53 protein-coding genes (1 of these 53 cut by a window edge) are annotated in these 52175 nt (G+C 49.0%); 45 read left to right on the top strand and 8 right to left on the bottom strand.

Features of this window, described 5'->3' with window-relative positions; genetic code table 11:
• Positions 1-11 precede the first annotated feature (11 nt).
• Genes VRUMOI_RS18735 through VRUMOI_RS18725 form a run of 3 tightly spaced genes read left to right on the top strand, consistent with a single transcriptional unit; the run spans position 12 to position 2282 of the window.
• Positions 12-785, top strand: coding sequence for a ParA family protein (locus VRUMOI_RS18735; RefSeq protein ID WP_110410732.1), 774 nt, complete (start codon positions 12-14; stop codon positions 783-785).
• Positions 786-788: 3 nt separating this feature from the next.
• Positions 789-1961, top strand: a complete 1173-nt coding sequence (locus VRUMOI_RS18730) for a ParB/RepB/Spo0J family partition protein (protein WP_022635573.1) — start codon at positions 789-791, stop codon at positions 1959-1961.
• A gap of 48 nt (positions 1962-2009) precedes the next feature.
• Positions 2010-2282 (top strand): helix-turn-helix domain-containing protein, encoded by a 273-nt coding sequence (locus VRUMOI_RS18725; protein WP_041982374.1) that lies wholly within the window; start codon positions 2010-2012, stop codon positions 2280-2282.
• Between the two features lie 52 nt (positions 2283-2334).
• Here VRUMOI_RS18725 and VRUMOI_RS18720 read toward each other — a convergent pair whose 3' ends face one another.
• Positions 2335-2970 carry an N-6 DNA methylase gene (locus VRUMOI_RS18720; protein WP_071681499.1) on the bottom strand — a complete coding sequence of 212 codons (636 nt, stop codon included), beginning with the start codon at positions 2968-2970 and terminating at the stop codon, positions 2335-2337.
• Positions 2971-3057: 87 nt separating this feature from the next.
• Entirely contained in the window at positions 3058-3201 is a 144-nt protein-coding gene (locus VRUMOI_RS19335) for a hypothetical protein (RefSeq protein ID WP_000939033.1), read from the bottom strand.
• A 319-nt stretch (positions 3202-3520) separates the two neighbouring features.
• Here VRUMOI_RS19335 and VRUMOI_RS18715 point away from each other — a divergent pair, with 319 nt between their 5' ends.
• The 10 genes from VRUMOI_RS18715 to VRUMOI_RS19560 all read left to right on the top strand — a co-directional run bounded on the left by VRUMOI_RS18715 (position 3521) and on the right by VRUMOI_RS19560 (position 10545).
• Positions 3521-3898: a hypothetical protein gene (locus VRUMOI_RS18715; protein WP_071681497.1), complete on the top strand. Its 378-nt coding sequence runs from the start codon at positions 3521-3523 to the stop codon at positions 3896-3898.
• 247 nt (positions 3899-4145) lie between these two features.
• Positions 4146-4817 (top strand): thymidylate kinase, encoded by a 672-nt coding sequence (locus VRUMOI_RS18705; protein ID WP_089140456.1) that lies wholly within the window; start codon positions 4146-4148, stop codon positions 4815-4817.
• Entirely contained in the window at positions 4810-5316 is a 507-nt protein-coding gene (locus VRUMOI_RS18700; RefSeq protein ID WP_071681493.1) for a hypothetical protein, read from the top strand. The genes VRUMOI_RS18705 and VRUMOI_RS18700 overlap by 8 nt, the downstream gene beginning before the upstream one ends.
• A gap of 5 nt (positions 5317-5321) precedes the next feature.
• A complete protein-coding gene (locus VRUMOI_RS18695) occupies positions 5322-5633 on the top strand; it encodes a hypothetical protein (protein WP_071681491.1) in 312 nt (103 codons plus the stop codon).
• An 8-nt stretch (positions 5634-5641) separates the two neighbouring features.
• Positions 5642-6142 carry a hypothetical protein gene (locus VRUMOI_RS18690; protein WP_089140455.1) on the top strand — a complete coding sequence of 167 codons (501 nt, stop codon included), beginning with the start codon at positions 5642-5644 and terminating at the stop codon, positions 6140-6142.
• A 3-nt stretch (positions 6143-6145) separates the two neighbouring features.
• Entirely contained in the window at positions 6146-7375 is a 1230-nt protein-coding gene (locus tag VRUMOI_RS18685; protein ID WP_231897579.1) for a DNA cytosine methyltransferase, read from the top strand.
• Positions 7376-7572: 197 nt separating this feature from the next.
• Complete coding sequence (locus VRUMOI_RS18680; RefSeq protein ID WP_022635532.1) at positions 7573-8277, top strand: hypothetical protein; 705 nt, start codon at positions 7573-7575, stop codon at positions 8275-8277.
• A gap of 8 nt (positions 8278-8285) precedes the next feature.
• Positions 8286-8903 carry a hypothetical protein gene (locus VRUMOI_RS18675; RefSeq protein WP_022635533.1) on the top strand — a complete coding sequence of 206 codons (618 nt, stop codon included), beginning with the start codon at positions 8286-8288 and terminating at the stop codon, positions 8901-8903.
• Between the two features lie 232 nt (positions 8904-9135).
• The gene (locus VRUMOI_RS18665) at positions 9136-9414 is read left to right on the top strand and encodes an RNA-binding protein (RefSeq protein WP_071681765.1); all 279 of its coding nucleotides are present in this window, start codon (positions 9136-9138) and stop codon (positions 9412-9414) included.
• A gap of 99 nt (positions 9415-9513) precedes the next feature.
• Positions 9514-10545 carry a hypothetical protein gene (locus tag VRUMOI_RS19560; protein ID WP_071681762.1) on the top strand — a complete coding sequence of 344 codons (1032 nt, stop codon included), beginning with the start codon at positions 9514-9516 and terminating at the stop codon, positions 10543-10545.
• Between the two features lie 26 nt (positions 10546-10571).
• Here the strand turns inward: VRUMOI_RS19560 and VRUMOI_RS18655 are convergent, their stop codons facing one another.
• Genes VRUMOI_RS18655 through VRUMOI_RS18640 form a run of 4 tightly spaced genes read right to left on the bottom strand, consistent with a single transcriptional unit; the run spans position 10572 to position 14008 of the window.
• Positions 10572-10976 carry a hypothetical protein gene (locus tag VRUMOI_RS18655; RefSeq protein ID WP_071681760.1) on the bottom strand — a complete coding sequence of 135 codons (405 nt, stop codon included), beginning with the start codon at positions 10974-10976 and terminating at the stop codon, positions 10572-10574.
• A gap of 10 nt (positions 10977-10986) precedes the next feature.
• The gene (locus VRUMOI_RS18650) at positions 10987-13176 is read right to left on the bottom strand and encodes a DNA topoisomerase III (protein WP_022635534.1); all 2190 of its coding nucleotides are present in this window, start codon (positions 13174-13176) and stop codon (positions 10987-10989) included.
• The gene (locus VRUMOI_RS18645) at positions 13176-13409 is read right to left on the bottom strand and encodes a hypothetical protein (protein ID WP_071681758.1); all 234 of its coding nucleotides are present in this window, start codon (positions 13407-13409) and stop codon (positions 13176-13178) included. Before VRUMOI_RS18645 ends, VRUMOI_RS18650 begins: the two co-directional genes overlap by 1 nt.
• Entirely contained in the window at positions 13391-14008 is a 618-nt protein-coding gene (locus VRUMOI_RS18640) for a hypothetical protein (protein ID WP_071681756.1), read from the bottom strand. The genes VRUMOI_RS18645 and VRUMOI_RS18640 overlap by 19 nt, the downstream gene beginning before the upstream one ends.
• Positions 14009-14175: 167 nt before the next feature.
• Here VRUMOI_RS18640 and mobH point away from each other — a divergent pair, with 167 nt between their 5' ends.
• The 24 genes from mobH to traN all read left to right on the top strand — a co-directional run bounded on the left by mobH (position 14176) and on the right by traN (position 42344).
• Entirely contained in the window at positions 14176-17145 is a 2970-nt protein-coding gene (gene mobH, locus VRUMOI_RS18635; RefSeq protein WP_089140453.1) for a MobH family relaxase, read from the top strand.
• Positions 17142-19007 (top strand): conjugative transfer system coupling protein TraD, encoded by a 1866-nt coding sequence (gene traD, locus VRUMOI_RS18630; RefSeq protein ID WP_022635536.1) that lies wholly within the window; start codon positions 17142-17144, stop codon positions 19005-19007. Before mobH ends, traD begins: the two co-directional genes overlap by 4 nt.
• Positions 19008-19056: 49 nt before the next feature.
• Positions 19057-19602, top strand: coding sequence for a hypothetical protein (locus VRUMOI_RS18625; RefSeq protein ID WP_023044870.1), 546 nt, complete (start codon positions 19057-19059; stop codon positions 19600-19602).
• Positions 19559-20188 carry a DUF4400 domain-containing protein gene (locus tag VRUMOI_RS18620; RefSeq protein WP_022635537.1) on the top strand — a complete coding sequence of 210 codons (630 nt, stop codon included), beginning with the start codon at positions 19559-19561 and terminating at the stop codon, positions 20186-20188. The genes VRUMOI_RS18625 and VRUMOI_RS18620 overlap by 44 nt, the downstream gene beginning before the upstream one ends.
• An 8-nt stretch (positions 20189-20196) precedes the next feature.
• A complete protein-coding gene (locus VRUMOI_RS18615) occupies positions 20197-20643 on the top strand; it encodes a hypothetical protein (RefSeq protein ID WP_071681752.1) in 447 nt (148 codons plus the stop codon).
• Positions 20644-20652: 9 nt separating this feature from the next.
• On the top strand, positions 20653-21030 hold the full coding sequence (locus VRUMOI_RS18610) for a hypothetical protein (protein WP_013141541.1): 378 nt from the start codon (positions 20653-20655) through the stop codon (positions 21028-21030).
• The gene (locus VRUMOI_RS18605) at positions 21030-21692 is read left to right on the top strand and encodes a hypothetical protein (protein WP_022635538.1); all 663 of its coding nucleotides are present in this window, start codon (positions 21030-21032) and stop codon (positions 21690-21692) included. Before VRUMOI_RS18610 ends, VRUMOI_RS18605 begins: the two co-directional genes overlap by 1 nt.
• Positions 21693-21873: 181 nt before the next feature.
• Positions 21874-22017: a hypothetical protein gene (locus tag VRUMOI_RS19400; RefSeq protein WP_001275801.1), complete on the top strand. Its 144-nt coding sequence runs from the start codon at positions 21874-21876 to the stop codon at positions 22015-22017.
• A gap of 11 nt (positions 22018-22028) precedes the next feature.
• Positions 22029-22391, top strand: coding sequence for a hypothetical protein (locus VRUMOI_RS18600; protein ID WP_231897578.1), 363 nt, complete (start codon positions 22029-22031; stop codon positions 22389-22391).
• A 147-nt stretch (positions 22392-22538) separates the two neighbouring features.
• The gene (gene traL / locus VRUMOI_RS18595; RefSeq protein ID WP_000805625.1) at positions 22539-22820 is read left to right on the top strand and encodes a type IV conjugative transfer system protein TraL; all 282 of its coding nucleotides are present in this window, start codon (positions 22539-22541) and stop codon (positions 22818-22820) included.
• On the top strand, positions 22817-23443 hold the full coding sequence (locus tag VRUMOI_RS18590) for a TraE/TraK family type IV conjugative transfer system protein (RefSeq protein ID WP_022635539.1): 627 nt from the start codon (positions 22817-22819) through the stop codon (positions 23441-23443). The genes traL and VRUMOI_RS18590 overlap by 4 nt, the downstream gene beginning before the upstream one ends.
• Positions 23427-24344, top strand: a complete 918-nt coding sequence (locus VRUMOI_RS18585) for a TraK domain-containing protein (RefSeq protein WP_022635540.1) — start codon at positions 23427-23429, stop codon at positions 24342-24344. Before VRUMOI_RS18590 ends, VRUMOI_RS18585 begins: the two co-directional genes overlap by 17 nt.
• Positions 24344-25663, top strand: coding sequence for a TraB/VirB10 family protein (locus VRUMOI_RS18580; RefSeq protein WP_071681777.1), 1320 nt, complete (start codon positions 24344-24346; stop codon positions 25661-25663). Before VRUMOI_RS18585 ends, VRUMOI_RS18580 begins: the two co-directional genes overlap by 1 nt.
• Positions 25660-26238 carry a type IV conjugative transfer system lipoprotein TraV gene (traV, locus tag VRUMOI_RS18575; RefSeq protein ID WP_010845916.1) on the top strand — a complete coding sequence of 193 codons (579 nt, stop codon included), beginning with the start codon at positions 25660-25662 and terminating at the stop codon, positions 26236-26238. The genes VRUMOI_RS18580 and traV overlap by 4 nt, the downstream gene beginning before the upstream one ends.
• A gap of 27 nt (positions 26239-26265) precedes the next feature.
• Positions 26266-26634 carry a TraA family conjugative transfer protein gene (traA, locus tag VRUMOI_RS18570; RefSeq protein WP_408138483.1) on the top strand — a complete coding sequence of 123 codons (369 nt, stop codon included), beginning with the start codon at positions 26266-26268 and terminating at the stop codon, positions 26632-26634.
• A 202-nt stretch (positions 26635-26836) separates the two neighbouring features.
• A complete protein-coding gene (locus VRUMOI_RS18565) occupies positions 26837-32368 on the top strand; it encodes an Ig-like domain-containing protein (protein WP_089140451.1) in 5532 nt (1843 codons plus the stop codon).
• A 148-nt stretch (positions 32369-32516) separates the two neighbouring features.
• Entirely contained in the window at positions 32517-33224 is a 708-nt protein-coding gene (locus VRUMOI_RS18560) for a DsbC family protein (RefSeq protein WP_089140450.1), read from the top strand.
• A complete protein-coding gene (gene traC, locus VRUMOI_RS18555) occupies positions 33221-35665 on the top strand; it encodes a type IV secretion system protein TraC (RefSeq protein WP_022635545.1) in 2445 nt (814 codons plus the stop codon). The genes VRUMOI_RS18560 and traC overlap by 4 nt, the downstream gene beginning before the upstream one ends.
• A 14-nt stretch (positions 35666-35679) precedes the next feature.
• Positions 35680-35997, top strand: coding sequence for a hypothetical protein (locus VRUMOI_RS18550; protein WP_013141553.1), 318 nt, complete (start codon positions 35680-35682; stop codon positions 35995-35997).
• On the top strand, positions 35994-36524 hold the full coding sequence (locus VRUMOI_RS18545; RefSeq protein WP_089140449.1) for a S26 family signal peptidase: 531 nt from the start codon (positions 35994-35996) through the stop codon (positions 36522-36524). Before VRUMOI_RS18550 ends, VRUMOI_RS18545 begins: the two co-directional genes overlap by 4 nt.
• Positions 36487-37752 (top strand): TrbC family F-type conjugative pilus assembly protein, encoded by a 1266-nt coding sequence (locus tag VRUMOI_RS18540; protein ID WP_089140448.1) that lies wholly within the window; start codon positions 36487-36489, stop codon positions 37750-37752. Before VRUMOI_RS18545 ends, VRUMOI_RS18540 begins: the two co-directional genes overlap by 38 nt.
• The gene (locus tag VRUMOI_RS18535; RefSeq protein WP_071681744.1) at positions 37749-38420 is read left to right on the top strand and encodes an EAL domain-containing protein; all 672 of its coding nucleotides are present in this window, start codon (positions 37749-37751) and stop codon (positions 38418-38420) included. Before VRUMOI_RS18540 ends, VRUMOI_RS18535 begins: the two co-directional genes overlap by 4 nt.
• Positions 38417-39424 (top strand): TraU family protein, encoded by a 1008-nt coding sequence (locus tag VRUMOI_RS18530; protein WP_022635548.1) that lies wholly within the window; start codon positions 38417-38419, stop codon positions 39422-39424. Before VRUMOI_RS18535 ends, VRUMOI_RS18530 begins: the two co-directional genes overlap by 4 nt.
• A 103-nt stretch (positions 39425-39527) precedes the next feature.
• A complete protein-coding gene (gene traN, locus VRUMOI_RS18525; protein WP_022635549.1) occupies positions 39528-42344 on the top strand; it encodes a conjugal transfer mating pair stabilization protein TraN in 2817 nt (938 codons plus the stop codon).
• Positions 42345-42381: 37 nt separating this feature from the next.
• On the opposite strand, the gene VRUMOI_RS18520 is transcribed toward traN, so the two are convergent.
• Positions 42382-43245 (bottom strand): hypothetical protein, encoded by an 864-nt coding sequence (locus tag VRUMOI_RS18520; RefSeq protein WP_022635550.1) that lies wholly within the window; start codon positions 43243-43245, stop codon positions 42382-42384.
• Positions 43246-43366: 121 nt separating this feature from the next.
• Positions 43367-44008, bottom strand: coding sequence for a hypothetical protein (locus tag VRUMOI_RS18515; protein WP_071681740.1), 642 nt, complete (start codon positions 44006-44008; stop codon positions 43367-43369).
• Positions 44009-44301: 293 nt separating this feature from the next.
• On the opposite strand from VRUMOI_RS18515, the gene VRUMOI_RS18510 reads away from it, so the two are divergent.
• The 8 genes from VRUMOI_RS18510 to VRUMOI_RS18475 form a co-directional block, all read left to right on the top strand.
• Positions 44302-44622 (top strand): hypothetical protein, encoded by a 321-nt coding sequence (locus VRUMOI_RS18510; protein ID WP_013141561.1) that lies wholly within the window; start codon positions 44302-44304, stop codon positions 44620-44622.
• Between the two features lie 304 nt (positions 44623-44926).
• Complete coding sequence (locus tag VRUMOI_RS18505; RefSeq protein ID WP_154398366.1) at positions 44927-45112, top strand: hypothetical protein; 186 nt, start codon at positions 44927-44929, stop codon at positions 45110-45112.
• A gap of 219 nt (positions 45113-45331) precedes the next feature.
• Positions 45332-46300, top strand: coding sequence for an AAA family ATPase (locus VRUMOI_RS18500; protein ID WP_022635552.1), 969 nt, complete (start codon positions 45332-45334; stop codon positions 46298-46300).
• A gap of 10 nt (positions 46301-46310) precedes the next feature.
• A complete protein-coding gene (locus VRUMOI_RS18495; RefSeq protein WP_089140447.1) occupies positions 46311-47216 on the top strand; it encodes a hypothetical protein in 906 nt (301 codons plus the stop codon).
• A 159-nt stretch (positions 47217-47375) separates the two neighbouring features.
• Positions 47376-48368 (top strand): phage recombination protein Bet, encoded by a 993-nt coding sequence (gene bet / locus VRUMOI_RS18490; protein WP_089140446.1) that lies wholly within the window; start codon positions 47376-47378, stop codon positions 48366-48368.
• Between the two features lie 62 nt (positions 48369-48430).
• Complete coding sequence (locus tag VRUMOI_RS18485; RefSeq protein WP_089140445.1) at positions 48431-49441, top strand: YqaJ viral recombinase family nuclease; 1011 nt, start codon at positions 48431-48433, stop codon at positions 49439-49441.
• Between the two features lie 198 nt (positions 49442-49639).
• Positions 49640-50917: a DUF3150 domain-containing protein gene (locus tag VRUMOI_RS18480; RefSeq protein WP_089140444.1), complete on the top strand. Its 1278-nt coding sequence runs from the start codon at positions 49640-49642 to the stop codon at positions 50915-50917.
• 84 nt (positions 50918-51001) lie between these two features.
• Positions 51002-52175, top strand: partial view of a VWA domain-containing protein gene (locus VRUMOI_RS18475; RefSeq protein ID WP_089140443.1) — the 5' portion only. Its footprint extends 623 nt past the window's final position; 1174 of the gene's 1797 nt are visible here — the first part of the coding sequence; its start codon is at positions 51002-51004; the stop codon falls past the right edge of the window.

Genomic DNA, 52175 nt, shown 5'->3' with positions numbered 1-52175 from the left:
ATGGCAAAGTAATCAGCTTCGCCAACCAGAAAGGCGGGGTGGGGAAGAGTACCCTCTGTATCCAACAGGCCTTTTATCTGGCGTTACAGAAGAAAAAGAAAGTGCTGGTCTTGGATATGGATGGTCAGGGGAATACATCCTCTCGACTGGCCCCCAGACGAGAGCTGGAGGATGGAGACTATGAGCCTATCCTAACTGGAACAAAAACCGCTGAGCTGTTCGCTTACGAGCTGGACGGCATTGATGTTATGCACTGCCCTTGTGGTGCTGACCTTATTCATACACCGAAAAACGATCCGGATTTGTTTGAAATGGAGGCTGTGCCTCTCGATCAAGCAATGAACCCGGCTCGCCATTTGGCTGCTCTTTTTGAGAACTATGACTACGTGCTGATTGATTGTCCGCCTAGCCTCGGCAGAAAGCTGGTGGCTGCGTTGGTCATGTCCACCCATGTGGCATGTCCAGTGAAGCTATCAGGTTTTGCTGTTGACGGTGTTGAAGGTCTTTTAAATACAATAATTGGTGTTCGAGAAGCGTATAACTCTGAGTTGAACATTCTTGGAATTATTATAAATGATATGGATGGATCAGTTAATCACGCTAAGTCTTTGCATAAGTTGGAAAAAGAAATACCAGATTTTTTATTTAAAAACAAAATTATGCACCGTCCACCATTAGATACAGCAACCACGGATGGGATACCTGTTTGGGATCTGCGTTACGGACATGTCGCGGCCAGAGAGGTTGAGGCGGTGTTAGAAGAAATTTTAGAGAAGGTGGGCTAAACGATGGCATTAAATAATTTGAGAGGCCTGTCGGATCTTGCTAAAGCTGCCAAAGGCAAGAAAGGTAAAGAAGTTCTTACTGTGCCAGTTGACGACGTTGTTTCCAAAGTCCAGGTGCGTAAGCGCTTCCGCAACATTGAAGAGTTGGCAGCGACTATGCTAACCGAGGGGCAGCAGTCTCCTATCATCGTGTTTCCTAAGAATGAGGAAGGAAAGTTCGTCATTCAGAAGGGGGAGCGACGTTGGAGAGCATGTAAACATGCAGGTATTGATACTATCGATCTGGTTGTCAATGATAAGGTCCAGAATAATCTGGACGAAACTGCTGGTGAGTTGATCGAAAACATCCAAAGAGATGACCTAACGCCGGTAGAAATAGCCGAGGCATTGAATCTGTTTATTGAAGACGGTTGGAAGCAAAAAGACATTGCTGATCGCCTCGGGAAAAACATCACTTTCGTATCTACGCATTTGTCATTGCTAAAACTACCAGACTGTGTGCGCGAGTTGTATGATAATGAAGTATGTTCTGATACAGAAACCTTGAATAATCTTCGTCTTTTGTTCGATATGAACGAAGAACGCTGCCGTGCTGTCTGTGCTGTGGCTATGTCTGACGGGATCACCCGGAAACAAAGTCGTGAGCTTCTGAACGATGCCAAGCGCATCAAAGAAGAAATGGAAAAAGGCCCTCTGACTGGCTCCGGCCACAATGATGAACCTGGTGATGGAAATACCGATGACCAAACCCTAAACTCAAATGGGAATGGTACGGAGGAGCAACTGGGTAATACCGAGCAGAACCATAACCAGAATGTGTTGGAAGACGGTTCAGACCGTGATGGTCTGAATGACGATGATTTGGACCCTTTGCTCGATGAAGAGGACAAAGAGCCTGTCCAGCAGCCTATTAACAGCGGAAAGAACAAAGATGAAGGTGGTGATGCTCTTCCTCCTCTGCCGAAGGACAAAGAGTGGAAGAATGTCCGAGCCGACAGTTTGGTTATTGCTGTCAACGTTAACCTGGATGGTGAAACTAAACGCGGAGTCATCATGACAGACCGTGTGGCTCTGGTTCCATCTACTGTCTGGGTCAAAACGCTCGATAGTGAAGGAAAGGAAAAGCATGTTCATGTGCCTGTGTCAGACATTGAACTCCTTAGTGTCGAAGGCTAACAAAGGAGGCCCAGCCAAAAAGGGTGGGCCTGTCAAGAACAGGTGAATATGAAGATCTCGCAGGACATGAAGAGAAAATTTGCTTTGGTGAATGCCCTGTCTAAAACGGAGAAGCCAAGTCTCCAGGACCTTCACAAGGCGACAAATATTCCTGAATCAACAATCAAGAGGCAGTTGGCTGCTTTGCGTGATGAGTTCGGAATGAACATTTTATTCGTCAGGGAGTCAACCGGCGAACGAGGTGCCACCGGCTACTACATACTGACAGATTGGGGGATCTTAGACAGGTCTTCGTTCTTGAACCGGTACGGAAAGCTGTAAGGTGCCATAGAGCAGAGTAATGAATGGAAAACCCGCCATCAGGCGGGTTTTTTTATGCGGCCACGGTGGCGGCGGATGCTGGAGGTTTCTCAGCGTAGTAGGCGATATTCCTGGTTCGTCTGCTTAGGGTGTCTATGCCGACGATACTCAGAGTTTTTGGCGTGGCATCACGGGACTCGAAATAATGAAAGAGCTGGAGCATACAGCACTTCACCATTAATGGATCAATGTCTTCCAGGTAGATTGAGGTTTCGGCTAAGGCCCCTGGGCCTTTGTTCTCGATCAGGTTTTCCATCCAGTGAATGGCGTTGACGCCAGAGCCACAGCAAGGCTCATAGAAGTCTGCCGAAGACTGTGAGCCAACAATGAGTGACAGCAAGCGGCCAATCTCTGGAGGGGTGGGGAAGTAGTTGGTGCCTTTCTTGTGGAAGCCAGACATGCTGAGGACGTAGCCAAGAACATCGCTTGTGGGATCGCGCTTCATTGCCGCAGACAGAACATGGGAAAGCTCGAAGGCGACCGGCTGTAGTTCCTCTGGGATCTCCTCCTTGGCTGGGTATAGGCCAGTCTGCAAATAAGCCCATTGGTCGATAAAGGCCTCAACAAACTGAGAAGTGCCCATTCTGTAACGGGACTGCTCAATGAGTGATAAAGCCTTGGATGTAAGTTGCTGTGTTTCTGGTGACATAAGCTCTCCAGTTTGTTCTGACGAAACATTCAAGAGGTAGAAACGAAGAACCCCGCCGAAGCGAGGTTCTTAGCTTTCCTGATTGCCTTAGTGCCGAAGCAAAGACGTCTTGATAAAGTCGGGACAACCGGACATTTCCCGGTCGATGAAGTCCTGACGTTTCGCCAGCGGCCATTTCATGAACGCCGCGAGCGGGATGCGCTTATTCGTGTTAGTATTGCCTTGCAGCATAACAAAGCTCCTTAATAGCTTGATTGTGTTGTAAGGGCTGCAACGAAGGTAGAAGAGCGATGCGGCCCTTATTTGTGATTATTACAGCATCATAAAATAATATCAAGAGACAATAAAACGATACTAAGAATAATGAACTTTCACATGTGAAAGTATTCAAATCCCCAATCTAGCGTGATCCCCACCTCCAAATAACTTGTTCTTCTTCCCAAAATGGGCGTGTCAGCGTCCCATTTAAAGTAATTGTTAGTGAGATATTGACTACACGAAATATGCCTATATCATAAGGTCATAAAATGATGCTATGAAAGTGAGCGATATGCGAAAGACAGCAAATCATCTCCGTTTGAAGAAACCTTGCGCCAACTGCCCATTCCGAAAGGAAGGGGCTATCGAACTTGCCCCTGGTAGGTTGGAAGGCATCATCAACGACATAGTTGAAAACGATATGACGACGTTCCACTGCCACAAAACCGTGCATTCAAAGTACGGTGGTGAATGGGATGAAGAGGGCAACTATGCACCTTCGGGACAAGAGTCGATGTGTGCCGGTGCGGCTGCTTATTTGATGAAAATGGGTAGGCCAACAGTGGCTATGCGGATAGCGTTTGCTTTTGGTGACGTAAAGGTGTCCGACTGGGACGAGGCTCAAGCGCTGGTTATTGAACCGTTGGTGCTGGGGAGCGGAAATGAGTAAGCAATACGCGGTAGTGCCGCATCCAAAACTGAAACGAGAGTACAAAGGTAGACTGGTCAGAACTACGCGGGAACTGAAAAATGGTTGGGGAATGATTCCTCTAGGGGCAGTAGCAACTGTCTCGCACCAGTCTCCCAAGGGATCAGAGCTGGTTTTTGAGCCATGTGATTGTTGCGGTCTGAAAGCTGTCATCAGTCATGTGGGTATGGACTCCATTGAATTTATCGAACCGATTACAGAGGAAAAAATGGACGAGAAAAAACTCAACATTGAAACGGTAGATGGGCACAACGAGCTGGTAGTCAGCTTTCTATCCAGAATGGTAAGCCTGAGCCGTGAGGAAAAACAGGTTGTATTGTCCTGCCTTCCTGATACCGGCAAACAAACAATCACCCAGCTCTATGAGGCGCTGCGTTCTCAAGGACACAAGGACCTCGCTGAGAAAATTGCACCATACCTTCAACAGGGGGTGTTTGGTCCAATCTTCGATAACGCGAATTCTAAGGTGTTCATTCGGGACGAAGCGCCTTCTTTCTTCATGGATGAGAATTCTCTGAACTGGGATGAGGCTAAAGTATTCAACCGCCTCCGGATGAGAGCTACTGTTTCTGGCCGTGGTGGCTGGACTGTCGGTGAGCGCTTTGATGATCGCTTTGATACCGAAGTTGGTGGCACACAACTTATCGTCACCCAGTCGCTCAACGAGAAGGGCGAGATAGAAGGTGGCTTGCCTACCTCCATGTCGCTGAATGACTTTGCGGCGTTCCCAAAGCAGACAAGACCACCTCAAATAGTCGATTACCAAGAAGACAAGCGGTACACGCTTGAAGAAGCAGAAGCTATCCATGAACTTGCTCCAGTGGTTCAGCGACTTAGAGAACGTATTGCAGAGTATGAGGAGAGAAGTGTCCATGATTGATCTGACATGCCGCCTCTGTGCTGGCTCCGGTGTTTATGATTTTTCGCCTACCAAAGAAACCTGCGGGATGTGCCAAGGGCATACAAAATTTGTTGACGCAAAAGCAATGCTGGTGGCCGCTATCGAACTGGCAAAGAAGCAACAAGAGCCAGTCATTGAAGTCGTAATGGGGCTGGTGCTACATGGTGTAGATGTGAGGGGAAAGGAGCCGGGAGAGTTGTTTAAGGCGATTAAGGCCTTTAACGCCCCAGGGCACAACCTATTGCGATACGGGTGGGATGCGTGGGAGCTCTATGCCATCCATGAAGGTGTCAGTCCTGAACTTGCCTCTCTTGGACGGAGTGTTATGCGTGAGTGGTACAGCCATTCATGGGGCCGTTTCAGTGGTGAGGTAGGTTTCAACGCCGCTGACAGCATGATCAAACAGGCCAAAGATAATCCTGAAAAAGCAGAAGAGCGATGGTCGTTCCTGCTTAGCGAAGAGTGGATGGTGGAGTAATTGTCGTGACAGAACAAACCAATAAGAAATTGATGCTGGATGAATCTCCAGCCATCCCTCTGCAATTCAAGTGGAGAAAGTTTGGCTGTGCAATTTTTACGGCCACGCAAACAATGGAGCACATCAAGGAAGGGCGTAAGTTAGGGCCGACTCCTGCGGGAATGCTGCCTCAAGAAGAGTGGTTGAATCGTCTGATCGCTATGGAAGAGACTCTGCCACGAGGGAAGTTTTTTGACAGATTCCGCTGCTGTGATAAGAGCGAGCAGTATGACCTCGCCGCCCAACATCTCCGCATAGTCGGACAGAAAAAACGATAGGGGGCCATATGAAAGCACAGGCATACCCACCATCGGTAATTCGGAAAGACGCTGTTTTGTATGCAGCCATTTATTACATTTCTGATGACGATAAAGCAAAGGTCGAAGTTACTCAGTGGATAGTTCGTTCCATTCAGAAAAAACGTAACTCAACTAGCGATCAGCGCTACGTCAATCTGGCCCAAAAGATAGATGGCGTTACCTGGGGAAAGAGATCCAGAAAGAACGGAGATTTTGGTTGGTTGCCATCTATACCAAGTTGGTGTTTGAAGCAATTCAGGGAAGGTTGCGAATTGCCGTTTAGTGTCTACACGACACGGTTGGCGGCACTCAAATTTGCGAAAGCCAGCTTGCAGGAAGAGGTCCAATACTGCGAGAACGAGCTGAAAAAGCCACAAACCGAAGAGGACACCCAGCAGCTTCAAGAGGAACTGACGGAGAACCAGAGACTTCTGAAAGCCGCTGCCTCAATGGTGAAGCGCGAGCAAAACAATAAGAAAAGAGGTTGACCGATGTTACCGATAGTCTCCCCTTGCGTAGTAACCAAACAACTTGCGTTCAATCGAGTAGGCGATAAGCGCAAGGTTAGGGTTTCGTCCAACTTTTTGGATGTTATGGGGTTCAAGCCAGGCATGGGCATCGCCGTTGAGCCGGGGGAGAGGATGGGCGGTTTTTCGGTGATCCCAGCGTCTGATGAACTACAGACACACCAGGTTTATCAGCGTCGGTATCAGCCAAAGAGTCGCTCCAATAACCCACTGGAAACCGTCATTGAGTTTTCGGGGCAAGGGCTCATAGATAAGTGTTTCCCTCGCTATACAGAGCGTTTCCGCGTCGAAATGCGGAAAGGCCGAGTAGTCTTCACTCCTGTCGCAAACAGAGCCTTTGCTATTGCTGATCGATTCAGAAAAACCAGCCCTTTTCGTGCTTTTGTGGCATTAACTGGTGGGGTAGACATTCATGTTATGGAGTCACTTGGATGGAAGGCTGAGATTGTTTTGGAGCATCGTCCAGTAGAAGCCAGAGACAGGGCATCCGGGCGGAATCTGAGTGAAGTACATGCGCTTAACACGCTGGTGAACAGTTCCCCGCGTATCTTGCTTAATGAAGACATTCATCATCTGGAGCTGGATCGCCTCGGTGCCTTGCTTGAGGAATGCCCACCAATTGGCTTGGCTCACTATTCACTGGGTTGTGACGACCACTCGAACGCAAAGAGCCCAAAAGACAAGGAGCGTTCTCTTCAAGATCTCTCCACTATGCTCGACATGGTTTATCCGGCATTGAAACAGATCGAGGTAGTAAACCCTGCGGTCGTGCTGGTGGAGAACGTCCCAAATTTCAAATCATCAGGAGCTGGTGCGATGATGGGAACCACTCTGCGGCGTATGGGGTACTTCCTTACTGAGATGGTTTTGAACGGTCTTGATTTCGGGGCTTACCAGGGACGAGAGCGCTATTACATGGTGGCGTCGGTATTCCCCGGATTCGTTCCGCCGAAACCTCAGCAGAGAGCTGGTGGACGGCTGTGGCCCGTGATCGAGAAACACCTTGGAGATTGCACAGACGTGACAGGGTTAAAGTCAATTCAGGCCAGAGAGTCAACATCTCGTAGGATGCCAGCATTCTTGACGAGAGAAAGTATCAGTTGCCCGACCATTCTCAAGTCTCAGGACCGTGGGGTCAAAGACGCAGTGTACATCCAAGACGGCGGACGCATTTACAAGCCATCGGTCGATTAGGTTCAAGAGCTGATGTCGATTCCTGAGAGCTTTGATGTGTCGTGGATGGCAAAAGAACAAGCGACAGAAACGCTTGGGCAGAGTGTGGATTACAGATTGCATTCAGCGGTCATGTCCGCAGTTCGGGATCACCTGAATGTGAATTGCGGTCGCCATACCGTGGTGCAGCACGGTATCAGAAGTAAGGAAGGTAGATAATGGCAGTCATTTACTACGGCGAGGGAACCCATGATGCCGGTTTCGTCGGGTTCCGTGTCGCACGAACAGTTGGCGTGGCGGATGATTACCGGCAGGAATATTTCTCCTTGAGAGAGTATTCCTACGCCACCGCTCACCGGCTGGCCTACAGCTTGGACCGAAAGTGGGAAGCTGAGGCAGAAGAGGTCAAGCGCCAAAACAAGACTTGTAAGCGGCGACGCAACTCCGGGCCAAACATCATTGCTGATGGGTTGAGAGCTTACATCGGTATCGAGAACAGGAGTCGGATGGGGGGGAAGAGAACCTACTTTACACCTTGTTTTCTCGTCACAAAGCCAGGTTACGGCAATGGGGATATTGCTTTCCGGGTTTCTACTCATGGCTACAATGAAGCCTATGAAAAGGCGGTGGAAACGTATTGTGAGATCCACAACCTTACAGACGAGCAGTATGTTGAATTGCTTGACCGTATGCCGAGTAAAGAGGTGTTCACTGGCTACCTGCTGGATGCTCTTCTAATGCGCGGCCATCGCGCTACAAAAGCAGAAATACTGAGTAAGTTGGGTTCAGTGGAAAATGAAGGGTTATCGCCAATGGCAAAGGGGAAAACGGCCCGAACAGAATTCGTGGCCCAGAGTATCGGTGGGCGTAATAATCAAGCCACCAGCTATTTGGTCGAGAAGAACATGAATTTATACAAATAGGAGACACTATGTTTTTTGGTAACAATGCAGGGGATCATACGTTCTTTATGGGAACAAGTGGAAAAGGTAAATCTGTCTTTTCCGAACAAGCCCGGAAAAATGCGAGGCAGCGCGGTGATTTGCTGGTGGATACTGAAATGTTCCGTGAAGGCCGAGGGTTGAAACCATACGAGCATGAGTATGCTCGTCGCTTAGTTCTGGGGCTAAGTGGACCGTTGCCGCGTGAACTGCGTGGGAAGCCGGTGACAGTTATCTCTGATGTGTCCAGGCCAAAAAAGGTAAAACGTCAGCCAAAGCACATTGTTAAAACCGTGAATGGAGTCATCCTTGAACGCCAATTGGTGGCTGATGCCAGAGAACAGTTGGAGATGCAAACAGGTGTCAGGCTCAAACAGCCGCAGCTCATCGAGCTGATGGAGGAATCGGGCATAGATGAAACTCTAGCCGAGTTTGGTGAGGCTGAAACACAGATCAGAGAAATGCTGGCGGATGCGTTGGCTATGAAACTGGTGGGTCGCTCATGGCCTACGTGTGGAGCCCTTTACAATGCGGCAGATAAGTCAGACGTCAGTTTTGCCGCCGAACTTGATGTTGCTGCCAAAGAAGCTGGATACACGATTCGTTAATAGGATTTAGCGTGAAAAGTATAGATCGCCAAAGTTGGCTCGTTAAATTCAGGCGAGCGAAGTGTCAAGAAACCTTAGATACCATGAGGGACGCGGCCATTCGCAACTACGAGGGAAATATTCGTGTTATTGCGGATATTATACTGGCTCATGAGACAAGAGAGACTGAAATTGAAAAAGGAGTATTTTGCCGGGTGCCTCGATGCCCCAGTTTTACTCCAGGAAGGTGATTATGAAAAAACGAATACTTCATCTGTCAGTAAAAAAGATCTACTTCGATCAAATAAGGTCAAGGGAAAAGCCAGATGAATATCGCCTCGTTACGGAATACTGGATAAAGAGACTTGAGGGACGTGAGTATGATGAAATTCATGTGAAGTGTGGTTATCCAAAGGCTGGTGATATGTCTAGGATAGAGGTGAGACCGTGGAGTGGTTTCGCAAAGGAGGTAATTACACACCCACACTTCGGAGCCGAGCCCGTTGAAGTATTCGCCATCCATGTGAATTAGAGTGAGTTGTAACAACGATTCATTCATTGTAATCTGGTTTTAGTTCGCAGCTAAGCTGCGCGAAATGTCACTTGAGATAACAAGATTAGGAGATAGTAAATGCGTTTATTGATAGCTGAGAAGCCTCAACTTGCCAAAATTCTTCATGAGAACAATCTAATCGAACATGATACTGAAATTGTGTTCACCTTTGGTATTGGGCTATGGCGTTATACCATTCCTAGATTGTCTTTTGCAGACATTCCTTTTACCACCCCACCATCCTTGATAAGGCCTCAGTCATTTAAGCCCAGAAATGTCCTACTTGGAGTGGATGGGAAAGCCAAGTTTTACGTCTCTGAGGATGCTACCAATACTGAGCATGAAAAGAGATTAAATGACCTTGTGGAGTATCTACGTGGTCAGATGGGAGAGTATAAGGAAATCATCTGCGCGGTAGACTGCGACAGAACAGGTTATGGATCAGCGAAACAGTTGTTAGACAAACTGGGGTGGACTGAGAATAGCGACGTTCCAGTTCATTGTCTTTATTTAATGGCAACGGATAAGAGCTCTCTGGAAAATGCCTGGGAGAATAGAACTGAAAATACGTGGAATCAAGATTCCCTTGCAGAAAAGCTCGCAAGACAGCAACTGGCTAAGAAGACTTTTGATTATTGGTGGAATGCAAATTCATCTGTTGTTTTCTCAGAACTAAGTAAGTGGTCTGGGCTTGTAGCATCACCACTTATTTCAAAGTATGAGCTGATGTTACTTTGTATCTTGGCCGACAAGCCCAACCCAATGAGTGAAAGTGAAATAATCCGTTTGATGGATAGATGGAGAGGCTCAGGGAAATACAAGGACGATTTGTGTCAAGGAATAGGGTCTCCCATGTCAAGAGTCGCTATATTCGTGAGAGCAATGCAACGTGGAGCATTATCTGTGTATGCCGAAGATAGAAACAAAGCGTATTCTCTGTCTGCTGCCGGTAAAGCGTTTGTTTCACAGCTCCACAAAAAGACATTTGATCCAGACTTGCCATTCCGAATTAATGACTGGTTAAATAGAGGTGATTATGATGCGATGTCTCGATATATAAGAACGGTATTTGGCAGGCAAATAAGGTTTCAAAGAAATTTAGGCAATTGAAAGCAGGGGCCATAAGGCCCCTTTTTTTAATCTTCTAAATGCGAGCAGTTGAGTTCGGATAGCACCTTCTCGTAGGCGCTATTTTCATTTGCTTTTCGCAGTTCTACCATCTCTACGATGAATGGGGTTAGGGCCAAAGATTGTGGCTCCCAGATGCGATTACACATATCGGCCATGTGGGCATTTACATCAGTAATGACGTAAATAAATTCAGGAAGATCTTTTAGACCTCCCAAAGCCTTTGCCATATCAACTGCTTCCGTGTTCTGGTAGCTATGGTTACTTTTAAGTCCAGAAGTGAGAGGCATTATGTTTTGTGCTAAATAGCTTGCTGACGCCGCCATTATTCCAGATGAAATACCTTCACCTGTATCTTCGGTAATGGCTGAACTTGTGGTTAGTATGGTAGCTAGGATGATTGATCCGAACATAGTTAATTCCTTATTCTAAGTCTGATTTTTTGAAAGGCATTGTGCCTTTGCAGTCTGGATAAGCTGTGCAACCCCAAAACTTAGAGGCTCGTTTTTTACCTGGAGCTTTCCCTTTTCTAAGGCGCATAGGGCTACCGCAATCTGGGCAGTCTGGGCAATCCTCCGCAGCGATGCGCTTCTCGGGTTTACCTCTATTATCAGGGAATGTCTTTTTACAAGCCTCGTTCTGACAACCCCAGAAGAAGCCGTTTTTACCTTTGATTCGGTGCATCTCTCCACCACAGTTAAAGCATTCGTGTGAAGGAGGTTTCGCGCCTTCAAATGCTTTAGCCATCGCGCCACCTTCTTTTGTCAGAACTGGCGCGGCCACTTTGAGCTGATCGACCATCTGGCAAATCCAAGTGGAAATCTGCTTCATGAAGACAGACATGTTTCCGGAGCCAGTGGCGACTTTTTCAAGCTCTTGTTCCCAGGCCGCAGTCATGCCAGGTGACTTGATTGCTGGTGGAAGCACAGCGATAAGTGCATGAGCTTTATCTGTTGCAAGCAGTACCTTTTTCTGACGCTTGAAATAGCCTTTATCTACAGCTCCCTGGATGATGCTGGCGCGTGTTGCTGGAGTGCCCAGACCGGCTGTGTCTTTGAGGATCTGCTTGAACTTCTCCTCAGTCACAAACCGGGCAATGTTCTCCATCGCGGCAAGTAATGTGGCTTCTGTGAAGTGTGGTGCTGGCCGCGTCATTTTGTTCATCAGCTCAGTACCATTGAGCAAGGCAGGTTCGCCCTGACTAACCCTGGGGAGCTTCTCCTGTTCAACCGGCGCGTCGGTATCTTCTCCTTCATCCTTGGGGCTGCTTTCGCTGTCAGAAGCAAACAAAACCTTCCAGCCTTGTTTGGTCGGGGTCTTACCGGAAGCAGCAAAGAGGTGACGTCCACACTGCACCTCGATGGAGGTTTTGGTGAACTCGAACTCGCTGTAGAACTGCGCGATGTAGAAACGACGTATGGCGTCGTAGAGATTTAACTCGATCTCAGACATGGCACTGATGTCTGTTCTTGCCGGGGTGGGAATGATCGCGTGGTGCGCGGTCACTTTAGAGTCATTGAATACTCTGGCCTTGCGGTGAGGGTCTGCGCCAGCTACCAGCCCTGAGACGTTCTGATCGGACAAAATAAGCGCCTGTAGGATGTCAGGAATGTCTTCCTTTTGGCTCTCTGGCAGGTAGCGACTGTCGGTACGAGGGTAGGTTGTTGCTTTGTGTGTTTCATACAGAGCTTGGGCTGCATCAAGCACCTGCTGAGCTGTATATCCCCATCGTTTACTTGCGTATTGCTGTAATGAAGTCAGATCGAAGGGAAGGGGAGCAGACTCTTTTCCTGGTTTCGTCTCTGCCTTGCTGATAACTGCATTGGCACCGTTGACCTGAGAGGATACCTGCTCGGCATAGGCCTTATTGATACATCGGCCTTGTTCGTCACTACACTCCTCTGGCGGTATCCACTGAGCAGCAAACTGACCATTCTGCACGGATACGTTCACGCCTAGAGTCCAGTATGGGGATGGTGTGAAACCCGCGATCTCTCGATCTCGTTGACACACGAGAGCTACGGTAGGTGTAATGACCCGACCTACGTGGAGGGTATGATTGAAACCTACATCTCGCGCCAATACTGTATAGAGTCGGCTTACGTTCATCCCCACCAGCCAGTCTGCGCGTTGCCTTGCTAGTGCAGCGTAGTATAGCGAGACAGTTTCTTTGCCGTCCTTAACGTTATTTAGCGCTTTCTTAATGCTCGACTCATCGAGTGCAGTCAAGCAAACACGACGAATAGGACCTGAGTAGCGGAATCGATCCAAAAGCGAACGGGCGATAGCTTCACCTTCTCGGTCGAAGTCGGTAGAGATGTAGATGGTACTTGCTTTTTTGACTAGGCCTTCAACGATTTTGTACTGCTTTAGCGCACTCTTGCGAACGTTGTACCGCCAGGATTCAGGAGCAATCGGAAGAGTCTCCAGTGACCATGACTTGTATCGTTCGTCATAGTCATCTGGCATATACAATTCCAGAAGGTGGCCGAAGGCCCAGGTAATAACCCTGTTTCCTCCATCATGGATAAATCCATCTCCCCTTTGGGAGGCTTTCATTACTCCTGCCAAGTCTTTGGCCTGAGAAGGCTTTTCGCAGATATAAAGGTCCATCAAGCAGCTCCCTTCATCTTTGATTCCAGATTCGCCAGCTCAGTCCAGTTTTGGGCAAGAACTTTTATCTCGGGATAGTCTCTGGAAAGGTTTTCGAGGACTCCAGAAATGACATAGGCCGCTTCGTGGGTATTACCCCTCGAACCAGCCTCCTGGAGCATGATTGATAAAGCGTCGAAAAGCTCAGCCTTTCGGCCAGGCTCTGTGTGATTTCTTATTTCAGAGCTTTGCATGGATTCACCACAGAGTAGGGACGCACGGATTCGCGCACAATACGGCGATCTGCGTCTGTTACGGCCTGACTGGAGCAAAAGTGCGTCCAGGCATTCAGGTAATCTTGATAGTTATGAGCAGGCGGTATGCAGCCAGTCACAACGTCCTGGGGTATGTTTGTGGCACCTTCACCCTCAATAAAGCGCCAATCGTGCTCATCCATGCCCTTGCCGCTATCGCAATAGCGTTCCCAGCGTGACAACTCGTACAGCGAGTAACCTTTACCTTTGTTCATGGACTTGAAGGTATTGATGGCTTCGCCTACATCCCCTTCTTGCTTTATTCCAACCGGAGTTTTAACTGCATCAGCGGAATCATCTTTCACCTTGTTAATCGTCGCGCTGACATTACCGTCGCCCAGCACATGGATATAACCCGGTTGGCGCAATGCCGCACCACCGCGTCCCATATTGTCCCATGCGATAGAAAGTTCCCGGTTAACTCGGGCCGGTTTGTCATTCTCCGCAGGGGATACTTGGGATTGGGGTTTTTGTTCAGGGGCGTTAGAGGCACACCCGGCCAAAATTGCTACTCCCAGAATTGCTATCAGTTGTCTCATCGTGTCATTCCTCATCAAAAATTGTCGATGAACCCATTCTAAAAGGGGGGAGATGGAAAGCTGGTTTCTCAAACTGCCCAAATTGGACAGATAGGCGTGTGTGCGATCTAAACGTGTTTTGAGAGCATGTACTGACGAAAAATACGATAGGAATATGGTCAACCTACATGCTGAAAGCCCTGAACAAGTTATTTGGTGGGCGAAGTGGAGTGATCGAGGCCACGCCAAGCGCCAGAGTGTTGCCGCTTAAAGACGTGGAAGATGAAGAAATCCCTCGATACCCACCTTTTGCCAAGGGCCTGCCAGTGGCCCCACTAGACAAGATACTGGCAACCCAAGCTGAACTAATTGAGAAAGTGCGGAACTCTCTCGGTTTCACTGTGGACGACTTCAACCGGCTTGTTTTGCCAGTGATCCAACGGTATGCCGCTTTTGTTCACTTGCTGCCAGCTTCCGAATCTCACCATCACCGAGGAGCTGGTGGGTTGTTCCGGCATGGGCTTGAAGTAGCCTTTTGGGCAACTCAGGCTTCTGAGTCGGTTATTTTTTCAATCGAGGGAACGCCTCGGGAACGCCGCGACAATGAACCTCGTTGGCGATTGGCGAGTTGCTTCTCCGGGCTCCTGCATGATGTGGGCAAACCGTTGTCAGATGTGTCTATTACAGATAAAGACGGATCGATCACATGGAATCCTTATTCAGAGTCACTTCATGACTGGGCGCACCGTCACGGAATAGAGCGTTACTTTATTCGGTGGCGCGACAAGAGACACAAAAGGCATGAGCAATTCTCGCTACTGGCTTGGCATCGAATTATTCCGGCTGAGACGCAGGAGTTTCTTTCCAAGTCAGGTCCTTCCATCATCGAGGCGATGCTTGAAGCTATTTCGGGAACCACTGTCAATCAGCCTGTTACAAGACTGATGCTTCGTGCTGACCAAGAGAGTGTTTCAAGGGACCTTCGCCAAAGCCGTCTTGATGTGGACGAGTTCTCTTATGGTGTGCCAGTAGAGCGGTACGTGTTCGATGCTATCCGTCGTCTGGTGAAAACTGGGAAATGGAAAGTCAATGAGCCTGGCGCGAAAGTTTGGCATCTAAACCAAGGTGTTTTCATCGCATGGAAACAGCTTGGAGATCTCTATGATTTGATCAGTCAAGACAAAATCCCCGGCATTCCAAGAGATCCAGATACGCTGGCCGACATTCTCATCGAGCGCGGTTTTGCTGTGCCAAACACTGTGCAGGAAAAAGGTGAGCGAGCGTACTACCGATATTGGGAAGTGCTGCCGGAGATGCTCCAGGAAGCGACAGGCTCTTTGAAGATTTTGATGCTCCGCCTCGAATCAAACGACTTGGTGTTTACCAATGAGCCACCATCAGCCGTTGCAGCAGAAGTTGTTGGAGACGTTGAAGATGCTGAGATTGAGTTCGTTGACCCTGATGAGAGTGATGACGATCAAGATGAAGGCGGAGTGTCTCTGAACGATGACATGTTGGCCGCAGAGCAGGAAGCAGAGAAAGCTCTAGCCGGTCTCGGTTTCGGTGATGCGATGGAAATGCTGAAAAGCACTTCAACAGAACCCGAAGACACACCGGCCCAAGGCGCGGCTGAAACAAAGGACTCGCCTAAAGCACCATCAGCCACAACACCAAGCAAGGGAAAACAGGTTAAGGCTAAACCCAAAAAAGACACAGAAGAACAAACAGAGAAACCTGAGGCAAAAGAAGAGTTGTCACCTCAGGACATCGCCAAAAACGCGCCACCTTTGGCGAACGATAACCCTCTGCAAGCCCTCAAGGATGTTGGGGGTGGACTGGGTGACATCGACTTCCCATTTGACGCATTTAACGCATCGACTGACGCCTGCATTGCTGACGAAGAGAGCCTTAAAAACTCCAACGAGGCAGAGCTCGAACAGCCCAAGCCTGACTTCGTTCCAGAAGAACAAAACTCCCTGCAGGACGATGACTTCCCCATGTTTAGTGGTTCAGATGAGCCTCCATCATGGGCTATTGAACCATTGCCTATGTTGGCCGTTGAGTCAGAAGAGGCTTCTGCCACAACAGAAATGTCACAAGCGAACATACCTAATCAGCAGGAAAAGGACTCTAAGACATTGCTGTCTGAGATGCTTGCTGGCTATGGCGAAGCATCTGCTCTGCTTGAGCAGGCGATCATGCCTGTTCTGGAAGGGAAAAAGACGCTGGGAGAGGTTCTGTGTCTGATGAAGGGCCAAGCCGTCATCCTATACCCAGAAGGTGCTCGGTCATTAGGTGCGCCGTCAGAAGTTCTCTCAAAGCTATCCCATGCCAATGCGATTGTTCCAGACCCTATTATGCCTGGTCGTAAAGTGCGAGATTTCAGCGGTGTGAAAGCAATTGTGCTGGCGCAACAACTTTCAGATGCGGTCGTAGCGGCCATCAAGGAAGTAGAAGCGTCAATGGGTGGATACCAGGATGTCTTTGAGCTTGTGTCTCCTCCTGATTCTGATGTCAGAAAGAGCAAGTCTGCTCCGAAGCAACAAAGCCAACCGATGCAGAAAAAAAACCAACAACAGAAGTCTGATGCTGGATCAGGTCAAGCTGCACCGGCAAAAGACACGAAAGGAAAAGCTGCTCAGAAACCTCAAAAGGAGAAAAAAGGTGACACCTCCTCTGTGGTTGCGGGGCATGAAAGCAAGCCGATTGAAGAAAAACAGAACGTGGCTCGCCTCCCCAAGAGAGAGGCTCAACCCGAAGCTGTTGTAGTTACCAAAGTTGAGCGTGAAAAGGAACTTGGTCACATCGAGGTCCGAGAAAGGGAAGAGCAAGAGGTGAGGGAGTTTGAACCACCAAAGGCTAAAACAAACCCGAAAGACATCAAAGATGAAGACTTTTTGCCGCCTGGTGTTACCCCTGAGAAAGCGATTTTGATCCTCAAGGACATGATCCAGAAACGTTCGGGCAGGTGGCTAGTTACACCTGTCTTGGAAGAAGACGGCTGCTTAGTAACCAGCGATAAAGCGTTCGACATGATTGCCGGGGAAAACATCGGCATCAACAAACACATCCTCTGTGGGATGTTGAGCCGGGCACAAAAACGCCCTTTGCTCAAAAAACGTCAAGGAAAATTGTATTTAGAGGTAGATGAAACATGACAATGAGTTATGACCCGCTCGCCTACGAGATGCCGTGGCGGCCTAACTATGAAAAAAATGCTGTGGCAGGCTGGCTTGCAGCCTCCGGGGCTGCTTTGGCCGTGGAGCAGGTCAGCACTATGCCTCCAGAGCCCTTTTATTGGATGACGGGGATCTGTGGTGTGATGGCAATGGCTCGTTTGCCTAAGGCTATCAAGCTCCATTTGCTGCAAAAGCACTTGAGGGGCCGAGATTTAGAGTTTATCTCCATTACGGAGCTCCAGAAGTACATCAAAGATACGCCGGAAGATATGTGGCTCGGTAGTGGGTTCCTGTGGGAAAACCGTCATGCCCAGCGCGTGTTTGAGATCCTGAAACGAGATTGGACATCTATCGTCGGAAAAGAATCGACGGTTAAAAAAGTTGTCCGGAAAATACAGGGTAAGAGAAAAGAGTTGCCTATCGGCCAGCCTTGGATTCACGGGGTTGAGCCAAAAGAAGAAAAACTTATGCAGCCTCTAAAGCATACAGAGGGGCACACTCTAATTGTAGGGACTACCGGCTCGGGCAAGACCCGTATGTTCGACATCTTGATCTCTCAGGCCATCCTGCGCGGGGAAGCTGTGATTATCATAGACCCGAAAGGTGATAAGGAGATGCGAGACAATGCCAGACGGGCCTGTGAAGCTATGGGACAGCCGGAAAGGTTCGTCTCATTCCACCCGGCATTCCCAGAAGAATCAGTGCGTATCGATCCCCTGCGAAATTTCACCCGTGTAACAGAAATCGCAAGTCGATTGGCTGCATTGATTCCATCCGAAGCTGGGGCTGATCCATTCAAATCATTTGGCTGGCAGGCTCTTAACAATATTGCTCAAGGGCTTGTTATCACCCATGACCGTCCTAACCTGACAAAACTCCGTCGTTTCCTTGAAGGTGGCGCTGCTGGTCTAGTCATCAGAGCCGTTCAAGCCTATTCAGAACGAGTTAGGCCTGACTGGGAGGCCGAAGCTGCGCCTTTCCTAGAGAAAGTAAAAAACGGCTCTCGTGAAAAGATCGCTTTCGCTTTGATGAGGTTCTATTACGAAATCATTCAGCCTGAACATCCCAACTCAGACCTTGAAGGTTTGTTGTCGATGTTCCAGCACGACCAAACCCACTTTTCCAAGATGGTGGCAAACCTCCTTCCGATCATGAATATGCTGACGTCCGGAGAGTTGGGGCCATTGTTATCGCCAGACTCAACTGACCTAAGTGACGAACGCCAAATCACTGACTCCGCGAAGATCATCAATAACGCCCAAGTAGCCTACCTGGGCCTCGACTCGCTGACCGACAATATGGTGGGTAGCGCTATGGGCTCAATATTTCTTTCTGACCTTACAGCGGTGGCTGGGGATAGATACAACTATGGCGTCAACAACAGACCCGTGAACATCTTTGTTGACGAAGCTGCTGAGGTGATCAACGACCCATTCATCCAACTTTTGAACAAAGGACGTGGTGCGAAACTTCGTCTTTTCGTTGCAACCCAAACTTTTGCAGATTTCGCAGCTCGACTGGGCAGCAAAGACAAAGCGCTCCAAGTCTTGGGGAACATCAACAACACGTTCGCTCTGCGTATTGTTGATGGGGAAACCCAAGAATACATCGCGGATAACCTGCCGAAGACGCGGCTCAAGTACGTTATGCGTACACAGGGCCAGAATTCTGATGGCAAGGAACCCATTATGCACGGAGGCAACCAAGGCGAGCGTTTGATGGAGGAGGAAGCGGATCTTTTCCCTGCCCAATTACTGGGAATGCTTCCGAATCTGGAATACATAGCCAAGATTTCAGGCGGAACTATCGTAAAAGGCCGTCTGCCAATATTGACCCAGTAAGAGCAGAGCTATGTGTAATAAGAAGTATAGAAACTACGAGGTAGCCATCATGGTCGATGTGAACCCTTTTGACCGGGTTATGAATGAATTGAAAAATCGTGGCCGCAAAAATGCTCATATCCTGAGCATCCTTCAATTCGATTGGCCTGCATCAGAGGTCATCATCGAGAAGCTGAGCTGCTACATCACAGACGGTATTAAGGCTAATCAAGAGCCAGTGATTTACCCGATCATTGAAGAGGCTCTTCATCGCTACAGCCAGCTTGTGTTTCATGAACAGAGAGAAAAGTACGAAGACCCAGCCCGAATAGGGGCGTTTTTAGAAACTCTCATTACCGAGACTTGCCGGGCGCTGGAAGTACAAATCGTCGATTGCGGTGGCGATTTATGGTCTGTCGATTCAGGAGAACCGTTCTCACTGTGGCTGTCTTCCCATCCTGGAGAATTATCTATTAACCCGCAGCCCCACGAGGATGAAACATCTTTGCGCGGCTTGCTGTATGAACTCATCACCTGTGAAAGTGTGAAAATTGTTTTAAGGAGAACTGACTATGAACAAGCCGTGGTTGCTGGTCGCATGGCTGCTGGCTATTGAGATACTTGCGATATTGCTGCTGATCCCAGGTGACTGGACAGACAAAGCTATCAAAAGAGAGTCTGTGCTGGTGGAGCAGAGTCTCGGGATCGAAGCCAGAGACTGGATACAGGACAAAGCATCTACCTGGTTCCGGTCGAGCATTATTGATTCTGGCTTCTATGAAGGGATGTACCAAACGTTGATCCCCTCAGAAGAAGAGCGCCAGAAATCCAAGGGTATGCAGGATATGGGGAAGGGCTGGTTCGCGTGGGTTAAGGGTCGCATGGAGGCCTTTGTTAACGTCATTTACCAGTTCTATACCAGACTGGCGCTGTTAGCTGCTTGGGCTCCCTATATGCTCATCCTGTTTGTACCGGCTGTGTACGATGGGATGATGACCTGGCGCATCAAACGGACCAACTTCGACTACGCAAGCCCAGTTTTGCATCGCTATAGCGTTCGCGGAACAATGTACTTGATGGCTGGTTTGTTCATCGCATTCTTCGTCCCTATAGCTCTCGATCCGGTTGTCATTCCACTTACGATGATGACCTGTTGCGTTCTGGTAGGCCTGACGTTCGGCAACCTACAAAAACGGGTATAGGAGGGGGAATGAGCTACTCCGTTTTAAATCAAGATGGTGTGCATCTGTGTGACATTCCACGGAATGTCTATCAGTTGATACGTCGCCAGTCCCTGTCAGAGTTGTGGCTTTACTGGGTGCAGATTTTGAATTTGGTTAAGGTGTTAATTGCTTGCGTCGGGAAGATGGTCTTTGTTATGCCAGTCGCATGGTTCTGGGTGCTGTTTTTGTGCAGCATGGTTGCACCAGAGCGAATTTCTGACGTATCAGGACTTTTCTATCCAGATGTGATCGGGTGGGCCGCTGGCGCGGCTATCACCATCATCATTTACTCTGCATTCACACGACCAACAATGTACGGATACCACAACGTATTCAAGCAGCACATCTGCTCAAGAGTAAAGCAAATAACGCCCGAGCTCAGAACAGTCTCGGGGCCACTGTTCTTCTACAGAAACGAAATTGGAACGATATAGAGAGAAACCATGAACGTAACCAAGAAAATTCATCTGCTGGCGCTGGGATTGTTTATGACCGGTACTGCCATCGCTGCACCTGATGTGCTCAATGACGACGCAAAGCTCAAAAACCTTGAGAAAGTTTGCCCTGACTGTGAAATGGTGGCAAAAGATGTGCTCAATCTTCGGGTTCAAAACTGCCAGCTAAAAGATACCTCCAGTGCAATGATGATAGGAACTATGCAAAATGACCCTATGTTTTCGTTTATGCTGGCGGTACACACTGCGGCAGGCTCGGAGGCATACAAAACAGTAGTTGGTGCCGCTGGCAACCATGTTGACTGTGAAAACCCATTGAACTGGATCAAGCTGACCCAGCAAGCAATTAAAGGAGGCAAAGTCTAATGCGTAAGAGAGATTTCTTTTTTGGAGAGGTGTATGAGGGGAGTGGAGGAGCCACTCTACGGCTGAGTGATATGGAGCCATTGGCAAGAAAAGTATCAGCAGAGTTCTTCACCGCACAACTGAACCGTATGTTGAAAGAGCATGACGGTCAGTTGACGCTCAGCGATGGAACGTCGTACCCCAGCTTTTGGAGTTTCATCGACAAGGTTGATACCAAACAGGTTGGCTATGTGGAAATCTATGCTCGTCAAGATGTCAACGATAATGTGAAAGCAACGCTGGCTTGTGACATCGTTTTGGTTAATGGCGTGATCACCGTGAAGCCGCACTGGTGTGCTTACAAGGACATCCGTGCTGACGAAGTGATTTCCACCTTACTGGTGCCTTTGCACTTGAAAGCCCTCCAGGATAAGGCTTACATTCGCTGGGATGATGGTGAAACCGAACCTCTGTTACAAAACGACTACTATCAGGCTGAACTTGAAAATGTGTTTAGTGTTGCCAAGTACCCATCAGCTATGAGCTGGAGCGATACAGCAGACCAGAAGGTTAAGCAGTACAAGATGGACCTTGAGTGCGCCACAGATGTTGGTCGTCGAGGTGTCTCATCAGAGCAAGCATGGGATGCTTATCGAGAGCTCCGGCACAATAGAACAATGTGAAACAAGCGGCCATTGGCCGCTTTGAACTTTCACATGTGAAAGTTTTTCGCCTCCCGCTTTTATCATCTCCTCGAATAAACCTCCATAAAGTGCCCAAAATGGGCCGTAACAGCACTGTTCCTAGATTGCTCAATTAAGAGACGATTACATCCGTGATGACGACAAGTTATTTGGAGGGGTTATGTCCGCACAAGCTCACGTCAGAGAAAGCGAAAGCTCATCTGGTTCATTCATCTCCTGGCAGTTCCTTGTATGGCAGGTGATGTTCGTTATAGGTGTTGTTGCAGGGATGAACCTGGAACACGCATTCAATTTTCTAGGTTAATGGGAGGAAGTGTGAACGTTAATAAACAATTTTTCTGGTTTTTGATGAACGCGGTGCTTATGTGCATCTTTATCCTTCCCGTAGCGGTCGCCTTCTGGCTGTCTGCATTTGCGGCAGGGTTTGACTGGAGTCAGTGGGTCAAGTTGACCGCTGATGCTGTCAACGGAGCTGCAAGTGATCCGATTAAGGCTCTGGGTACTGTTCAGACCTACTGGGGTATTTTCAGCTTCTTTTTGCTGGCGGCGTACAGTTTTATGTTCAAGTTTAAAGCCAAGGCCAAAAAGGAACAGGAAGCGCTGGCCGGTATTCGCACTGCCAATGAAATTGGCGTTGCTTCTTCTGAAAAAGATTCAGTTGCAGTTTCTCAGAACTAATAACCGATCCTATGAAAGTAAAAGGGGCAGCTTCGGCTGCCTTTTTTTATTTGTCGCTGGAAGTGCCCGAAAAGGGCGCGAAGCCGTGGCAAAAAATTAGTCCCCTTGAAAGAGAATACAGTCCACTAGGAAAAGAAGAGGGTTGCTATGAAGCCTGTAAAGATACCGCGCCGGGTTGATGAGCCACCGCATCTGCTGTTGTGGAGCGCAGATGAGTTGGCCCCAATGCTTTTGGGGCTAACTATTGGAGTCATCATCGGTAAGGCCTTGATCTGCTTTTTAGGGGGGTTACTTGTAACCAACCTTTATCGACGGTTCAGGGATAACCATCCGGATGGATACCTGCTCCACATGATCTACTGGGCCGGGTTCATTATGACCAAGGCCAAATCTCTCAAGAACCCGTTTGTCCGGAGGTATTTGCCTTGAACTTTAAAAAGTATCTCAAGACCTGGGAAGGGACCCAAACAGAAAATAAGTGGGGTCGAGTCTTTCAGGGTGGTCTCATCGCAATCGTTTTGCTGCTAGTTATCCAAGTTTTCAGCAAGGAAACAATCGTCACTATGCAGCCGTTCACTCTGACCGAAGAAGCCTGGGTGACAAAAAACAACGCCTCCCAGTCGTATAAAGAGGCTTGGGGTTTTGCCTTTGCTCAGTTGCTTGGAAATGTGACTCCCGGAACTGTCGATTTCGTTAAGGAACGGCTTACCCCGCTTCTCTCCCCGAGCATCTATCAAGACGTGATTGATGCCATCGAAATTCAAGCTCAGCAGATCAAGAACGACCGAGTAACCATGAGGTTCGAGCCGAGATTTGTTGAGTATGAGCCCAAGAGCGACAAGGTTTTTGTCTACGGATATTCCTATGTCAAAGGGGCTTCTTCTAACGAGGAACGTAGCGAACGCTCCTACGAGTTCGCTATCAAGATTTCAAACTACGCGCCCGTGCTTGACTACATCGACACCTATGTAGGAAAGCCACGCACCAAAGCTGTTTTGGAGCAACTCCAGCGCAAAGAAGAGAACCGGAGAAAGAATGAAGAACAACGCTAAAATTTCGCTTCTGGCGCTGTCCTTGGCGCTTGGAACATCAATGGCCTATGCCTCGGATGATATTCCTGTTGTCCCGGCAAGCGTTATGAAAAAAGACGTTCCAGCCCCTGTGACGTCGGGACAAAATACCAGTGAAGTAGTGGGCCATGTAAATGAAAACCCCATGCTGACGATGAAGCCCGGTGTAAACCAAATAATCCCTATTGCCATTGGTCATCCCAATCGTGTTGTAACACCTTTCAGTAATCCGGAGATTGTCTCCACTTCCCTGACTGGAGCAAACGAAAACGGTCAATGCGGTGAGGTTTGTATCAAAGAGAACGTGGTCTATGTCGCTACGGATAAACAATACCCTGTGACTATGTTCATTACGGAAAAAGGCTCAGAAGCCCAAGCATTAAGCCTAACGATGGTTCCTCGCCGTATTCCGCCTAGAGAAGTATTTCTCAAACTCGATGGTGGTGTAGGGATCAGTGGGGCATTTGCTAATTCCAAGGCTGAGGCTTGGGAACAGAGTCAGCCTTACGTCGAAACTATCCGCTCTGTGTTCAGGAAAATTGCCATCGGGGAAGTTCCACAGGGTTATACGTTGAACCGTATCCCTGCCGGAGTCGCTGTACCTAGTTGCTCACACCCTGGGATTAAGGTGGATTTCGGAAAAGGGCAATACATGATGGGGCATCACCTGAATGTATTCATCGGTGTAGCACAGAACGTTTCTGAACAGCCTATCGAGTTCAAAGAGGCTCTTTGTGGAAGCTGGGATGTTGCTGCTGTTACTACGTGGCCGCTCAACGTGCTTGAGCCCGGCCAGAAAACGGAACTCTATGTAGCGAAGAAACAAAAGCGTGGAATTGCTCCAACGTCTAAGCGTCCTTCGCTATTAGGAGGTGGTCAATGATCAAACGATTCTGGACTGAGCTAGACCCCCAAAAGAAACGCTGGGTAGCGATTGCTGGTGGCCTATTCGTTCTTTTTGCAGTAGTGACGATGTTCTCTGGTGAGCCGAAGAAGGAAGAAAAACGCGGTAGGCAAGAAACCATCAAACATGTCCTCACAGACAAAAACACCCGTGAGATAGGGATAGATTCGCTGTCTGCCGATGTGAAGATGGTATCTCGTGAGAATTCGGATCTGAAAAAGGAGCTGGATAGAGTCAAGAGAGAGCTGGAGGAAACAAAGGATACTGCCGGTAAATCCAGCGATGTTGGTAGAGAGATTTCTCGCCTACGCCAAGACCTTGATCGCCTGACTCAGAAAAATATGGAGTTGGCTAAGAAGGTTGAAACTGGTGAGGCTGGTGGAAAAACGGCCTCTTCAACAGGTGATGCCAGAGCAGATGTTAATGGTGCATCAGACGGTGAAGGTCAAGGTCAGTTCATGGAGAAAAAGCTGGACTACAAAGATCCGGCATCTTTTTTCCGTGACGCACCACTCCCGGACTCGAAGGGTGGAGCTCCAGCAACAGGTAAAGGTGATGGCCGTGATGCCACTAAGCCAGGCATTCAGATTGTGAGCTACTCACAGAAGGCCCCAGAAGTTGATGTGAAAGACGACAAAGATGATGAGTCCCTCTATCTGCCGTCAGGTTCCATCCTGACAGGTGTACTTATCAACGGTATGGATGCGCCTACTTCCCAGGGTGCCCGACGAGATCCATTCCCTTCAACTCTTCGGATTCAGAAAGAAGCAATATTGCCTAATCGTTTCCGTGCGGATGTCAGAGAGTGTTTCCTGATTGTTTCAGGCTATGGCGACCTTAGTTCTGAACGAGCCTACCTACGCGGTGAAACATTCTCTTGTGTCAGGGAAGACGGTGGGGTGATTGAAGCGAGGCTTGATTCTTATGCGGTTGGTGAGGACGGAAAGGCTGGTGTTCGAGGCCGCGTTGTATCGAAGCAAGGGCAGATTATTGCCAAGAGCTTGATGGCTGGGTTCCTTGGTGGCGTGTCTGAGGCCTTTGATGTCAACCCTGTACCAGTTGTTAACACTAACCCTGGCTCAAATACCCAGTATCAGTCAGTTTTCTCTGATCAGATGTTTCAGGGGGCTGCTGCTAAGGGAGCGAGCAAGGCGCTGGATCGTATCGCTCAATTCTACATCGACATGGCCGAAGGTATCTTCCCGGTCATCGAGGTCGATGCTGGCCGCCAAGTAGACATCATTGTGACAAAAGGCACCAAGTTACAAATTCGTTCCAATGGGGGCAATAAGAAATGAAAAATTTGAACATTTTGACCAGAAAGGGCAGTTCCAGAGGCAAGGCTCAAAAGGAACAGGCAGTAAGATCGGCAAAGATGTTGGGGGTGGGAGCAGTTCTTCTAGTTCTGTCGGGCTGTTCCTCACTCAACATCGGTAGCGATGAGTATAGCTGTCCGGGAATGCCGAGTGGTGTTCAGTGTATGTCAGCGAGAGACGTTTACGCCGCAACAAATGACGGAAATGTCCCTCGCCCAATGAAGCCTGAGGAAGTCGAGGCCAAAGCGGAAGCGGATGGCGGAGGTTCCTCTGACGTTTCAGTGAACTCATCTAACTCCGGGGATTCGGTTATCGACAATTATGTCGCACCACGTCTTCCGGATCGCCCAATTCCAATTCGCACACCCGCGCAGGTTATGCGGATTTGGGTAGCTCCCTGGGAGGACACCAATGGTGATCTCATCGTGACAGGGTATGTCTACACCGAAATCGAACCGCGCAGGTGGGTAATTGGGGATGGCACACCGCAAAGTGAGCCAGTTTTGAGACCGCTGCAAACGGTAACACACGAACCGAAGTCTGAAACAACTAAATAGGAGATGTTCTTAATGAACGTAAATCAGTTGGCGAATGCCTCAAGTAAAAACAAAACACTCTTCCTCTTCATGGGGTTGATGGTCGTAGCCTTCCTGCTTGTGCCTGATCAGGCACACGCTGGTACTGGTGGTACAGCGTTTGATGACGTGTGGGTAACTCTCAAGGATTGGACCCAAGGTACTTTGGGTCGAATCGTTGCGGGTGCGATGATCCTGGTCGGCGTTGTCGGCGGTATCGCTCGCCAGAGTCTCATGGCATTTGCTATGGGTATCGGTGGCGGTATGGGCCTGTACAACTCACCGACCGTTGTGGAATCCATCATGTCTGCCACTCTGGAAAATGCAGAGAAGGTTATCCCGACGGTTGTGCAACTCAGCAATGGCTTGGGTCTGTAAAAGACCCTTCGCCGTTAATGATAGAGTGATATGGGCAGCCTAAAAGCTGCCCTTATTTTTTGGTAAAAAAGTCTAGTCATAACAAATTCTCAACTCTTTCCTCATTTGCTCAAAAAGGGCACTTTCACAGCCCATGTTTATGCACACCATCCCGTAACCTCCGATATTGGGTTCCTGTAACTCAAAACGAATGGAGAATGCGATGATCAATTTTAAGCCTAAACTTCCGGCGTTGCTTGGAGCTCTGGCGGTTATTACCGCTGGTGCTGCTCATGCAGAGTTGCTGGAATATACCTTTAAGGCTCCAGATGGTACTCAACGGTCTCTGCCTCCGAATACCAACTACGCCAACCCGACGGGCAACGTTTCGTTTGCCTTGAGTGCCGGTATCGACCGTAAGGTCAAGATTTCGGTGCTTCGGTCGGATGGAACAGTGGTTTCGACAGCGACCAGCCACCTTCTTGGGGCTACAGATCGTATTACAGTAGGTGGAAAATCCTACTATGGTGCGGAACTTCAACTACCGGCTCCTTCCGAGGGAGTCTACAAACTAAGGGCCGAAATACTGGCGTCAGACGGAAGTTCCGTTCAGACTGATGAATACCCGCTTCAAGTCGATACGACAGCGCCAAGTTTGGCAAACGTGACAGTAAAAGGGGAATGGAACCGGGCGCTTTCTGATGGAACGCTACTGCGAGGTCCTAACCGATTTTCAGGTATAGATGTGTCTGCATCTGATGCCGGTTCTTCGGTTTCCTCTATACAGGCGTATGCTGTAGATAGCAAAGGCAAGAGTAGTCCTGTTGTCTCGGTTAATTACGCCAACGGCCAAGGCCAGTTGTTGAACTGGAGCACTGTGTTCCCTAATGGGGAGGATCGATATACGCTTCATTTCGAGGCCCTGGATAAAGCAGGGAACAAAGGGTCAATAGCCTATCCTATTGCTTGGGATTCAGTAGGTGCAAAGTCTGGAGAGAATCCTGAGCCAGTAGCAGTGTATGACCCTAAGAACCCGCAGGCCTCAACTTTTAAGGTTAATGGTCAGGCCCTATCAGGTTTTGCGCCTTATCAGAACGGAATGACCATTTATTCCGATACCTACAGGGTGCTCTACCGGATACCCAAAACAAACTCCTATCCTTCTTCACCTTACGGTGCTCAAAGCGGTAACTGGTGTGATTATAAAAACTGTATTGAAGGCAATATCATTGCCGAAGACGGTACATATGATTATCGGCAGACGCAAGCTGATGTATTCCAGCAACATGGGACAAAAACTAAGTCGTTTATTATTTACGACTGGGTTATGAACTCTCTTGGTAATACATCCGTCAGTGTGAAAACTGATCCATCGGTTAGCTTGGCTCCCAACGGTAAGTATGTTGAATATCTTAGGGATGATGGTCAGTGGGTCCGCGGTGAAACCATTAATATGAGCTCAGTTAACCATTATAAAAAACTGAGATTTCATGTTGAGCCGAGACCTTACGCTCAGGAGTTATGGGGATCTTGGTTGCCTACTACTAAAATTCCGGCAAATGCTTCTTATGCAGAAGTGGATACGGATATATCGTTCAGTGGGCGCTCATGTTCGTGGCCTGGATATTGGTCTCGACCGGAAGGGAAGCCTGAACTTCCGTCTGATCGGATTGGGGCAACGTTCTGCTATGACCTTAACCCTCCTGAAATTGCTGGGTTAGAACGAAATGGGCGGATTTTTAAAGCTCATTTCCGTGAGCCTGATTCATTTGACGGTTGGGGTGTTAACCAGTGGGTTATTTCTACCAACTCAAGTGCGTCTGCGATAACCTCGACTGGCGAAGAACGTCCGTTGTCTCGTACTGAAGTTCTTCGTAGTAGCACAAATGATTGGTTTTTCACATTTTCTGCTGAGAATCTGTCAGAGGGCACATATACCGGCATATCTCTCGTAGCTAAAGATGCTTTCGGTAATGAGGTTAAGCAGGTATTCACTGGCTCCCAATATGCTATGAGCATAGATAATTCAGCGCCGACACTAACCGTATCGATCAGTGATGGAGCACCAATCCAGTCTTTGGATGATGTTGTAATCACCTTGACTGATACTGCCGACCCGAGTCCTAAGCTGACCTCTATTGCCCTCGTCGGAGGCCCAGCCGATGACAAGGTTCAGTTGTCCTGGCGCGAAGAGTCGAAAGGGCGATTCCGCCTTGAGTACCCGGTAATGTTCCCGTCTTTGAAAGAAGGGGAATCTTACTCGCTGACTGTGGCGGGAGAGGACGCCCAAGGCAACGCGGTACAAAAGGCTGTTGGCTTCGAGTACAAGCCTCGTCAGGTGATGTTGGCGGATGGTATGGACGGGAAGGTCATGATTCCTGCTGTCACTCATGAATTTGTTCATGCGGATGGCAAACGGATCATTGAGACTAAACCGCTGACGCTCAGTGATGGTGCTGTCGTGACAGGTTCATATGACGTGTTTGCGACTCTCCGCTCTGATGCACAAGTGCCGCTGGTTGTTAATGGTGTTCGCATCGAGCCGGGCCAGACAATGGGAATCATGAGCCAACATGATTTTGGTGCATCAGGTGGACGCTTGAGTATCCCTGTTAAACCTGCTGTACCAGATGAGGTAGGCTCTTCCAGCCTTCTTGTCATGACTTCTGCGCCGAACTCACCCATCCTGGTTGTAGACATCAATACTTGGAAAGGTGCCGCTAAACTCTCTGCCGAGTCATGGACAATTCGCCAGGTTATTGACCCGGTGAAAATCTATGCCTTACCAGAACTTGGCGTTCCTTGCCGGTTTACTACGAAAGCAGATGTGGCTATGGCCGCAGACCCGATTCGTGATCCGGTATGTTTGCTCCAGTGGGACAGAACTCCGGATGAAGCGGAACAAACGACACAGGACAACAACGGTATGAAGGTTGCTGGACTGGTCGGTCAGGCGGTGAGCATTGGTGAACAACCTGTCGAATATAGCCTGTACCTGTTCAGTGGTGATGGCTCCAAGGTGAAGGTTGGTTCAGGCTCTCAGAACCTGACGGTAACTACAGCCTATGATTCTGTCGGCTACTCACCGATTGATGATATTGCTCAGGTGAATCGCGTCATTGAAGATTTTGATGTGAACTTCAAGCAGAGCAAAGGTCCTGATTGTTCAATCACTCTAAGCGCTGACCGAGCGAAAAACGAGGCTGCGAACAAAGGGGTGGGGAGTACAAGCCGAACCTGTCTGTTTGAGTGGCAGCAGATCCCTGATGGATTGGTCCAAGACCAGTTATCGGAATCGCCTTCGCTGTCTGGCTCATTGGCTGCGAACGGAGATCACCCATTGGGCTGGAGGGTAAGTATTTTTACCCGTAATGGCACTCGGGTGACATTGAACGACCAAACGTTCAATATCGAAGCTGTTGACCCACCAGCTCCGACCGTGGAACTGTCCTCTAAGTACAACTTCAAAGACAACATTTACATGGTGCCAATGACAGGTAATTACCTGGGTGATGCCGTTATCAACTCTGAACGGGCTGATCTGGATATTGCCATCTCGCGCAACTCTGATGTTTTGGAGTCTGAAACCTTCACTCCTGGGTGGGGTGTCACCAACAAGGTGTATCGTCGCATCAACACCGATGAGCGAGCTTTGTGGGAGGAGACTACTTACAAGGTGAATGCTGCGTACAACAAGGTGCCTGATGTAAAAGCGGAGGTTGTCTACCGAGCTATAGCTTCACCTTCTGATAGCATCCGGCCTATCGTTGAGGTTCAAGGTGACACGGCGATTGATACTCAGGCCTTGCCTGTCCGGGTGCTTATCCGTGATCAGTACAAACCTGACGGTGACTATGACGCCAACACGATGGGTGTATGGAAAGTACGTCTGATCCAGCAAAAGGCCTATAACGAGACAGTAGCTCTCACTGATTATGCGGAAGCATCAAATGGTGAAGCTCAGTTCTCGGTGGATCTATCTGGAGTGGATACAACCTCTGTCCGTATTTCGGCTGAGGCTGTTCTGGAAAGCCCTGTTGAGGGGTACAACCGAACTGAATTGTCCATTAGACCCGCTTTCCTGACCGTACTGCGTGGTGGTGCCATCGGTGCTGGAGTAGATGCGCGTAAGCTGTCTGGTGAAGCTCCATTCACAGCAGTGTTCAAGTTGTCTCTTGACGACCGTCAGGACCTTCGGGCTACCGGCCAAGTTGTCTGGGAAACCAGTAAGGATGATGGCAAAACTTGGGAGCAGTTCATCCCAGAAGATCGGTACAAGTACCAGCTTGTGAAGACCTTCGACAAGGGTGAGTACCAGGTACGAGCTAAGGTGGTGAACGTTAACTCGGGAGCTGAGAAGTACACCGAAGTGGTCAGTGTAGTCGCTTATGACAAACCAGATATTGCTGTTGTCGGCCCGACCACGTTGTTTGTGGGTAGTGAAGGTAAGTACACAGCAAACCTGACGTTGAACGATGAGCCGGTCTCTGGGGGCAATGCCGTTGTTGAGTGGTCTACTGACGGTGGCAAAACTTACTCGCAGACGGGTGATAGCATCACGCTTTCAAGTGGTGAAGAAACCCGATACCGCTTGTGGGCTAGGGTGCGCTCCGCCACGGCACCGGCTGATGACGGTTATGCCTATGAGATAGCGAAGACGGCTGTTGACTTCCGATCTGTTAAAGCCCCTCGTCCTTATGTGACTGGGCCGCGAGTCATTGAGACAGGCAAGAAGTACGTGTTCAAAGCTGAAACCAGCCTGCCTTACCGTGGGATGGATGTGAAGCTGAACGGGTTCTTTACACTGCCTAATGGCACGATTGTTCAAGGTGATACCGCCGAGTATGAACCTTCGGAGGCGGACCTCAACCAGGCCACTGTAGAAACGAAGTACACCACCTGGATCGAAGGATACCGAGATCAGGGTGCAGAAGCCTCACACAGCCTGCGCTCCCGCGTGTGGCAGTATGTGTGGCCGAGCTTCGGTATGCAGATCAGGAAGAACGCTGACGTGGCTCCTGCAACGATCACAGCGTCAGTGCGACCAATTGCCTTCAACGGCAAGCTGGAAGAGCCGACCTATGACTGGGAGTTGCCGGAAGGCGCAGTTATTCAGGACAAGCGTCAGGATATAGTCAGGTCCTTTGTTATCAATGAGCCGGGTGAATACAACATCAAGGTGACTGTCCGTGATGCTCGCGGCCATGAGACTGTGATCGAGCAACCGCTCAAGATAGGCCAGGCAGCTCCTTACGCTATCGACCTGCAATACTCTGGCTCGAACAAATACGAGCGTGAGCCTCTGGATGTGCTGTTGCGACCGTACATTTCTGGCGGCCACCCACGCGACCGTATTTCAACTCGTGTCTACTTAATCGACGGAACGCCGTTGGATGGCAGCGGTTACTACGGGAGAGCGACTCTGGGCGCTGGTGAGCACAGCATCAAGCTGAAAATAACCTCTGAGATGGGGCATGAAGCTGAGGGCGAGGTGAACATCAATGTGGCAGAGAACAAGCTACCTGCATGTAGCCTGAGCTCAAGGGAGACTGTTGGCTCGTGGATCGTCTATGCGAACTGCGAAGATACCGATGGTAGAATGAAGTCCTACGAGTGGACCATTGCCGGTGAGTTGCAAAGCATAAGCTCTGATCGCGTCACTATCAGCAAGGGCACCTATGAAGCGATGCCGACTATCTCTTTGGTCGGAGTCGATGATTCTGGTGGCAAATCCGAAGCTGTCACGATGAACTAAGGTTCATTCCTCACAAAGCCCGGCTCAGACCGGGCTTTTTTTTGTATCTCGCTGGAGTTGTCCAAATTGGGCTATTACAGAGGCGAGTCTGTTCCCATCCCCCAGATACACTGCCCAGCATCCAGTAATCCAATTTTAGGGGATAGACATGCGAACAAAATTACTTGGGGCGCTGATGGTGTTCGGGATTATTACCGGCACAGCTCATGCGTCATCGAAATTGGAAATCACCGATCCAAGAGCAGCAAAGATAGAGGACATCGTGAAGCTGCCTATTAAGGGGGTTCGAGCTGTTCAGAGTGACGGACAAATAATGTTCCTTTCCGAAAACGGGCGTTTTGTTATTTCAGGACAAATCTACGACCTTTGGAGCAAAAAACCACTCAACACTATGTCCCAGATGCGCGATGTGGCAGAGCGTATTCACTTCAAGAACATGGGCATGGACGTGGACTCGCTGAACACCCTCTCGATGGGGCACGGTGACAAAGAAGTCGTGATATTTGTCGATCCTCGATGTGCTGTTTGTCACAAGCTCATAGATGAGTCCGAGTCGTTGGCAGATGAGTACACCTTCAAAATCGTCGTAATCCCCGCTCTGGGAGCTGAGTCTAATCGACTCGCCAAGAACTTGTACTGCGCGAAAGACAAGACTCATGCGCTCGATGCGCTGATGAATAACACCTTGGGCACACTTTCTTCAAAAGAAAATTGCGACCCCGGTCAGTATGACCAAACGCTGTTGACAGCCCACTTCATTGGGATTGAAGGAGTTCCGTTCGTTGTTGCTCCTGATGGCCGCGTTAGTAAGGGACGCCCAAAGAACATGAAATCATGGTTGGAGAGTGCTGAATGATCGTAACCATTAAAAAGAAACTCCAAGAAACGTTGATCCCGGAGCATTTGCGAGCTGCCGGGATTATTCCTGTTTTGGCCTATGACGAAGACGATCACGTCTTCCTTATGGACGACCACAGCGTTGGTTTTGGCTTCATGTGTGAGCCTCTATGTGGTGCCGATGAAAAAGTTCAAGAGCGGATGAACGGCTTCCTGAACCAAGAATTTCCATCTAAAGCCACGCTCCAGTTTGTTCTGTTCCGATCACCGGACATCAACCAGGAGATGTATCGGATGATGGGGTTGCGTGATGGATTCCGTCACGAGCTTCTGACATCTGTTATTAAGGAAAGAATCAACTTCCTACAGCATCACACGACTGACCGCATATCTGCCAAGACCAACAAAGGCACCTACGACAATGGCCTGATTCAAGATCTCAAGCTGTTTGTTACATGCAAAGTTCCAATCAATAACAACAACCCGAGTGAAAGCGAGCTCCAAAACCTAGCCCAGCTCCGCACGAAGGTCGAGTCGTCACTTCAAACCGTTGGCCTTCGCCCTCGCACCATGACTGCTGTGAACTACATCCGGATCATGAGCACAATCCTGAACTGGGGGCCTGATGCTTCGTGGAGGCATGATGCTGTTGACTGGGAAATGGATAAGCCTATCTGCGAGCAAGTCTTCGATTACGGCACCGATGTAGAAGTCAGTAAGAACGGTCTCAGACTGGGTGATTACCACGCAAAAGTCATGTCAGCGAAGAAACTGCCTGATGTTTTCTACTTCGGTGATGCGTTGACTTATGCAGGTGATCTGAGTGGCGGTAACTCCAGCATCAAAGAAAACTACATGGTCGTGACCAATGTGTTCTTCCCCGAGGCAGAGAGTACGAAAAACACTCTGGAGCGTAAGCGCCAATTCACAGTAAACCAAGCCTACGGCCCTATGCTCAAGTTCGTGCCGGTGCTTGCTGATAAAAAGGAGAGTTTCGACACTCTTTATGAGTCTATGAAAGAGGGGGCTAAGCCCGTCAAGATCTCTTACTCGGTGGTCTTGTTTGCTCCGACCAAAGAGCGTGTTGAAGCTGCGGCGATGGCCGCACGAAACATTTGGCGTGAATCTCGATTCGAGCTGATGGAGGATAAGTTCGTTGCTCTGCCGATGTTCCTCAACTGTCTGCCATTCTGCACCGACCGTGACGCGGTAAGAGATCTATTTCGCTATAAGACCATGACAACCGAGCAGGCCGCTGTAGTGTTGCCGGTGTTTGGTGAGTGGAAGGGAACTGGGACCTACCATGCTGCGCTGATTTCGCGCAACGGCCAGCTCATGAGTTTGTCTCTTCACGACAGTAACACGAACAAAAACCTGGTTATTGCTGCTGAATCTGGCTCGGGTAAATCGTTCCTTACCAACGAACTCATATTCTCCTACCTGTCTGAGGGAGCCCAGGTTTGGGTTATTGATGCCGGTAAGTCTTACCAGAAACTTTCGGAAATGCTCAATGGTGACTTTGTTCACTTTGAAGAAGGGACACACGTTTGTCTTAACCCGTTCGAGCTCATACAAAACTATGAAGACGAAGAGGACGCGATTGTCAGCCTAGTTTGTGCGATGGCCTCAGCGAAAGGCCTATTGGATGAGTGGCAGATCTCTGCGTTGAAGCAGGTTCTTTCTCGTCTTTGGGATGAGAAAGGCAAAGAGATGAAGGTTGACGACATCGCTGAGCGCTGTCTCGAAGGTGAAGATATGCGACTAAGAGACATTGGTCAGCAGCTCTACGCCTTTACGTCTCAGGGCAGCTACGGCAAGTATTTCTCTCGTAAGAACAACGTCAGCTTCCAGAATCAATTCACTGTACTGGAGCTCGATGAGCTGCAAGGGCGTAAACACCTCCGTCAGGTTGTGCTACTCCAGCTTATCTATCAGATCCAACAGGAAGTATTCCTTGGTGAACGTAATCGCAAGAAGGTCGTCATCGTGGATGAAGCATGGGATCTGCTCAAAGAAGGTGAAGTATCTACGTTTATGGAACACGCCTACCGGAAATTCCGTAAGTATGGCGGTTCAGTTGTTATTGCAACCCAGTCTATCAACGACCTTTATGAAAACGCTGTTGGCCGCGCCATCGCAGAAAACTCGGCCAGCATGTACCTGCTCGGCCAAACCGAAGAAACCGTGGAATCCGTTAAGCGTAGCGGTCGTCTGACCCTTTCTGAGGGCGGATTCCACACCCTCAAGACGGTACACACCATTCAGGGCGTGTACTCAGAAATCTTTATTAAATCGAAGAGTGGCATGGGGGTAGGACGCTTGATAGTGGGCGACTTCCAGAAGCTGCTGTATTCGACAGATCCGGTGGACGTTAACGCCATCGACCAGTTTGTGAAACAAGGCATGAGCATCCCTGAGGCTATCAAAGCCGTGATGCGAAACCGTAAACAGGCTGCATAACCAGGGAGACATTAATGGACATTAAATCAATCGTAATCGCTGCCGTTCTTGGTGCCGCTGGTGGCTTTGGCGGTAGTTACTTCGTAATGAACGAACAAACGGCAAGTATCCATGAGCGCTTAAATCAAACTCCGCCTGTAGTCGTGGTCGATTTTGCCAAGGTTGCGTCTGCATATCCTGCTGGAGCTTCTCAAGAGGAGTTGGAAAAACTGATGGTTAATACCAATAACGCGATTTTGAAGCTGAAAGACGCAGGGTATTTGGTGCTTGATGCAAGCACTGTTGTTGGTGCGCCAAACGATTTGTATCTCCCAGAGGAGGTGCTGAAATGAGATTTCATCTCACTAAATATTTCGTCAAAAAGGAGTCCTGGAAGCGCTTCGCTGTTAAGGCTGGAGTGACTCTTCTTATTTTGTGGGCTGCTGGTGCAGCTTTTGCCAGTCGCTACCGAATCGGCATTGATCCACAGCAAGAGAAATGCCTGCCTGGTTATACCTTCTTCCTCATTGATCTCAAAGACCAGTCATTGGAGAAAGGGGCTGTGTACGCCTTTAGTGCGAAGAACATGGAGCCTTTTTACAAGGACGGGACCCGCATGGTCAAAATCCTAACAGGGATGCCGGGGGACAAGGTGGAGATCAACGATAAATGGAAGATCACCGTCAACGGTGATGTCGTTGGAGAAGGACTCCAGCTTGCAGGAAAACTGCATTTGCCAGAGAGCTATTTTTACGGCAAATCCACGTTGAAAGATGACAACTACTGGTTTATGGGCAAAAGCTCATTCAGTTTCGACTCACGCTATTGGGGGACTGTGAAAAATGATCAAATCATTGGCCGCGCATATCCCCTGTTCTAAGACCGTTTTAACGGTATTGATGCTTTCTGTAGCTGGTGGGGGAGTCGCTCAAGAATCCCCGCTTACAGAGCAGGACAGGGAGCTTATTGAGCAAGGAAAACAGATAGCCGAAAGAGCTCAGAAGATGGAAATGCCGTCTTTGTTGCAAAACCAACACATGGACCAGGCTCAGGCCGAAGCCAAGACGTTTTTCAAGCAGCTCCAGTCTACCAACCAGACACTAAAGGAAATGCAGCTCAAGCAGGCCGAGAAAGGTATCTATACCGATCATCGGATACTGGTTTTCGCTTCACTTTCTCTTGGTGAACAGGGGCTAGATGATGTCTTAACGGCAGTGTCAGGTCAGCCTGATGCTGTGGTTGTATTCCGTGGTATTCCGGAGGGGATGAACTTGGGGCAGGGGGTAAAGGCTATTCAGGCGCTGGCGGCCAAGAAAGACCCTGTGCCGAACATCATCATCAACCCTACATTGTTCAAAACGTACAAAATTACAGCCGTCCCGACGATTGTTATGATCGAAGATGAACCGTTGCCGGGAGAGCAGCCAAATGTTGTTGCCCAAGTGTCTGGTTTGTCCGATCCGGTATGGCTTGCTCGTGAAGTTGATAACGGCGAGAAGGGTGATCTTGGTGTCAGGGGGCCAGTAGAGAAGATAGGTGAACCTGATCTTATTGATGTTGCCAAGAAACGCCTTGCCAATATTGACTGGGAAGATAAGAAGAAACAGGCTGCTGAGCGATTTTGGACCAAACAGAACTTCAATGAGCTGCCCAGAGCTTCTAAAGCTCGAACCAGAGAGATTGACCCCAGTGTGATGATCACCAGTGACATCAGCACTCCTGATGGCACCGTGTTTGCTCATGCTGGTGATGTGATCAACCCGCTGTGCGACCCGAAAGAAGTTTGCAAGCCAGGAACTCGTACATTCACCCAGGCTGTTGTGGTTTTCGACCCATTAGATAAAAAGCAAATGGATCTGCTCGCCAAAAAACTGCCTGAAATTAAGCGGGAGCCTGGCGTACAGAGGATCACCTACATCGCTACTTCGTTCGATAAAGACAAAGGCTGGGATTCTTACAAGAGTGTCACCGACAACTTTGATGCACCGGTATATCTACTAACTCCTGATCTGATTACTCGTTTCGAGCTGGAGCATACTCCGAGCGTGATTACCTCCAGAGGCAAGATGTTCGTAGTCCGCGAGCTGGCCGAGGAGGGCGATGAATGATTTTTGCCCCGGCTTTCCAACCAATCAAAGATGTCGGTACTGGTTCGTTTGTCGCTGCTGAGGTATTGGCTCGCTGGTACGACGAAGGCCGGGTTCTTACGCCATCCAGTCTGTTATCTCAACCTCATTGGGGGCTGGTGGACATGGAAGTGGCAAGGTTCATCCAGAAAAACCTACATCAATGCTTGGATTTATATCCGACGCTTTTTCTTAACGTCTCAGAGCACACTTTGCGCTCTGATGTCATTTTCAAAGCATGGACAAGGGTTATTCATGCCATAGCGCAAAACCACTCGGGCCGTTTTGTGATTGAGATTACAGAGGGCATTCAGGATGCGTCACTTGCATCCAGATGGGATGCGTTGATCGAAACTGGAGTTGAATTAGCCCTTGATGATTATGGAGATAAACACTCATCTCTGGAGCGTTTGAGTGGTTATCCCTGGCGTTACTGTAAGTTTGACGCGAGAAGGCTTCGCTCTCTCGAAGATTACCCAGCTATTGTCCATTGCCGAAGGAAAGGTATTCAGTTAATTGCTGAACAAGTAGAAACCTTTCCTTTAGGCGAGAGCGCCAAATTACTTGGATTGTCATGGCAGCAAGGTTTCTTTCATGGAAAGCCTGCTGTTATGGATAAACATTTGAATAACGTAAAGGCCTTACCATGATAAAAAAAATACTACGAATCATGACCGTAAGCGCGGTCTTTTGGGTTAACTCGGTGTCGGCTGATCCTGGGTGCCAGAATGCAGAAGTTATCGGCGGTAAGCTGATCACAGACATTTGCTGGAGCTGTATTTTCCCCATCAAAGTAGCTGGGGTTCCTATAAGTGGAGGTGGCGGCTCGTTCCCAAGTGAGGCCGTTAGCAACCCTCTGTGCATGTGCGAGGATAATCTCGGAGTTCCTCGGCCAGGTGTTACCACTTCAATGTGGGAGCCAGCCCGGCTCGTTGAGTTTCAGCGAGTACCAGGATGCTCATCTGTCTTGAATGGTGTCAGGTTCCCGTTTGATAGGACTAACCAAGGACACCACGGCATGGGCGACATGGATGGTGGTGATGGTTCTTTTATGCACTATCACTACTATGCGTTTCCTTTGTTAGTGATGCTCGATTTGTTCATTAAGCAAACCTGTAATGCTGATGGGTATATGGACCTCGACATCATGTACATGTCTGAGCTTGACCCTACTTGGAATAATGACGAGCTCGCCTTTTTCACCAACCCAGAAGCTGCGGCAGTGGCAAACCCAATTGCGGCGGCTGCGTGTACAGCGGATGCTATCTCATCAACCGCAGGAAAGCCTTTAAAACAGCTTTTCTGGTGTGCAGGATCATGGGGCACTTTGTATCCGTTTAGTGGCAATCAGAACGGTGGGAAAGGTGTTATCCGTGATAGCAGTCTTCTTAGCACCAGAGTTTTGGCCGCATTGCATCGCCGTGGTCTGGCATGGAAAACAATGGGGTCTGAGGCAATGTGCAGAGGTGTTATCAGTCCAACACTTCCCAAAACGCAGTACAAATTCACGCTATTGCATCCGGTTCCAGAGACCAATTCATCTCACGTCATTGGTGAATCCACTCTTACCTGGGGGCTGGCGCGTACTATACCGGCAATTGGGCAAGACCCTATCTACACCATCTGGCGATGGAATGATTGCTGCAACAATTAATCAGCACCAAACGAATCTGAATGGGCGTTTTTGATTATGCCCCAAAAGGGCCACTACACGTACAGGTGGCCCTTCTCTTCTCAGATAGCATGGGAAGGTTAAAATGGAGAACACAATGCGAAGTCATAATTACTTTATGAGAGCTGTGGCCTCGCTGTTGACAGTAACCATGTCTGCGCTGCCGATACATACCTATGCTAACGGTAGCCAAGACCAGGACATAACAGCGGTAGGTAAAGAGGCCCAGGCTTTCGGACAAAACCTCTCAAACTCATTCAAGTCGAGCTCGGGGACTGTGCAAAATGGCACAATCTCTATGCCGACGTTGAAAGATGGTCAGTTCCAAATGAATGGGGGGAGCCAGATTAATGTCAATGATCTGTTCCCAGGAACAAGCGGTACTAACAATAAACCGGACAGTTATTATTTCCCTGATGCCAACAAACCTGACGTTGGAGGCCTGCAAGGCATTTACGAGTCAGGCGATGACATGGACAGCGTGGGGAATAATGCCAAGGGGTCACTTTGGAGTGATGCCAATAGTGCAAACCCATCAATCTCAGGGGCTGCATATAAGGTTCTTCTCGATGCCTCTAATCGTTCACGTCCTGATTTTAGTAATGACCCGGTACTTAACCTAAGCAAAAAGACCTATGAGGACATGGACCTCATAGCAGATGGCTTTGGTGATTGTTCTGCCGAAACAACTATTAATCAGAATACCATCAACGCGCATATTCCAGAGTATGAGCGATGCCAGCGTGTTGTAGATCAAAGCGCGGACTGTGAGGTTGTCCATGACTACGACGCCTCTGTTGTGAAGCACTATGATGGCCCATATAACCTCAAATCTTGTGGAGAAGGCTGTACTGAGTTGTGGATTGGCCGAGTGGGTGACAACTACTGGAGTGGTAACTGTACGATCTATGAGGAATACACGCGGGTACAAGTCAGTAATCCAGACGCCATAGTGTCTGCAACGCTTGAGTACGCCAAGTGGGATGACTACATGCAAGTTTGGGTTGGTAAATCCGGTCAGGAAACTAAAGTGTGGTCAGGCCCTGATGGCAACTTCCCTCCAGAAACTGCTGGTCGATGCGAATTGTCAACAAGTTGGGAGCGTAACCCTAATGTCGATGTCACCCCCTATTTCAAGAATGTGAAAGATGGTGATGTTGTTACGTTTAAGATCCGCGTTTCAGTAAGTGGCGAAGGTGAGGGCTTTGGCCGCATAAAGCTACGCTATGACCCATCAAAAGCCATTACCAAGGATGAGTGGGCTCCACAGAGCTGCATGGATTCAGCCAAAGGGGTTGTAGATGGTTTTGCGGAAGGCGAGATCACTTGTATAGATGACCCGACTGATGCTACAGGCTGCACAGTCATCAACGGGATCAAAGTTTGCGAATCCCAACTCAAACCGTCACCTTTGCCTGGTATTCCAAAGCTATGTAAAAAGGTTCGAGTTAAAGCCGACTATGACTTCTATAAGGGTCAAATGGACTGCTGGACTGACCCTCAAGGTGAAACACACTGTCCGGTAAACACGGGCGGGAACCTTAATAGTTGTCAGAAGTATGAAGAAAACCCACAGTGCGGCTTTATCAGTTCCAAATGTGTTGATGGAGCTAAGGGGAGCTCTGGAACCTGCTACGTCCACGAGGATACCTATGACTGCGGAACGGATGTTTCTGTTCCAACCTTAGAAAAGGAAACAGAGTATCAATGTGGTGGGCCTATACGTTGTATGGGCGACGACTGTCTTGATTTGACAAAAACACAAAGTACAGATTTCGCTCGTGCTACTGCATTGCTTAATGCGGCCCAGTTTATGACTCAGGATATGAGCTGCACAGGCCAAGACGGTGATGACAATCCAACCGGGGAAGAAAACGTTATTTGTTCAGCATTTGCGGGAGAGGCTGGCGAGTGCAAAATAGCTGTTGGAGGTGTTTCAGATTGCTGTGAAAAGCCAACCAATATATCTCTTGCTGATTACTTGAACCTAATAATGGCTGTTCCAAAACTCGATGGGGCAGTAATGGGTTTGACTGATGGTAATGCGCTTAAAGGGGCTTATCAGGTTCTTAGGGAGCCAGCACTTCAAGGGTGGACAGAAGTCACAAAACCGTTCACAAGTTACATAGAGAACGTCTCTGGTGCGGTTGATTCGTTCTTTCAGCCTGTAGAGCAGTTTGTTGACCAGCTCATTGACCAGCTCAAAGAGCAAGTTAAAGAAGTGATGATGGATGTCATGAAATCAGCAGGTCAGGATGCAGCAACTGAGCAAGCTGCTGCTGCCGCATCCGAACAGGCAGCCGAAGCGATGATGGAGTCGGCAACGACATGGCTTAGTACCGCTATGACGATATATACCGTCTATGTTGTTGCAATGGTGATGATCCAAATGATTTATGCTTGTGAGGAAGAAGAGTTCACAATGAACGCCAAAAGAGCGCTAAAAAACTGCTCTTATGTGGGTTCTTACTGTAAGTCTAAGGTGTTAGGAGCTTGTATTGAAAAGAGAGAAGCATACTGCTGCTTCAATTCTCCACTCTCTCGTATTATACAAGAACAAGTTCGTCCGCAATTGGGCCAAAGCTTTGGAGACCCGAAAAACCCGCAGTGTGAAGGTATTCCACTAGATAAAATTGCCGAAATTGATTGGAGTAAAATTAATTTGGATGAGTGGCTTGGGATATTGCAGCAGAACGGTAAGTTCCCAGATCCAAACGCAATCAATCTCGATTCGCTGACAGGCGCTGGAAACGACTTTAATGTTGACGGTACGCGAAAGAATGCTCAGGAAAGGGCGTTAGAGCGTTTAGAGGGGATCGACATAGATGCGAAGCGTAAAGAGGCGACAAATAGTATAGACCCTCAAACTGGAGCTCCGACAAGTGGCGGAGGAGGGGGATAAAAAAGGGGCCGAAAGGCCCCTTTTTTATGTCGATTGATTACGCTTCCGGGTAAACAAATAGCTCTGCTTTTCCCTGTTCAAGGAGGTAAGGGAATGCAACTTTTTCGCCATTCTCCAGCTCCACTGATTTCGGAGCAAGGTAGAGGTAGGTCCAAGCCGGTAGCTGCTTGCTGATGGCTGCATAGATCGCCTGTTGAGGGGCGTGGCTGGTGGTTCCATTACCGACATTCACAAAGTTGTAAGCGGTCTCATGACCTGATGTAAACGCATAAGCCGCACCTTGGACACTAGAGACAAAATCAGGAGCTACACCGAGGCGAGGCTCAACGAGCTTCACCTTGACTGAACACATGTCAGCCACTTTGCTTTGTCCGTTCACCCACGTCGAGCAACCCCATTCGTTTTTGTAGAACTGATAGGTGAGGCGGCCATCTTTGTCATACAGAAGCGTGAAATCGGCACCCAAGTCGGTCAGCGCTGACTCGATGGAAACTTTCACATGTGAAAGAAATTTGGCTTGAGCATCTACCGGTGAATTGGCTTCTTTTGCTGGCATCCATGCAACCAAGCTGTTACGGGCGCCATGCTGTTTAGGGCCAATAGCCCAATTCGCAAGGTTCACTAAGCCACCTTGCCAGTTTGTCATTCCAAGCTGAGGTGAGGTGTAACCAGATAGCACGTAAGCTGCACCAAACGTCTTTGTGTCAGTAAGACGCTCCAGCTTATCACGAGGAACAGAAGCGTCCTGGATACCAGTGACCAGACCACCAGCCTCTGCAATGTTGTAGGCGCGACTGTGGTTGGCTTTATAAGCTGAGGGTTCGTAGTTGCTGCTGGTAGATGCACAGCCAGACAGAGTTGCTACAGCCAAAGCTACGGTTGTGATTAATGTTTTGTTCATGTTGTTCTCCGTTTTGCCTGAGTTGAATCTGATTTACTTCGATAATATCACGGCATCATAAAATGCAACCATAAAAGACAAAAAAAAGCCCCTCAGGTGAGGGGCAAAGGTTTGGGCTGGGTTATGCTGCTTTCGTTTTTTCGGCTTCGTCTGCGATTTCTTTGTCGCCAGTTTCAGATTCAGGAGCTGCTTGTGCCACTTCACCTTCTTTACCTTTGGTGTGTGCTGAAATACGAGCTCGTTTCTCGATGCCGATGATGCGACCTGCCAGTTTGATGAGGCGCTGTTGCCACTGATAGGTAGCGTCAGTACGCTGCTTGCTGGTCAGAACGGTGTTTAACCAGAGTGTATCAACGATCCCCATCAGTTTGTCCAGCTTGCGGATCAGATGCGCGAACTGGGCAACTTGAGGAGAGTTAATCTCGATGGTGTATTCGTTCGGGTTGGTATAGCCCGGCATCATGTCGATGCCGTTATCTTCCATCAGTTTGTTAAGTTGGGCGGTGGCTTTGTCCAGATCTTCGGAGACCTTGGAGATTTGTTCCAGGATGACTGTTTCAACCTGGTCGATTTCATCCTGCTCACCGATGATACGAAGGATAACGTCGATGGAGAACAGAGAGTTGGAAACTCGCTCAAAGCTGCGCTCCATGACTCGCTGAGCCTGGAGGCTATTCACTTTCAATACTTGTTTGAAAATAGGGCGAGAGTAGTGGTTGCTACGGTCGCTGTTTGTGTCCACTGCTGCTTGTGCTTCTGCCATTAGAGATACTCCTAGATTTGAGGTACAGATAAACGCACTGGAAAGGATAAATGCGGTCAATCTGTAACCTGACATCCCAAAGTGCCCAAAATGGACAGTTACAGCGTTTTCTCTTGAGCAAAGGTGAGTTATATTTGAACCATCTTAGTCGCTCTGCGGCTATAGGTGAGATAGCTGGTCTCCAAAAACAAACAGCATCTAGCTTTATGCCGTATGGCATTACTTAACCCCAAACCGGGGGCTTCTCCCGGTTTCCGGGTGTTGCCCCTGATTTTTTATATAGGAGCAACACCATGCACATCATCACTTTCATTGTAGTTCTGCTTGCATCTCTGGGCGCACTGTACGTTGGCGCGAAGGTATTTGCATTTTCCTTCATCGCTCTCGCTAAAGTGTTCCAGCGTATCGGTTTGTTCCTTTGGAACAAATTCGCAGTTCCTGCAATGCGGTCTGTACAGGCCGTCATAAAAGAACGTGCTGCTAAGGCTGAGCAAGCCAAGGTAGCCGTTGAACCTGAGGTAACTCAAGTTCAAGAAGCCGCTAAACAAGAACCTGATTGGGATTATCTCGAAATCCCTACTTACCTTCGTAAGGGTAAGGATCTTGTTTGGTAATTACTGTCGCTGAGTAATCTTCGACACTTTCAAACCCATCGGGGCAATCATACCCCGACGGGGATGTTGCCCCTTTTTTGCTTAGGAGCAACATCATGGAAATCGCTATCATCGCTATGTGTATCCCTACTGGTTGGGCAATCTCTCGTCCTTTCGTGAGAATAGCTGAATCGTTTGGCTACTGCTGATAGTCAACGAAAAGAGAGGGGGAACCCCCTCTCTTTCTGGTCAAGCCTCTGTGGCTTGTCCTCAAAGTCTTCTGGTTTCAGTTTGCTTTGACGACAAGCTACAGGGGGAATGTCGAATGCAACAGAATCTTCATGTTTACGACGATCAAGCAGGCATCATCTATCTAGCTGATGGACGCGAGGTGAAATTTGATCCGAAACTGTATTCCAGCGCCTACCTGGCGCACAGCGAAGCAGTGAAATGGGCCAAAGAAACTGGGGTCATTGGTCAAGACGACGATGTGGTGATGTTCGTCCATTGAGGGAGTAGCCTCCAGGAGAGGCTACTCTTCTCTCTCAAAGAAGTCTTCTTACTTATGGTAAAGCCATCAGTAAGCAGATTTTGTTCTCTTCGGAGAGCGAAAACGTGCGATAGCTGGTCGCCAAAAACAAACAGCAAATTAACGTTAATTTACTAGCCCAACCGGGCGCATCCTCCCGGTTCGGGACGTGGTGCGCCTGTCAAATTTAGGAGCGCACCTATGTCTCAATATACTCAATTCTCAGTAAGCAAGGTTTTCGGTATGCCTAGCATTCCGGAGAAGGTAACTGCCATCGGCTATGCTGACGGCTCGCACCCTTTTATCCCTGCCACTGATACCAACTACGTTTTCCGCAAAGAGTTTCTGCGAGAGGTTTTGGCCTATCTCAAAGAACCTGGCGGTGACGCACTGTTCGTAACCGGCCCTACCGGGTCTGGTAAAACCTCTGGTATCACCGAGATCGCTGGTCGTCTCAACTGGCCTGTTCAGCAAATCACTGCCCACGGGCGGATGGAACTGACAGATCTGATTGGACATCACGCTCTGGTCGCGGAAAAACCAGGTCAACCACCTGTCATGAAGTTCATGTATGGACCTCTGGCAGTTGCTATGCGTGAAGGTCATCTACTCCTCATCAACGAGGTGGATTTGGCCGACCCTGCCGAGCTGGCTGGTCTCAACGATGTCCTTGAAGGGCGTCCTCTTGTGATCACTCAGAATGGTGGAGAAATCATCAAACCACACCCAATGTTTCGTGTGGTCGTTACTGGTAACTCTACGGGTTCCGGTGATGCTTCTGGTTTGTACCAGGGGGTGATGATGCAGAACCTCGCAGCTATGGATCGCTATCGTTTCACCAAAGTAGGGTATGCGGATGAGGAAGCTGAACTCAGCATTCTTGGCCGTGTTACTCCGAAACTTCCGGAAAATGTACGGAAGGGAATGGTTCGGATTGCTAATCAGGTCCGCAAACTGTTTCTTGGTGAAAACGGTGAAGATGGTCAGCTAAGCATCACCATGTCCACCCGGACGTTGGTGCGTTGGGCGAAACTGTCTCTTGCGTTCCGAGGTGCCCCAAATGCTCTTGAATACGCCCTAGATCAAGCTCTGCTTATCCGTGCGGCCAAAGAGGAGCGTGAAGCCATCCTGCGTGTTGCGAAGGATGTGTTTGGGGACCAATGGCGCTAAGGGGTGACGCATGAAGAAAAATCACTGTTTGTGCCGTCGTTACACATTCAAAGATGCGGTAACGTTGGAAACATTCGAGGTATTTATTGGCTACAAAGCTCTCCGGGAGCCCAGCTCCTCGGAGCCAGGCCAATTCACGATGGTTAAGCTAAACCGAACCGTCACTGATGGGAAAGCTGAAAACTGGTCTGAGACAAAGCTCGAAGGACCTTTTGAAGCCAACGGCCCAGACACGATCCCAATGTCCTATAAGGACAAAGAAAGCCAGTATGTGTCACAGTTTCTCAGCCAGGGGTACACCTTTCTGGATGAGGTGCTGGTAAACGCAGAGACACAGACTGTGCTGGAAAGGGGAAATGTTTCAGCCGAACAAACAACCAGATTAGGATCTCTAAACTGGCTGTTGTCTCCGCCCTCTGAGTTACCTCCTGGCGACATAAACCTCTTCAAAGGTTTTGTAGCTGGGATATTTGCCAAAGGAGCCAGTTTGATCGGCTTTGAGGTTGCTCGGAATGAAGGCTCTAACGACTTGCTGCCCTGTGTGCTAATGCGTACAGACAGCGGTTATGAGCTTGGGGTGAGCACTGGTCTTGGCGAGAACACTATCCATCCAGCAACGCTGGAAGGCGCTGGTGAACTCCGCCCTGAACATGGTCACAAACCCCTGCTGATGTTGGTTTACCTACAACAGCGTTTCGCGGATGACTTTTCAAACGTTGATAAGCCGCTGGTGGCCTTCTGTGATGAACAGGGTATCACCTTCGACTACGAGCGTTTTGATTCACTAAACCCCCTCATTGAACGGTTTGGTTTCAGCTACGACGAAGTAAGAGCGGATGCAGAAAGGCTTGGCCTTGTATCTGAGCTGATTCGGCTGGCAGAGATCGACTCCGAACAAGAGGATCACTTTTTTTAACCCTAACGGAGGCTACTCCCTGTTAGGAAAGTTGGCCCTGTCCAAATAACTTGGCTGGCGGGTAACACCGCCAGTTCTTACTAAACCCTACGGGGGCACCGATGCCCCGATGGGGTCATGGTGTCCTCAAACCGTTCATTAGTGAATAGGAGAAACACCATGTCTGATAGCAAATCTCTTGTAACCCGTATCGCTGAACGTTTTGGTGTTGACACCCGGAAGTTCTATGACACGTTGAAGGCTACAGCGTTCAAACAGCGAGATGGCAGCGCACCGACCGATGAGCAGATGATGACGCTCTTGATCGTGGCTGAACAATACGGCTTAAACCCTTTCACTCGGGAAATCTATGCGTTTCCTGATAAGCAAAATGGGATTATTCCGGTTGTAGGCGTTGATGGTTGGAGCCGTATCATCAACGATCATCCCCAGTATGATGGCGTCGAGTTCGTTTACGCGGACAAGATGATCAGAATGCAAGGCGCGAACGTTGAGTGTCCTGAGTGGATAGAATGCGTGATTTACCGTAAGGACAGATCTCGCCCTATCCGGATCAAGGAGTTCATTGACGAAGTTTACCGAGAGCCAGTGCAGAAAAATGGGCAACACGGCCCTTATGTTGTCACTGGTCCTTGGCAAACACACACCAAGCGTCAACTCCGGCATAAGTCACTGATCCAGTGTTCTCGTGTCGCTTTTGGCTTCTCCGGTATTTATGACCAAGATGAAGCTGAACGTATTCGTGAAATGGAACAAGCATCAGCCATTAACCCGGCTATTGCCAACCTCCCTTCACCGACGCAAGTTCATAGCCAAGAGCCTTTGGCTATCGAGCATAAAGAGCTTGATCCGATCCTGACCAAACTCGCAAATCGCGCTATTGCTGAAAAAGCATGGTCTGCGGCGCATGAGTATGTGAAGGGACGGTATGAAGGTTCGGAATTGCAATATGCGACTCAATTTCTTCGTGAGAAGGAATTGGATCAAATGGAGCCACCGAAGCCTGACTACCAGGAAACGCATGAGCAAGAGCCCATCATCGCTGGTGGCCCAGCTAATGCAAAGCCTGGTGCCGATGAAGTGCCGCCTTTGAGTGACGTGGACATGATCCCCGTAGCAGAAGAGGAGGGCGCAGAAGGGCATTACTACTAACCCCAACGGGGGGGACTCCCCTGCTGGGGGAGATCTCCCTCCTAACCACTGGAGAGAGGTCCATGAAAATAGTCAACCTATCGCAACGCGAGGAAGATTGGCTTGATTGGCGGCGTCAAGGTGTAACAGCCACTGACGCCGCTATCCTGCTCAACCGGTCTCCGTACAAAACACGATGGAGACTGTGGGCCGAGAAGACTGGGTATGCGCGAGAAGTCGATCTGAGTCTTAATCCGCTGGTTCGCCGGGGGATAGAAAACGAAGATGCCGCAAGACGTGCTTTTGAGGAGAAGTATGATGATATGCTCCTCCCTGCCTGTGTTCAATCGGTTCAATACCCGCTCATGAGGGCCTCCCTGGATGGCCTGAGAGATAACGGGGAACCCGTCGAGCTGAAAAGCCCGAGTGCTACTGTATGGGAAGATGTTTGTGCTGAGAAAGCAAACAGCAAGGCATACCAGCTTTATTACCCGCAGGTGCAACACCAGCTCCTGGTTACGGGTGCTAAGCAAGGTTGGTTAGTCTTCTACTTTGAAGGACAGATAAAGGAGTTTCCAATACTCCGAGATGAAGCCATGATCAAAGAAATCTTGGCTGAGGCTAAAAAGTTCTGGCAACAGGTAGTAGACAAGAAGGAACCTGATAAAGATCCAGAGAGAGACTTATACATACCGCAAGGTGGTGAGGTCAATTGTTGGATTGCTGCTGCTGAGGAATACCGCCTCTATGATGCTGAGATTCAGGAGCTTAAACAGCGACTGACTGAGCTTCAAGAAAGGCAAAAACCTCATCTCGAAACCATGAAGTCCCTCATGGGGGAATACTTCCATGCCGACTACTGCGGCGTGATGGTGACGAGATACAAAGCGGCTGGTCGGGTAGACTACAAAAAACTGCTTGCTGACAAAGCATCAGGTGTTAAGCCTGAGGATATTGACCAGTACAGAGAGAAGTCATCCGAACGGTGCCGTGTAACGGTTACAGGTTCGGTGAAACCACGGTACATTGTTGATGAGGACGTACTTGCTCCTCTTGATGATCTGCCGGAAGAAGTAGTTACATGCTACTGGTAAGTGGGGGATTTTCCCCCGCTTTCCCTTGGAGATTCTGAGAGTCTTCAACGGAAAGAAGATTTTGTTCTCTCCGGAGAGCGAAAATGTGCGATAGCTGGTCGCCAAAAACAAACAGCAAATTAACGTTAATTTACTGGCCCTACCGGGCGCATCCGCCCGGTTCGGGACGTGGTGCGCCCCCAACTTTTGGAGTGCATCATGACTAAAGTGAACCATCTACAAAGCCTTTGTGTTATTCACGTTGACTTTGACATTTGGAGCGGACAAACCCGTTTGTCTGCATCTGACCTCAAGCTGGGTGAGGGTGGTGAAATACCACCTGAGAAAGTCGCTCAACTAGGAAGTAAAAAAATCTGTGATCCGGCGAAGCTGAAAGGCTTTCATCGCCTGAAAACAGAAACTCGTCGTCTCCTACTGAAATTCGGTATGCCGTTTATGAACGGATTTGCCGTCCCTGTCAGCAGGACCGATGAAATCTGTAACAAGCTGAATGACATCAACTACCAGTTCAACCAATTGAAACAGGATTTCATCAACGGTTATAACAAAGCTGTGGATGAATGGTGTCAGGAAAACCCTGAATACGAACGAGCCATACGCGCTGGAGCCCTTCCAAAGGAAACGGTCGAAGAGCGAATTGGTTTTGAATATCAGGTGTTCATGATTCAGCCGGTGAACGAGGATGAGGCTAACGCTAAGCGCCTTAACCGCAAGGTTGAGCGTCTTGGTGACGATCTTGTCTCCGAAGTAGTTCAGGAAGCAAATAAGTTCTATATGGAACGTCTGGCAGGTCGAGACCAATGTGCGGTTACGACACGACAAACCCTCCGTAATATCCGCGACAAAGTGGATGGGCTTAGCTTCTTGAACAGCGCTTTTAACCCTTTGGTCAAGCTGCTCGATCAGACCCTTCGTGGCTACGAGCAACATGCTGATGGTCGTAACATCGTTGCACCTTTCTTTTATCAGGTCGTGGCCGCAGTGCTGATCATGAGCGAAAGGGAACGCATCGAGGAGTATGCCAACGGTTCGATCACTGTAGAAGGAATGGCTCTTAACATTGGCGGTTCGGAAGCCCATATGGGGGACCGTTCTAAAAATGAAAAAGCCGGACTAGAAAGCGATAAAGCTGGTGAGTCTGCCCTCGTATTAGAGGGTGATAACACTGTGCAGCAACAGGTAGGTGGTGCTGGCGCTGTTCAATCTGAACAGACCAACAACGGTGGTGACGCCGTTGACGTGGATGAAGACATTGACAGTTTCTTCAAGAATTTTGCAGAGCGAGGTGAGGGCGAGTCGGAAGATGACCCCAATGCCGGTGATGCTGTTCAAGATGAATACCTTGATGTTGAGGATGAGCCTGTTTTACCTGAGGAAACTCTGGTAGTACCCGATCCCATCCAAGAGGAGCCTGCTACGGAGCCTCTCAACCAGGAACCGCCTAAAACTGACGATGATGGTGACTTGTTCTTTTAATAGTCACTTCAACTAAACCGACCCGGAGGGGATAGCCATCCCCTCCAGGGGTGGACTATCTCCTTCTCAATCAGGAGAAAAGATATGTCCAAAAAACGCACCATTTACAGCGCTCTACCTATCGTGGCCGCAGCCTATGGTGAAAAACTCGGTGTTAAAGTGGCAATCGGTAACGATGACGCTTACACCGACGGTAAAACCATTGTGGTTCCGAATATCCCCGACGACTATCCAAATATGGATGCTGTCTGGGGGTATTTGGCCCATGAAGCCGCCCACGTCCGTTTTACGGATTTTGGTGTCGAACGCCGAAGAGGCCTTCATGCTGAGCTGTCCAACGTTTTGGAGGACTGCCGTATTGAACGCGCCATGATGGATCTCTTCCCAGGCACTTCACAAACCCTGAATGAAGTCGCTCGTTATATGGCTCAAGCTGGTCATTACGAGCACGTCACAGATAAAGAGGCTCCAGCCTCCATTCTGACAGGGTTCTGTTTGTACTGGCTGCAAACTAAGGCTGTTGGGCAATCTGTCCTGCAACCCTATCTCGATTCGGCTACTACCGTATTCGAGCGAGTGTTTCCTCAAGGTGTTGTGGTTCGGTTGAACGCTTTGCTGCGTAAAGCTGTGAACACGAAATCCACCGCAGAGGTAGTATCCTTGGCCGACCAAATCATCAAGATGATCGAAGAGGAAAAGGAAAAAGAAGAGCAGAAACCCAAGAATGGTCAGGACGGTAACAACCAACAAAACGCTGGTGGAGACCAACCTCAGAACAATCAGGGTGGAAGTGGTAATGATCAGAACCAAGGGCCTAGTGCCGGAGGCAGTGATCAGCAAGGCAAAAATCAGAAGCAAGATGAAGCTGGCGGGAAGTCTGATCCGAAAGGACAGAGCGACCAAGCTAAGTCAGATGCTGATGGTGGCAGTAAGGCAGGACAAAGCCAGGCTGGTGGTAATTCTGACGCGGCGAAACAAGACGCGGCCAAAATGCTACAGCAGGTTCTGAATGCCGGTGCCGGTGACTTGCGTGGTGACGCGCATGACGCATTAAAAGCCGAGCTTAACCGGGTGGCTCAGGATAAGGGGGATAACAGCTATATGACTGTTCGCTCCGCTGTAGATACCCAAAACAATCCTGCTGTTGGCAAAAGCCTTGTGGGGGATGTGAAGAGCACCACTTCAAAGATAAGAACGCAGCTTTACGGATTGGTTCAGGCCAGCCAGCGAGTTGCTCACCGTAACCAACGTTCAGGGA

The organism is Vibrio rumoiensis (assembly GCF_002218045.2).
GTDB lineage: Bacteria > Pseudomonadota > Gammaproteobacteria > Enterobacterales > Vibrionaceae > Vibrio > Vibrio rumoiensis.
The sequence above is the reverse complement of the archived record's forward strand: the minus strand, read 5'-3'. Positions and strand labels throughout refer to the sequence as shown.

Coding starts and splice junctions, on each gene's coding strand:
- VRUMOI_RS18680 (WP_022635532.1), top strand. CDS start 7,573: ATGGCAGTCATTTACTACGGCGAGGGAACCCATGATGCCGGTTTCGTC.
- VRUMOI_RS18650 (WP_022635534.1), bottom strand. CDS start 13,176: ATGGACCTTTATATCTGCGAAAAGCCTTCTCAGGCCAAAGACTTGGCA.
- VRUMOI_RS19560 (WP_071681762.1), top strand. CDS start 9,514: ATGCGTTTATTGATAGCTGAGAAGCCTCAACTTGCCAAAATTCTTCAT.
- VRUMOI_RS18550 (WP_013141553.1), top strand. CDS start 35,680: ATGGACATTAAATCAATCGTAATCGCTGCCGTTCTTGGTGCCGCTGGT.
- traC (WP_022635545.1), top strand. CDS start 33,221: ATGATCGTAACCATTAAAAAGAAACTCCAAGAAACGTTGATCCCGGAG.
- VRUMOI_RS18705 (WP_089140456.1), top strand. CDS start 4,146: ATGGACGAGAAAAAACTCAACATTGAAACGGTAGATGGGCACAACGAG.
- traN (WP_022635549.1), top strand. CDS start 39,528: ATGGAGAACACAATGCGAAGTCATAATTACTTTATGAGAGCTGTGGCC.
- VRUMOI_RS18545 (WP_089140449.1), top strand. CDS start 35,994: ATGAGATTTCATCTCACTAAATATTTCGTCAAAAAGGAGTCCTGGAAG.
- VRUMOI_RS18495 (WP_089140447.1), top strand. CDS start 46,311: ATGAAGAAAAATCACTGTTTGTGCCGTCGTTACACATTCAAAGATGCG.
- VRUMOI_RS18585 (WP_022635540.1), top strand. CDS start 23,427: ATGAAGAACAACGCTAAAATTTCGCTTCTGGCGCTGTCCTTGGCGCTT.
- VRUMOI_RS18690 (WP_089140455.1), top strand. CDS start 5,642: ATGAAAGCACAGGCATACCCACCATCGGTAATTCGGAAAGACGCTGTT.
- bet (WP_089140446.1), top strand. CDS start 47,376: ATGTCTGATAGCAAATCTCTTGTAACCCGTATCGCTGAACGTTTTGGT.
- VRUMOI_RS18730 (WP_022635573.1), top strand. CDS start 789: ATGGCATTAAATAATTTGAGAGGCCTGTCGGATCTTGCTAAAGCTGCC.
- VRUMOI_RS18645 (WP_071681758.1), bottom strand. CDS start 13,409: ATGCAAAGCTCTGAAATAAGAAATCACACAGAGCCTGGCCGAAAGGCT.
- VRUMOI_RS18565 (WP_089140451.1), top strand. CDS start 26,837: ATGATCAATTTTAAGCCTAAACTTCCGGCGTTGCTTGGAGCTCTGGCG.
- VRUMOI_RS18620 (WP_022635537.1), top strand. CDS start 19,559: ATGAACAAGCCGTGGTTGCTGGTCGCATGGCTGCTGGCTATTGAGATA.
- VRUMOI_RS18725 (WP_041982374.1), top strand. CDS start 2,010: ATGAAGATCTCGCAGGACATGAAGAGAAAATTTGCTTTGGTGAATGCC.
- VRUMOI_RS18640 (WP_071681756.1), bottom strand. CDS start 14,008: ATGAGACAACTGATAGCAATTCTGGGAGTAGCAATTTTGGCCGGGTGT.
- VRUMOI_RS18665 (WP_071681765.1), top strand. CDS start 9,136: ATGAAAAAACGAATACTTCATCTGTCAGTAAAAAAGATCTACTTCGAT.
- VRUMOI_RS18655 (WP_071681760.1), bottom strand. CDS start 10,976: ATGTTCGGATCAATCATCCTAGCTACCATACTAACCACAAGTTCAGCC.
- VRUMOI_RS18625 (WP_023044870.1), top strand. CDS start 19,057: ATGGTCGATGTGAACCCTTTTGACCGGGTTATGAATGAATTGAAAAAT.
- VRUMOI_RS18510 (WP_013141561.1), top strand. CDS start 44,302: ATGCACATCATCACTTTCATTGTAGTTCTGCTTGCATCTCTGGGCGCA.
- traL (WP_000805625.1), top strand. CDS start 22,539: ATGAAGCCTGTAAAGATACCGCGCCGGGTTGATGAGCCACCGCATCTG.
- VRUMOI_RS18535 (WP_071681744.1), top strand. CDS start 37,749: ATGATTTTTGCCCCGGCTTTCCAACCAATCAAAGATGTCGGTACTGGT.
- VRUMOI_RS18720 (WP_071681499.1), bottom strand. CDS start 2,970: ATGTCACCAGAAACACAGCAACTTACATCCAAGGCTTTATCACTCATT.
- traV (WP_010845916.1), top strand. CDS start 25,660: ATGAAAAATTTGAACATTTTGACCAGAAAGGGCAGTTCCAGAGGCAAG.
- VRUMOI_RS18515 (WP_071681740.1), bottom strand. CDS start 44,008: ATGGCAGAAGCACAAGCAGCAGTGGACACAAACAGCGACCGTAGCAAC.
- VRUMOI_RS18700 (WP_071681493.1), top strand. CDS start 4,810: ATGATTGATCTGACATGCCGCCTCTGTGCTGGCTCCGGTGTTTATGAT.
- VRUMOI_RS18560 (WP_089140450.1), top strand. CDS start 32,517: ATGCGAACAAAATTACTTGGGGCGCTGATGGTGTTCGGGATTATTACC.
- VRUMOI_RS19400 (WP_001275801.1), top strand. CDS start 21,874: ATGTCCGCACAAGCTCACGTCAGAGAAAGCGAAAGCTCATCTGGTTCA.
- VRUMOI_RS18610 (WP_013141541.1), top strand. CDS start 20,653: ATGAACGTAACCAAGAAAATTCATCTGCTGGCGCTGGGATTGTTTATG.
- VRUMOI_RS18540 (WP_089140448.1), top strand. CDS start 36,487: ATGATCAAATCATTGGCCGCGCATATCCCCTGTTCTAAGACCGTTTTA.
- VRUMOI_RS18480 (WP_089140444.1), top strand. CDS start 49,640: ATGACTAAAGTGAACCATCTACAAAGCCTTTGTGTTATTCACGTTGAC.
- VRUMOI_RS19335 (WP_000939033.1), bottom strand. CDS start 3,201: ATGCTGCAAGGCAATACTAACACGAATAAGCGCATCCCGCTCGCGGCG.
- VRUMOI_RS18485 (WP_089140445.1), top strand. CDS start 48,431: ATGAAAATAGTCAACCTATCGCAACGCGAGGAAGATTGGCTTGATTGG.
- VRUMOI_RS18530 (WP_022635548.1), top strand. CDS start 38,417: ATGATAAAAAAAATACTACGAATCATGACCGTAAGCGCGGTCTTTTGG.
- VRUMOI_RS18505 (WP_154398366.1), top strand. CDS start 44,927: ATGCAACAGAATCTTCATGTTTACGACGATCAAGCAGGCATCATCTAT.
- VRUMOI_RS18685 (WP_231897579.1), top strand. CDS start 6,146: ATGTTACCGATAGTCTCCCCTTGCGTAGTAACCAAACAACTTGCGTTC.
- VRUMOI_RS18715 (WP_071681497.1), top strand. CDS start 3,521: ATGCGAAAGACAGCAAATCATCTCCGTTTGAAGAAACCTTGCGCCAAC.
- VRUMOI_RS18615 (WP_071681752.1), top strand. CDS start 20,197: ATGAGCTACTCCGTTTTAAATCAAGATGGTGTGCATCTGTGTGACATT.
- VRUMOI_RS18520 (WP_022635550.1), bottom strand. CDS start 43,245: ATGAACAAAACATTAATCACAACCGTAGCTTTGGCTGTAGCAACTCTG.
- mobH (WP_089140453.1), top strand. CDS start 14,176: ATGCTGAAAGCCCTGAACAAGTTATTTGGTGGGCGAAGTGGAGTGATC.
- VRUMOI_RS18500 (WP_022635552.1), top strand. CDS start 45,332: ATGTCTCAATATACTCAATTCTCAGTAAGCAAGGTTTTCGGTATGCCT.
- VRUMOI_RS18605 (WP_022635538.1), top strand. CDS start 21,030: ATGCGTAAGAGAGATTTCTTTTTTGGAGAGGTGTATGAGGGGAGTGGA.
- VRUMOI_RS18675 (WP_022635533.1), top strand. CDS start 8,286: ATGTTTTTTGGTAACAATGCAGGGGATCATACGTTCTTTATGGGAACA.
- traD (WP_022635536.1), top strand. CDS start 17,142: ATGACAATGAGTTATGACCCGCTCGCCTACGAGATGCCGTGGCGGCCT.